Here is a 50,566-nt window from a genome sequence, read left to right on the forward strand (position 1 = left end):
ACTGCGCCGGCCTGTCCGGCCAGGAATGCCAGCTCATCCGCGAGGCGGAGCGCGACCTGGGCCGGATCCAGACGCTCTGCGGCGGCGCGCTCGTCGCGCTGGGCGCCGCCCTCTTCGCCCTCACCCGCCCGCGTCCCCCCGGGGACGCGCCTCCCCGCCCGCCGGACGGCCCGCATGGTGACGCCCGATGACTCCAGCGTTTGAGAGGCCAAGGATTTCCGCCGCGCCGCGCAAGGGGCCGGGTGCTCTTCCCCGTAGGCCATTTTCGCGCGAGGGGTAGGACTCCTAATTACCACTGGCCCGGCCATTAGGTTTGGGGGTAGGAGACGGCCATGCAGCTCGAATCGTTGAAGATGTTCTGTGACGTGGTCGAGACGGGCTCCTTCTCGCGCGCGGCGCAGCTCAATCACGTGACCCAGTCGGCGGTGAGCCAGCAGATTCGCGCCCTGGAGAACCGCTACGAGCAGAAGCTGCTCTCGCGCAGCGCGCGGCAGGTGACGCCCACGCCGGCGGGCGAGCGCCTGTTCCGGGGCTGCAAGGAGATCCTCGCGCGCTTCGCGGAGGTGGAGCAGGAGATCCGCGAGCAGGCCACGGAGGTCCAGGGCGCGACCACGGTGTCCACCATCTACTCGGTGGGCCTGCACGAGCTGAACGTGGTGCAGAAGCAGCTGCTCAAGACGCACCCCAAGGTCAACATGCGCCTGAACTACCGGCGCAATGATCAGGTCTACGACGACGTGATCCTGGGCGCGGCGGAGATCGGCATCGTGGCCTATCCGCAGCCGCGCGCGGGCGTGGACATCCTGCCGTTCCGCGACGACAAGCTGGCGGTGGTCTGCTCGCCCCAGCACGCGTTCGCCACCAAGGCGAAGGTGAGCCTCACCGCGCTGTCGGGCGTGCCCTTCATCGCCTTCGACCGCGAGGCCCCCACGCGCAAGGCGCTGGACCGCCTGTTCCGCGAGAAGAACATCGACATCAACCCGGTGATGGAGATGGACAACGTGGAGACCATCAAGCGCGCGGTGGAGATGGGCCTGGGCGTGGCCATCCTCCCGGTCGCCACGGCCCACGCGGAGATCAAGGGCGGCTCGCTGGTGTCCAAGCCCTTCGCCGAGGGGCCGGTGTCGCGCCCCATCGGCCTGCTCATCCGCAAGGGCAAGTACCTGGACCGCGCGTCCGCCGCGGTGCTGGAGGCCTTCAAGCAGGCCGCCCTGCTCCCGCAGGAGGACTGAGGCCCTCAGTAGAGCTTGCGCAGCCGGGCCGCGAAGAACCCGTCGAAGCCCTCCGGCCCGGGCAGCGTGCGCAGCCAGGCCTGCGCGAGCGGCAGCTTGAGGCCGGGCAGCACGGGCGGCTCGGCCGTCCACTCCGGGTGGCTGCGCAGGAACATGTCCACCTGGTCCTGCCCCTCCTGCGGCTCCGGCGTGCACACCGCGTACACGAGCAGGCCCCCCGGCGGCACCGCCTCCTGGCAGTTCTCCAGGATGCGCCGCTGGAGCGCGGCCAGCCGGCCCACGTCCTCCTCCTTGCGGCGGTATCTCAGCTCCGGGTGCCGGCGCAGCGTGCCCAGGCCCGAGCACGGCGCGTCCACCACCACGGCGTGGAACCCGCCCCAGGCCTCGGGGAACGGCTCGGACGCGTCGTGCGCGAACGCCTTCAGGCGGCCGGACAGCCCCAGCCGCTGGGCCTCCGCCTCGATCTTCCGCAGCTTGTTGGCGTGCAGGTCCACCGCGACGACCTCGTGCGTCTCCGCCTGGTGGCAGGCCTTGCCGCCCGGCGCCGCGCACGCGTCCAGCACGCGCGCCGTCTCCGGGATGGCGCCATAGACGCCCACCAGCTGCGCGGCCTCGTCCTGCACCTGCCACAGCCCCTCCGAGTAGCCGTACACGTCCTCCACGCGGCCCACCGACGGCAGGGCGATGCCCACGGGCGAGGCCTCCGTGGCGCGCGCGTCCACGCCCACGTCCTTCAGCTGCGCGAGCAGCGCGTCGCGCGTCACCCTGGCGCTGTTGGCGCGGATGACGACGGGGGGCGGCTGGTTGTTGGCGACGAGCATCGCCTCCGCGCGCTCGGGGCCGAACTGGCGGATCCACCGCTCCACCAGCCAGCGCGGGTGGCTCTCGCGCACGGACAGGTACTCCCCCCGGTTCGTCTGCGCGGGCAGCGGCGGCGCGGGCAGCTCGGACAGCTTGCGCAGGATGGCGTTGACGAAGCCGGCCGCGCGCGCCAGACCCACGTCCTTGAGGGCCTGGACCGTCTCCGCCACGGCGGCGCGCGCGGGCACGCGGGTGTGGAAGAGCTGATAGGCCCCGATGCGCAGGGCCGCCAGCACCTTGTCCTCCAGCGCGTCCAGCTTGCGGTCCGCGAAGCGGGTGATGGCGTAGTCCAGCGCGAGCTGCCGACGGGTGGCGCCGTAGGTCAGCTCGGTGACGAGCCCCGCGTCGCGAGGGTCCTTCGGCGGCGTCTCCGACAGGACCGTGTCCAGCACCACGTTGAGGTACGCATCCGTGGCGCGCACGCGCGCGAGGATGTTGATGGCGAGGATACGGGCGTTCATCCTTCTTCCAGCCGGGTCATCAGGTCCACCAGTTGCTCGTCCGTCATCCGCGTCGCGGGCAGATGGGACAGGGTGAGGCTCTGGAGGCTGTCCTCCAGCAGCTCGCGGTGGCCGCTCTCCGCCGGCTCACCACGCTGGACCTGCTGATACTTCGCGCGGGCCCAGCTGGCCAGCTCCGCCTCACTGAGCCGCCCGGCCAGCCGGTCCGCGATCTTCTGGCGCACGAGCGCCCGCGTGAGCAGGTCCGACGCGGGCGTGGCCCCGCCCTTCCCCCCGCGGCCCAGCGTCTTGCCCGCCCGCCCCTCCACCTTCACCACCGTGGGCGTGGACTTGCGGCCCAGCGTCTTCAGCGGCCCCCCGGCCTCCGCCGTGCGCCGGAGCGAGCGCGCGGGCGCGGGCAGCGGCGTGGGCGCCGGCAGGTCGACCTTCTTAAGCGGGTGCACGCGGCCCACCAGCTTGGGCTTCGGGCGCGAGTCCTCGTCCTCGTCCGCCGCGGCGCCCTTCTTGCGGCGCCCCAGCGACTTCACCGGCCCGGGGATGGCGGGGTGGAAGATGCCGCTCGCGAACGTCTCCAGGGCCTGGATGTACGGGTCGAAGCCGTGCAGTCCCAGCACCTGCATGGCGCACGCCTCCGCCACCACGGACTCGCGGGCGGGCGGCTTGAGCAGCACCTCGATGGCGGGCAGCCCCACGGCCTCCAGCGCCTCCTTCAGCGCATAGGACGTGAAGTAGCCCGCCGGGTTGATGAGGATGCCCTCCACGTTGTGGCGCTCGGCGTGGAGCGTGTCGATGAGGACGCCCTCGTGGTTGGACTGGACGATGGTCAGCTCCAGCCCCAGCGCCTTCGCCTTCGCGCGCAGGGCCGCGTCCAGGTCCGTGAGGCGGCCTCCCGCGACGTCCTCGCGCTCGCCCAGGAGGTTGAGGTTCGGCCCGTGCAACACCAGCAGCTTCATGCCCATCCGTGAGACTCCATCACGCGAGGATTCCACATGGCGCCCGGAAGCGCGCTCACGACGTGAACGGCTGACTGCCCGGCTGCAATCTGTTTCCGGCCAGGAAGTCCGCCGCGCGCATCACCCGCTTGCCCTCCGGCTGGACGTCCAGGAGGACGACCGAGCCCTCGCCGCAGGCGACCTCGATGCCCTCCGGGCCCGCGGACAGCACCGTGCCGGGCGCGCCCTTCCCCTCCGCGGCCCGCATCCGGTGCACCTTGAAGACCTTGCCACCCAGCAGCGTGTACGCACCGGGCCACGGCGTGAAGGCGCGCAGGCGGCGGTCCAGCTCCACCGCCGGCCTGGCGAAGTCCAGCTTGCCGTCCTCCTTGTCGATGATGGGCGCCAGCACCATGCCCTCGGACGGCTGGGGCTGGGGCGTCAGCTCGCCGCGGAGGTAGCGCGGCAGGGACTCGCGCAGGAGGTCGCCGCCCAGCGCGGACAGCTTCGCGTGCAGCGTGGCGCTCGTCTCGTCCGGGGCGATGGGCAGCCGCTTCATCGCGAGCACGGGGCCCGTGTCCAGGCCCTCGTCCATCACCATCAGCGACACGCCCGTCTCGCGGTCGCCGTGCGCGATGGCCCACTGGATGGGCGCGGCGCCCCGGAAGCGCGGCAGCAGCGACGCGTGCACGTTCACGCAGCCCTTCGCGGGCAGGGACAGCAGGTCCTTGGGGAGGATCTTCCCGTAGGCCGTCACCACGCAGACGTCGGGGGCGTACTGGCGCAGCTCCTCCGAGAACGGCGGCGTGCGCAGCTTCTGCGGCTGGAGCACGGGGATGCCCTTCTCCAGCGCGCGCGCCTTCACGGGCGGCGCGGTGACGGCGTTGCCCCGGCCCCTGGGCTTGTCCGGCTGGGTGACGACGGCCACGACGTCGCCCACGTCGAAGCAGGCCTCCAGCGAGGCCACGGCGAACTCGGGCGTGCCCATGAAGACGATGCGGGGTCGGCTGCTCATGTGAGGGAGGTCTCGCGTGTGAAAGGGGAGGGGCTCAGGCCACGGACTTGAAGGCGGCGGGCGGCGCGGAGGTGTCCACGGCCTGGCGCTTGCGCGCGCGCAGCGCCTCCAGCGTGGACAGGGCCTCGCGCGCCTCCGGGGTGGTGGCCAGGTCCTTGAGCGCGTCCAGCACCTTCTCCAGCGCCAGCGCCTCGTCCGCCTCGCGCTGGCGGATGCGGTCCACCGCCTCGCTGAAGCGCGCGAAGAAGGCGCGCAGCTCGTCCTTGCGCCGCAAGGGGCGCAGGCGCGGATAGCGGCCCGCCGCGAGCGCCGCGACGTAGAGGCTCATCACGTGGACGGGCCCCGCCACACGGTGCGTGAAGAGCAGCCCGAACAGCCCGAGCGCGACGCCCAGCCCCACGGTGGCGACGCCGGTGAGCCACCAGAGCGTCTCCTCGCCGGACAGGCCCCCTTCGGCGGACATGCGGTGCACCTGCTGGGCGAGCACGCCGAACAGCAACATGCTCCCAGCGCCCATGCCGGTGAGCAGCAGGATGTATTTGAGCTGGAATTCTCGGTCGAGCAGGTACGTCCGACGCACGAGGGTCGGACGCGACGCGTTACGACTGTCATCGGCAAGGGCCATGTCGTTGACCAGCGTACCCCAGGAGGTGGGGGAGGTTTGCGTCCTTCGTGTGGACAGGTCTACACCCGACGAAAGCCCAGACGTTCGGACGCAAAGGAGCCCCATGTCCCGCTCACTCGTCGCCCTGTCCCTGGTGGTGTCCTGTCTCGCCCTGGGGGGTTGCAAGAAGGAGGACCCCACGACACCGGAGTACTGGCAGTCCAGCCTGGAGGCGGCGCGGCGGCCCGACGACAAGGTGCGAGTGATTGAGTCCCTGCGCACGTCGGGCAACGTCAATGACCAGTTCCTGCCCTTCCTGCACGCGCGGCTGGCCTCGGAGCGCCGGCCGGAGGTGAAGGCGGCGGTGGCCCGGGTGTTGGGAGACCTGCACCACCCCACGTCGCTGGAGCCGCTGACGGCGGCGCTGGACCCGGGGGCGGCGGACGTGCCCGCGCAGCAGGTGAACAAGGCGGTGGTGGGCGCGCTGGGGCGGATCGGGGATGAGCGCGCGGTGCCGTCGCTGGTGCCGCTGCTGCGCAGCAAGGACAACTACACGCTCATCGAGGCCATCCAGGTGCTGGGCGCGCTGAAGGCGAAGCCGGCGGTGGAGCCGCTCATCCAGCTGGCGACGGACGAGGCCGCGGAGCCGTTCCTCAACAAGAAGGCCATCGAGGCGCTGGGGCAGATTGGGGATCCGCGCGCGGTGCCGGCGCTGATGCGCACGCTGACGAAGGAGCGCCGGGGCGTGTCCTTCTACGTGGAGAGCAGCTTCGCGCTGTTCCAACTGGGCGCGCCCGCGGCGGACGCGCTCTTGCCGGTGCTGGAGGGCAAGGACGCGGAGCTGCTCACGTGGGCGAAGGCGCAGGGGGTGAACCCGGCCAGCTATCCGATGAAGGCCGCGCAGGTCCTGGGCGACCTGCGGGAGAAGCGCGCGGTGCCGTCGCTGTTGAAGCAGCTGGCGTTCACGCACTCGGATCCGCAGATCCAGGCGCTGGTGCGGATGCAGGCGGCGGACGCGCTCGGGAGGATGCGCGCGCAGGAGGCGGTGAAGCCGCTGGCGGGGCTCGTGGGCGAGCCGGATCCGACGGTGCGGGACGCGTACGTCCGGGCGCTGACGCTGCTGGGCAGCCGGGACGCGCTGCCCGCGCTGGAGAAGGCCGCGGGCACCGGAGACTGGTACGCGCGGGAGATCGCCGTGAAGGGCATCGCGCTGCTGGGGGACGCGCGGGAGCAGCCGCTGCTGGCGAAGCTGGTGGCGGCGGAGCCGGCGCGCACGGCGGCGGACTGCAAGGAGACGGGCGAGGAGGGCTGCGAGGACGCGGCGGCGCTGGGCAAGAAGCGCGCGGAGCAGCTCCAGGGATATGGGGCGGTGCTGGAGGCGGCGCAGGCGTGCAGCGGTGACGCGGGCTGCTGGTCGCAGCGGCTGCCCGGGGCGAACGCGGCGCTGTTGCAGCGCGCGGCGCTGGAGCTGGGGCGCTCCGGCGCGGCGGACCAGGGCCCGGCGCTGGCGACCCGGCTCACCGAGCGCGACACCGAGGCGCGCGCCACGGTCATCCAGGCGGTGGACTGGCTGGCGGACGCGCCCGGCGCGGCGAAGAAGCTGCGCGAGGCGTCCCTGCCCGCGCTCAAGAAGCAGCTGGAGGACGAGAAGGGCAACTCCAACTTCGTGCGCGTGAACGAGGACCTGCGCCGGCTGCTGGTCAAGCTGGAGCGGGCGTAGCGCGAAGCTCCGACGCATGCGGCGCGGGCCGTCGCATGCGTCGTGTCACGCAGCGCCGGCCTCCGAGGCACGCGGCGCGGGCCACGCCGCACGCGCCGTGCCAGGCGGAAACGGGCGCGGCGCCGGCCTCTGGGCCCGCGGCGCGCGAGGCACGCGTCATGTCACGCGGGAGCGGGCGCGGCGCCGTCCTCGGAGGCGCGCAGCGCGGGAGGCATGCGCTCCACCGCGTGCTGGAGCACGCCCAGCTGGCGCACCAGCCGCGCCACCTGCGTGCGCGCCAGCGCGTCGGCGCCTCCGAAGTCCGGCGCCACGCGCTTGAGCGCGGACGGCGCACGGCGCGCCACCAGCGCCGCGCTCAGCTCCTCCAGCGCGTCCGTCACGTAGCGCACCACCGGCCCCAGGTCCGACTCCGGATGCCAGGCCCGGCTCGCCGCCAGCGCCGTCACCGCCGCCGTGAAGCGCCGCGCGTAGGTGATCAACGCCATCCCCGGCTCCAGCTCCTTCGACGGCCCCTTCCACTCGCTGAGCAGCCGCTGGAACGACGCCTCCGCGGACAGCAGCGCCACGCCCACCTTGCGCCGGGCCTCGCGCAGCGCCACCTCCGTGACCGCCGGCGTCCGCGCCACCTCGCGCAGGTATTCCTGGTCCGCCTTCAGCACGCAGGCCACCTCCTCGCCGAAGCGCACGTGCTCGGGGCTCGGCCACAGCAGCCGCATGCCCACGAGCGCCAGCCCGCCGCCCAGGAGCGTGTTCAGGATGCGCACGCCCGCGAGCCGCCAGTCCCCCGTCTGGAGCTCCGCGAGCAGCACCAGCGCCGGCGCCAGCAGCACCTGGAACACCGTGAAGCTCAGCGGCCGCATGCTCACCGACACGCAGACCAGCAACGCGATGGCCGCGAGCAGCATCCACCGCTCGGGCAGCACGTGCACCAGCCCCATGGCCACCACGCTGCCCAGGAACGTCCCCGCCACGCGCTGCAGCCCCTTCTCCGTCGTGAGCCCCGCGTACGGCTGCAACACGACAATCACGGTGATGGTCACCCAGTACCAGTGGTTGAGCCCCAGCCCCTCCGCCAGCGCCGTCGCCGCCGTCGCGGTGAGCCCCAGCCGCAGCGCGTGCCGGAAGACCACCGACTCCGGCGTCAGGTGATCGCGCAGCACCTTCCACCAGGCGCGCTCCCGCTCCCGCTCCAGGCCCAGCGCGCTCATGTCCCGCTCCGGCAGCGGCCTGCCGCTCTCCAGCCGGGACGCCACGTCCAGCGCCACCGAGCTGTACTCCCGCAGCCGCCCCAGCAGCCCCGCCACATGCGAGTACTGCGAGCGAGCCGGCTCCGGGATGCCGCCGTCCGCATGGAGCACCCGCGTCACCCGCTCCGAGTCCCACGACGTCGGCACCGGCACCGAGCCCCGCGCCAGCGCGCCCACCACGCCCCGCAGGTCCACCGCCAGCGCGCCCAGCGCGTGCTGCGCCTCGATGCGCGCCCTGCGGCACGCCCCCTGGCGCGGCGCCTCGTCCAGCGCCTCCGACATCGCCGTGAGCAGCAGCGACAGCGCGTCCGCGTCCTCCAGCAGCACCAGCAGGTACTCGCCCCGGCCGCTCTCCTCCTGCCGCCCCTGGCGCGTGGCGCCCAGCGTCGCGCGCGCCATCTCCAGCGACCGCCGGATGCGCGCGGCCCGCTGCACCGCCTCCCACGTCCCCACCCGAGAGGGCCCCTCCATGGGCCAGCCCGCGACGTCGTCCGCGATCGCGGCCAGCTCCTCATAGCAGGCCGCGATGGCGAGCCGCGACGGGCGGTACGGCCGCAGCGGCCACAGCACCAGCGCCAGGAACATGGACCACAGGCCGCCCGCGATGAACCAGGCCGCCTGGAGCGCCGCCCCCTCCACCCCACGCTGGGGCAGGGCCAGCGACACCACGAACAGGTTCGCCAGCAGCATGCCGACGATGCCCGGCGTGTCCCCGAAGCTGCGCGCGAAGCCGCACGCCGTCACCCAGAAGAGCGTCAGCGCCACGTCCACCCAGAAGGGGCTGGGCAGCGCGACGATGAGCCCCACCCCCGCGCCCAGCACCGTCATGGCCCCCATGGCCCGCGCGCGCGTGCGGTACGGCCCGCCCTTGTCCACCAGCGCGACGAAGAGGCCCGCCATGCCCGCCCACGACGCCGCCGGGTTGCCCAGCAGCGCGGAGATCAGCAGCGGCACGCCCAGCGCCAGCCCCGTGCGCAGCCCCGCGGCGATGGCGGGCCGGCCCGGCTGGAAGCGGAAGAGGCCCGCGACGTGGCGGGGCAGGTGTCCCCGCGCCGCCCGCCCCCGCGGGGCCACCCACCCTTGCGCCGCCGTGTCGCCTCCGTCCCCGCGCATCCCTGCTCCTTCCTCTCGTGAACCTCCCCCGAGGAAGAAGATGGGGTGCGCGAGCGCCGGATTCCGCCCCTGCCCGCCCGCATGCAGGGCAGGCGGGCGGCGCGGGGACGGCGGTCAGCTGCGCTGCGCGTAGTACTCGACGATGAACGGCTCGTTCACGTCCACGGGGATCTCCTCGCGCTCGGGCAGCCGCACGTAGCGCATGCCCTCCCCTTCGCCCAGGACCTGCACGTACGCCGGCACCTGCCGGGACTTCATCCGGCCGAAGGCCTCCTGCACCACCGCGAGCTTCAGGTGCGCGGGGAAGAAGCGCACCTCGTGGCCCGGCTTGAGCCGGATGCTCGGGATGTCCGCGCGCTTGCCGTTCACCTGGAAGTAGCCGTGGCGCACGAACTGCCGCGCCTGCCGGATGCTCGTGGCCAGCCCCGCGCGCAGCACCAGCGCGTCCAGCCGGCTCTCCAGGAGCTGCAGCAGCACCTTGCCCGTGTTGCCCGGGGCCTTGCGCGCCTCCAGGAAGGCGCTGCGGCACTGCTTCTCCAGCAGGCCGTAGTACAGCTTCAGCTTCTGCTTCTCCCGCAGCCGCTGCGCGAAGTCGCTCACCGACACGCGCGCCGTCGCCCCATGCTGGCCCGGCGGATACGGCCGGCGCAGCACCGGGTCCTTGTCAGGGTCCTTCGCGCTGATGCGCGACAGCGGGATGCCCAACCGCCGACACATCTTCCCTCGCGGTCCCAGTTCACGCGCCACGGTGTGTTCCTCCGACCTTCCTGTTGGCTCGAGCCAAGTTGAAGTTGATAATCACTATCAATTTCATTACCCGCAAAGGGAGTATGCGGTCAAGCTTCCAGACACGGGGTGTGAGTGGACGAGCGTGCGCAGGCGGAGTGAAAATGAACGGAAATACAACCCGGCGCACCTGCCGACCTACCGGTCGGAATGTGTTTCCGGGGCGCATGTAGGACGAACACTTCACCTTTGAATTCATGAGGTTGGACCCACTCATGACCGTGTAAGCAAGCACGCACACGCAACAACGGACTGGCTGACACGAGAATCAATTTGTCCGCTTCACCTGCCCCGGAAAGCACTCCCCCCATGGCCCTGCGCACCGACCTTTCGAAGCCCGTTGTCGCCCCCCAGACCCGCACCGACACGAAGCCGGTGAACACCGTGAAGCCCCAGGGCCCGGTGGGCATGAGCTCGCAGTCCAGCTTCAGCGCGGGCGCGCCCTCCAAGGCGAAGGCCACGGTGGCGCTGAACGGCGTGGGCCAGAAGCTGACGCCGGGGCCGGTGGACCTCTCCAGCCCCCAGGCGCAGCAGGCCGTGCAGCAGACGGTGGCGTACGTGAACCAGAAGAACCCGCAGCTGACCGGCATCACGGGCGGCACGTCGTTCTCGCCGCGCACGGTGGAGCGCGACCAGCTGGGCATGACGCACGTGCGCATGGACCGCATGCACGAGGGCGTGAAGGTCGCCGGTGAGCAGATCATCGGCCACCTGGACGCGAAGGGGCAGTTCGACAGCCTGACGGGCAACGTGTCCAACATCCCGGCGGGCCTGGGCAAGGCGCCCACGAAGCTGACGGCGAAGGACGCGCTGGCCATCGCGCAGAAGGACTTCAACGGCGAGACGTCCAAGGCCCCCACCTCGGAGAAGGTCATCGTGAAGGGCCAGGACGGCCAGTACCACGCCGCCTTCCACGTGACGCTCACCGACACGTCTCTGTCCAACGGGAAGGACCCGCGCTCGATGAACTACTTCATCGACGCGAACACCGGCGAGTCCGTCAAGCAGTACAACACCATCCGCGCGTGCTGCACCGGCGGCGCCGCGCACGCCGCCCACACGGGCGGGGCCGCCGCGGCCCAGACGCCCTCCAAGCCCGCCACGCCGGGCGCGGGCACGGACACGGGCCGCGTGGCGGACGACCAGACGATGTACAGCGGCAAGGTCGACATCCAGACCACGAAGAACAAGGACGGCACGTACTCGCTGGAGGACAAGACCCGCGGCAAGGGCATCGTGACGTACGACGCGAAGAACCGCGAGCAGGCGTCCGGCACCACGGCCATCACCGACAACAACGACGTCTGGGGTGAGAAGACCGACCCGTCGCGCGCCGCCGCGGCGGTGGACGCGCACTACGGCGCGGAGATGACCTACGACTTCTACAAGGACATCCTCGGCCGCGACTCCATCGACGGCAAGGGCGAGAAGCTCATCTCCTACGTGCACACCGACGTGAACCTGGTGAACGCGTTCTGGGACGGCGAGAAGATGCAGTACGGCGACGGCGACGGCCGCGACTCCGGCCCGCTCACCACGCTGGACATCGCGGGCCACGAGATCAGCCACGGCCTCACGGAGCGCACCGCGGGCCTGGAGTACGAGGGCGAGTCCGGCGGCCTCAACGAGTCCTTCAGCGACATCATGGGCACGGGCGTCGAGTGGTACGTGAGCCAGAAGAACCAGGGCGTGAAGTTCGACTGGTCGGTGGGCGAGGACGCGTGGACGCCGACGAACGGCGACAACACGGACGCCCTCCGCTACATGAACGACCCGACGTCGGACGGCTACTCCATCGACAACTACAAGAACTACCCGAAGATGACGGAGGTCCACGGGTCCAGCGGCATCGCGAACAACGCCTTCTACCTGCTCACCGAGGGCGGCAAGAACCGCACCTCCGGCATCGAGGTGAAGGACGGCATCGGCATGGAGAAGAGCCTGAAGATCTTCGGCCGCGCGCTCACCACGTACATGACGCCGCAGACGAACTTCTCCGAGGCCCGCGCCGCCACCATCAAGGCCGCCACGGACCTGTACGGCAAGGACTCCACCGAGGCGAAGAAGGTCGCCGAGGCCTGGACCGCCGTCGGCGTGACCAAGTAATCCCCTGAGGTTCCAGGCCCGGATGGGAGCCCCCGCTCCCGTCCGGGCCTTTTGTTTTTCACGGCTCCGCCAGGGTGGCCCGCGTCACGCCCCGCTCACGTCACGGGGAACGGGTTGCGCTCGGCGAACTGCCGCTGGTGGAAGTACGGGTACGGCCAGGGCACGGTGCTGGCGGCGTCCAGCGTGGCCACCTGCGCGGGCGTGAGGTTCCACCCGATGGCGCCCAGGTTCTGGCGCAGCTGCTCCTCCGTCCGCGCGCCGATGATGACGTTGGACACGCTGGGCCGCTGGAGCACCCAGTTGAGCGCCACCTGCGGCACCGTCTTCCCGGTCTCCTCCGCCACGGCGTCGAGCGCGTCCACGACCCGGAAGAGGTGATCCTCCGGCACCTGCGGGCCGCCGGCGGCGGTGGCGGGGTTGTTGAGGCGGCTCAGCTCCGGCTTCGGCGCGCCCCGGCGCAGCTTGCCGGTGAGGCGGCCCCAGCCCAGCGGGCTCCACACCACCGCGCCCACCTTCTGGTCCAGCGCGAGCGGCATCAGCTCCCACTCGTAGTCGCGGCCCACGAGCGAGTAGTACGCTTGGTGGGCCACGTAGCGCGCCAGGTTGTAGCGCTCCGACACGGCCAGCGACTTCATCAGGTGCCAGCCGGAGAAGTTGGAGCAGCCGATGTAGCGGACCTTCCCCGCGCGCACGAAGCCGTCCAGCGTGTTGAGGACCTCCTCCACGGGCGTCATCGCGTCGAAGCCGTGGAGCTGGAAGAGGTCGATGTAGTCCGTCTTCAGCCGGCGCAGCGCCGCGTCCACGGCGCGCGTGAGGTGGAAGCGCGAGGAGCCCACGTCGTTGGGCCCCTGGCCCGCGCGGAAGGTGGCCTTGGTGGAGAGGATGGCCTTGTCGCGCCGCCCCTCCAGCGCCCTGCCCAGGATCTCCTCCGCGAGCCCGCCGGAGTAGCCGTCCGCGGAGTCGAACATGTTCACGCCCGCGTCCAGCGCGATGTCCACGAGCCGCGTGGCCTCCTTCACGTCGCTGGAGCCGAAGCCCTTGAAGAACTCACCCGAGCCACCGAACGTGCCCGTGCCCAGGCTGAGGACGGGGACCTTGAAACCAGAACCACCCAGCTGCCGGTACTCCATGACGCGCACCTCGTGACGAAGCGGGAGGAAAGGCGGCCGACGTAACGGACCGTGGCGCGGCGCGCAACCGCCGTCTCGCACCGCGCGTCGCGCTTGAAGCGGCGCGGGGGGGCGCCCATCATGCGTGCGCCTTCCCGGGCGGGGAGGCGGAGATCCAGGTCCTACGTGAGCATGTCCGAGCCCCCCGCAGCTGGCCGCCCGCCCATCCTCCGGGCCCTGGGCTATCTGCGCCGCTATCGCCTGGAGACGCTGGGGGCGCTGCTGTCGCTGCTGCTCGTGTCCGTGGCGAACCTGGGCGCGCCGCAGATGATCCGCATCGCCATCGACCAGGGGCTCGCGCGCGGGGAGCAGCGCTCCGTGTGGCTGGCGGTGGGGGGCCTGATCGCCATCGCGCTGGGGCGCGGCCTGTTCAACTTCCTGCAGGGCTACCTGGCGGAGCGCGCGTCGCAGGGCGTGGCGTTCGACCTGCGCGACGCGCTCTTCGCGCGCATCCAGCGGCTGTCCTTCAGCTACTACGACCAGGCGCAGACGGGGCAGCTGCTCACGCGGCTGACGAGCGACGTGGAGGCGGTGCGCACCTTCGTGGGCAGCGGCGTCGTGCAGTTCGCCGCGGCGGCGGCGATGCTGGTGGGCTGCGCGGGGCTGCTGGTCTACATGGATCCGGTGCTGGCGCTGGCGGAGCTGAGCTCCGTGCCGCCCATCCTGTGGGTGCTGCGCCGGTTCATGCGTCGGATGCGGCCGCTGTTCGGCCAGCTGCAGGCGCTGCTGGGCACGCTCAACACCACGCTCCAGGAGGACCTGCGCGGGCTGCGCGTGGTGCGCGCCTTCTCCGGCGAGGCGCGGGAGCTCGCGCGCTATGGGAAGACCAACGCGGAGCTGAAGGAGAAGAACCTGCGGGTGGTGGACGCGCTGGCCGGCAACTTCCCCTTCGTCACCTTCTTCGCCAACCTGGGCATGCTGCTGGTGGTGGGCGTGGGCGGCTGGCGCATCTTCCACCAGCGGCTGACGATCGGAGAGCTGGTGGCCTTCAACAGCTACCTGGCCATCCTGCTGATGCCCCTGATGACGCTGGGCTTCTTCGCGGCCAGCATGTCGCGGGCGAGCGCGTCCGCGCAGCGCCTCTTCGAGCTGCTCGACACGGCGGTGGAGGTGGCGGACCGCCCGGGCGCGGTGCCGCTGCCCCCGCTGCAGGGCCGCATCGAGCTGCGCGACGTGCGCTTCCGCTACGCGGGCAGCGAGCGCGAGATCCTGCGCGGCGTGAGCGTGACGCTGGAGCCCGGGCAGCTGGTGGCGGTGCTGGGCACCACCGGCTCCGGCAAGAGCACGCTCATCAACCTGCTGCCCCGCTTCTACGACGTCACGGGGGGCGCGGTGCTGCTGGACGGACACGACGTGCGGGACGTGACGCTCGCGAGCCTGCGCTCGCAGCTGGGCGTGGTGCTGCAGGACGCGCTGCTGTTCTCCGGAACGGTGCGGGAGAACATCGCCTACGGGCGTCCGGAGGCGACCCAGGCCCAGGTGGAGGCCGCGGCGGAGGCGGCCCAGGCGGCGGAGTTCATCCGCGAGCTGCCCCAGGGCTACGACACGGTGGTGGGCGAGCGCGGCGTGGGGCTGTCCGGCGGACAGCGGCAGCGGCTGGCCATCGCGCGGGCGCTGCTCACGGATCCGCGCCTGCTCATCCTGGACGACAGCACGTCCGCGGTGGACGCGCGCACGGAGACGGCCATCCAGGGCGCGCTGGACGCGCTGATGCGGGACAAGCGCCGGACGGCCATCGTCATCGCCCAGCGCATCAGCACCGTGCGGGACGCGGACGTCATCCTGGTGCTGGACGAGGGGCGCATCGCCGCGAAGGGGCGCCACGAGGAGCTGAAGGCCACCAGCGAGCTCTACAACGACATCCTCGGCTCGCAGCTGCTGCCGCCGCGCCAGGAGGAGGTGGCATGAGGCGGCCGGGCAGCATCGAGGCGCTGGCGGAGCTGGAGGGAGGCCGCGCGCGGCAGCAGGGCAAGGTGCTGCGCAGGCTGCTGGGCGAGCTGCGTCCGCACGCGCGCGCGCTCACCGCGGCGTGGGGCTTCATCCTGGTGGGCGCCGCGTGCCAGGCGCTGGGGCCGTACCTGATAGGCCGGGCCATCGACCGGGACATCGGCGCGGGGGATGGCTGGGGGCTCGTGCGGACGCTGGCGGTGCTGTTCGCCGTCTACGCCGTGGGCACGCTGTCGCAGTGGGCGCACACCTGGCGGGTGGGCCACACGGGCCAGCACGTCCTGTCGGACCTGCGCCAGCGGCTCTTCGAGCGGCTCCAGCAGCTGCCGCTGTCGTGGTTCGACCGCCGGCCGCTGGGCGACCTGATGAGCCGCCTGCTCAGCGACGTGGACACGCTCAACCAGCTCTTCGCGCAGGGGCTGACGCAGCTGCTGGGGTCCGTGCTGGGGCTGGTGGGCGTGCTCGTCGCGATGTTCGCGCTCAACATGCGCCTGGCGCTGGCGTGCTTCTCCCTCATCCCGGCCATCCTGCTCACCACGTCGTTCTTCGCGTCGCGGGCGCGCAATGCCTACCGCAAGACGCGGCAGACGGTGGGCGACGTGACGGCGAACCTCCAGGAGGAGCTTGGAGGCGTGCGGCAGGCGCAGGCGTTCAACCGCACGGAGAAGAACATCGAGCGCTTCCGCGACCGCAACGCGGCCAACCGCGACGCGAACGTGGCGGCGGTGGGCATCACGTCCGCGTTCTCGCCGGCCATCGACCTGCTCTCCACGCTGTCCACCGCGCTGGTGATCGGCTACGGCGGCGCGCTGGCGCTGAGCGGGCAGCTCACGGTGGGCGGCGTGGCGGCGTTCCTCATCTACGTGCAGCAGTTCTTCCGGCCGGTGCAGCTGGCCGCGTCGGTGGCCGCGCTGATGCAGTCCGCGCTGGCGGGGGCGGAGCGCATCTTCGCCATCCTCGACGAGGCGCCGGAGCCGCCGGACGCGCCCGGCGCGGTGGAGCTGGGGCCGCTCGCGGGCCAGGTGGTGTTCGACCGGGTGTCCTTCGGCTACGACGCCGCGCGGCCGGTGCTGCGCGACGTGTCCTTCCGCCTGGAGCCCGGCCAGACGCTGGCGCTGGTGGGGCGCACGGGCGCGGGCAAGACGACGGTGGCCAGCCTGGTGCCGCGCTTCTACGACGTCACGGGGGGCGCGGTGCGCGTGGACGGCGAGGACGTGCGCCAGGTGACGCGCGCGAGCCTGCGCCGGCAGCTGGCCATGGTGTTGCAGGAGCCGTTCCTCTTCAGCGGGAAGGTGGCGGACAACATCGGCTACGGGAAGCCGGACGCCACCCGCGAGGAGGTGGAGGCGGCGGCGAAGGCGGTGCACGCGCACGACTTCATCACCCGGCTGCCGCAGGGCTACGACACCGTGCTGGGCGAGGGTGGCGCGACGCTCAGCCAGGGGCAGCGGCAGCTGCTCGCGTTCGCTCGCGCGGTCATCGCCAACCCGCGGGTGCTCATCCTGGACGAGGCGACGGCGAACATCGACACGCGCACGGAGGCGCTCATCCAGCTGGCGCTGGGGCAGCTGCTGTCGGGCCGCACGAGCATCGTCATCGCGCACCGGCTCAACACCATCCGCCACGCGGACCTCATCTTGGTGCTGGAGCACGGCAGCGTGGTCGAGCGGGGCAACCACGAGGAGCTGCTCGCGAAGGGCGGCCTCTACGCGGAGCTGTACCACCAGCAGTTCCGCGACACGCCGGAGCTGGCGGTCAAGGCGTCGGGCTGAGCGCGAGGACGGCCTCGGTCCCGGGCCTTTGACTCCCGGGGCGCGCCGTCTTGCTTGCACGGCTGGCCGCCCCTCGTTACCCAGCGGCCGAGGGTGCGGTCCCGGCGACCTGCGCTTCGCGGCGGCAGTCGCCATCTCCAGCATTCAGTGCATGGGTGTCGGGCGCGCCCTCTTCACCTCTCCAGGAGCAGGCATGGCAGGCAGCCGAGGGACAGCGTTGGTGACGGGCACGTCCGCGGGAATTGGCGAGGTGTACGCGCGACGCCTGGCGGCGCTCGGGTATGACCTCGTCCTGGTCGCGCGGCGCGAGGAGCGGCTGAAGGCGCTGGCGGCGGAGCTGACGGCGGCGCATGGCAGCCGCGCGGAGGTGCTGCGGGCGGACCTCACGGTGCCCGTGGACCTCCAGCGGGTGGCCGGGCGCGCGGCGGGCGATGACCTCACCCTGCTCATCAACAACGCGGGCGTGGGCGGCTATGGCCCCTTCGCGGAGGTGGAGCCCGCGGCGCTGGAGGGGCTGGCGAACCTGCACATGATGGCGCCGATGCTGGCCACGCGCGCGGCGCTGCCCGGCATGCTGGCGCGAGGGAGGGGCGCGGTCATCAACGTCGCCTCCCTGCTCGCGTTCTCCGGCGCGATGCCGCCGGGTCCCCTGCCCTACCGGGCCACCTACGCGGGCGCGAAGGCGTTCCTCGTCCACTTCACGCGCACGCTCGCGGGCGAGTTGCGCGGCTCGCCGGTGGTGGCGCAGGTCGTCTGCCCGGGCATGACCTTCACCGAGTTCAACGGCGGCTATCCCGGCACCATGTCGCCCGAGGACGTCGTCACCGCGTCGCTCGTCGCGCTGGAGCGCGGGGAGACGGTCTGCGTCCCGGGGCTGGAGGCCGCGGAGGCGCTCGTGGCCCTGGAGCAGGCCGAAGCGGGGCTGCTGCGTGGGGCCACCCACAGCCTGGCCAGGCGGTACCGGGCGACCTGAGCCGCGGGAAACGCATTTCCCGCACATGCATCCAGTTGGGCATTCATCTGCACGGAGGAAGCACTCATGAGCGGAACCTCGACGCGACCCGCGGAGAAGAGCGGCACCTTCAAGCTGGGCGGGGACCTGCCCGTCCACCGGTTGGGCTACGGCGCGATGCAGCTCACCGGCCCGGGCATCTGGGGTCCGCCCAAGGACCGGGCGGAGGCGGTGCGCGTGCTGCGCCGTGCGCTGGAGCTGGGCGTGGACTTCATCGACACGGCGGACTCCTACGGCCCCTACTACAGCGAGGAGCTCATCGCGGAGGCCCTGCACCCCTACGCGAAGGGGGTGGTGGTGGCGACGAAGGCGGGCCTGGTGCGCACGGGGCCCAACGAGTGGCACCCGGTGGGCGCGCCCAAGTACCTGCGCCAGGAGCTGGAGATGTCGCTGCGCCGGCTGAAGCTGGAGCGCATCGACCTGTACCAGCTGCACCGCATCGACCCGAAGGTGCCGGTGGAGGAGTCGCTGGGTGAGCTGAAGGCGCTGCAGCAGGAGGGGAAGATCCGCCACATCGGCCTGTCGGAGGTGTCGGTGGCGGAGATCGAGCGGGCGCGCAAGGTGGTGGACATCGTGTCGGTGCAGAACCGCTACAACCTGACCGACCGCGTGCACGAGAAGGTGCTGGACTACTGCGAGAAGGAGAGCCTGGGCTTCATCCCATGGTTCCCGCTGGCGACGGGCGGTCTGGCGAGGCCGGGGAGCACGCTCGACTCCGTGGCGAAGAAGCACCACGCGACGCCCGCGCAGATTGCCCTCGCCTGGCTGCTGGCGCGCTCGCCGGTGATGCTGCCCATCCCGGGCACGTCCTCCGTGAAGCACCTGGAGGAGAACGTCGCGGGCGCGGAGGTGAAGCTCACCCAGGACGAGCTGGCCGCCGTGGACGCGCAGGCGTCCGGGCGCTGAACCATCACCTGGCTTCTCGCTTGAAGCACCCCATCGGCTCGTGGACGGATGGGGTGCTCGTGGAACTTCAGGTGGCGAGCGTCCGCCGGACGCGAATCTTCGTGAACGCGTACTCGCTCAGGTAGGCATAACTCTGAGGCGCGCGCAGCTCTGGAGAAATGTCCCCCAGCGGGAAGGGCCTCGCGAAGACGTGGACCTTTCCCACCTGGATCGCGACGCCGCCCTCGCATCGCGAGAAGTACCGGTCGTAGTCCTCCTTCAGGATGGCTCCCACTCGCGAGTAGCGGCGCCAGAGTTGCTCGGGAGGAGCCTCGTCGATTCCAGCGATGTCGAAGAAGCCGACGACCTGCTTCACCGGGCTGGAGGAGTAGACGACGACGTGTGAGACCTCCCGGCGGAAGGCGCGCTTGCGGAACTCAACGCGCTTGCTTCCCTCCAGGATGGGCGTTGCGTACCGGGGTTGGATGGGCAGCAGGACTACAGCCCGAGCCGCTGGCGAAGCCATTCGCGCCCTCCCTGCTGCACCGTGGTGATGGACTGCGGAGGGCCGTTGAGCACTCCATGGCGACCGAGATCACCCAGAGGAATGGGCTCCTTCAGGATGGCCGCTTGTCGGAAGAGGATGGCGAGCACTTCGCCATTCGAGCACAGTGCCTGAATGTCGCGAAGGGAGAAGACCGTCCGTTTCCCCACCGTGGCGGCGATCTCATCAACATCGCTGGACACCAGCGTCTGCTCCGCGACGCCCGCGACCGTCACAGCCTTCCGGGAATGGCTCAGATAGAAGAGCAAGGCCGCACCGGGCTCTATCTGCCGGATCAATGCCCGGCACAGGTACGCCTTGCGCAAGCCGTTCCCAAAGGGATGGATACCGGGCTCCAGTGACAACTGTGAATCAGCGTCCGGGAAGAGCAGGTGATGGAACCGGGGCTCGATGGGGATGATGAAGGACGGTACGTCGAACCTCATCGCGGGAGGTCCATGGCGCACGTGGAAGTCGAGTGGCGCCAGGGCTTCGGACGTGCCCTCTACTCTCATCCGCTTGACGAGGACGAGTTCACCTGACTCGGTCCGCCCTTCTACCTGGAAACCGAAGTCCTCGAACACGGCAATCAGCGCGCCCTGCCGCTCATAGGCCGTCACGTAGACGAACACGTGCCCGTTCTTCGAGACGTGCTCGAAGACGCTCTTGAGCAGAAGCTCGCCCAAGCGTCGTCCCTGATGCTCGGGTGCAACTTTGAACGTACAGAGCTTCAGGGTACGTCCCTTGAAGTCCAGGACGCCATCCTCCTCCTTGATGAGGCACAGCGCGGCCAGATGCCGCCCCTGCCCCCGCACCACCCAGCATCGCCGGTGTTCCATCTGGCATCTGCGGAACCATGTGTCGAATGGGGGGTAGTCTCCTCGGAGGCTGTCGAAGAAAGGATCGTCCGCGTCGACGTCATGCGCGAACGTGAACTCCACTGCGGGGGGAGGCCGGGTGAACTGTTCCCGCAAGCTCTGCAACATCGCGAGGGCTTCGCCGACTGTGACAACGCGTTCCTTCAGCCCGATGCGCTTCGCCTTCCGGTGGATGCGGAGGTCTTCAGTCACCAGGACACCTGCGGCGTTGGAGCGCACGGCCGCGAGCAACTGGTGGTCCACCCAGTCGTTCGAGTGGAGTTCAGGACTCCCCAGGATTTCGTTCCAGTTGGCGGGAACGGGGGGCGGCGCGGGAAGTGGGAGGTATTTTCCGAGCAACAACTCACGAAGCTGGCGTCGCCCTTCATCGCGGTCGCGCTCGACATCTACCTTCATGGCTGGATGGATGAAGAGTTGATAACCTGCCTCTTCAATGGCTCGCACCAGTCGGGTTGCGGGTTCCGTCAACGCCTCGACCTGCTCGGGCGACGTGGGCTCCAGCGGAATCAAGACATTCGTGTCGATCAAGAGCTTCGTGACATCCCCCTCACTGCTGTCATGAGGCGTGAAGACTACTCACGCGTCTGACACTCGTCACCTCCGCTTCACGTAGCGCAGGAGGAGCGTTACCAGCTCCTCCTGGAGCAGCCCCTGGGACAGGGACTCGGGGCGCTCCACCACCGCGCGGTGGATGACCGCGTGGGACACGGTGTCGATGAGCCACAGTGCCAGCTCCGGGTCCGGCACGTCCGTGCGAAACTGGCGCAGGGCCTCCAGCATGGGCGCGTCCTCCGAGTCCCACTTCCTCGCCGGACGCGCGGGCAGCTCCTCCGTCAATGCGTGGTGCAGCTTCGGATTCACCGCGTGCGCCGCGAAGCCCAGCGCCACCAATGTCCGGATGAGCTCCTCCAACGTGTCGAACTTCCGCGTCGCCAGCACCTCTCGCGCGGCGGCGCGCTGCTCCTTCACGTGCCGGCGCGACACCTCCGCCAACAGCGCCTCCTTGTTGGGGAAGAACTGGTACAGCGATGCCACGTTGACGCCTGCCCGCTCCGCGATGCGGTTCGTCGTCAGCTTCGCGGAGCCGTCCCGCACCAGAATGTCAGCAGTCGCCTGGACCAACGCGTCCACCGTGGCTCGCGAGCGCTCCTGCGTGGGCAACTTCCGAGGGGAAAGCTTCGCGCGCGGCATGCCGGGCTCCTGGGACGGGAACACAAGCTGACAACATAAGCACTCCCTTACATTCTTGTCTCCGTCGCTCCCGGGCCACCAGCGCCCCCGCGACAGGAGACCCTCCATGTTCCATGCCTTCCTGCCGGTGCTCGTCATCGGCGCCGGCCCCACCGGCCTGACGCTCGCTTGCGACCTCGCCCGTCGGGGCATCCGCGTTCGCATCGTGGACGCGGCTCCACGCCCCTTCCCCGGCTCTCGTGGCAAGGGGCTCTCGCCTCGCACGCTGGAGGTGCTGGACGACCTGGGCGTGCTGGAGGCCGTGCTCGCCGCGGGCAGTGCCTATCCCCGCCTCCGCCTCCACTGGCGACGCTTCGTCGTGGGGCGCTGGACCATGATGCCCCCTCGCGCCTCGACCCCGGACGTGCCCCACGCCAATCCCTGGCTCGTGCCCCAGGCCCGCACCGAGGGCATCCTGCGCGAACGGCTGGCGTCGCTGGGCGTCACGGTGGAGTTCGGCACCACCCTCACCGGCTTCACCCAGGACGACACCTGCGTCACCGCCACCCTCACCCGTGACGGCGTGGAGGAGGCGGTCCGTGCGGAGTACCTCGTCGGCGCGGATGGCGGGCACAGCCGCGTGCGCAAGGAGCTGGGCCTGACCTTCCACGGCGTCACCCTCGAAGAGGAGCGCATGGTCGTAGGTGACGTGCGCGTGGACGGCCTGGAGCGCACGCACTGGCACGTGTGGCCCTTCGCGAAGGGCGGCATGGTGGCGCTGTGCCCGCTGCCCGGCACGGACCGCTTCCAGCTCGCCCTCCAGGTGAAGCCCGGCGACCCCCTCCCGGAGCTCACCGAGGCCGCGCTCCACCAGCGCCTCCAGGAAGGCGCCCGCCCTGGCGCGAGGCTGCGCCTGCACGACGCAAGCTGGCTGTCCGTGTACCGCCCCAACGTGCGCATGGCGAATCGCTACCGCGTGGGCCGCGTCTTCATCGCCGGCGACGCCGCGCACGTGCACCCGCCCACCGGAGGCCAGGGGCTCAACACCGGCGTGCAGGACGCCTACAACCTGGGCTGGAAGCTGGGCCACGTGCTCCAGGGCGCGGCCCCCGCCCTGCTCGACACCTACGAGGCGGAGCGGTTGCCCATCGCGGCGTGGGTGCTGGGGCTGTCCTCGAAGCTGTTCGACGGCATGCGACAGGGGCGCATGAAGGCCATGCGCCGCGGCGACGAGCTGCTACAGCTGGGCTTGAGCTATCGCGGCGACCCGCTCGCGCCGGAGGTCCCCGGCGATACGGCCCGCGTGCAGGCGGGAGACCGCGCCCCGGACGCGCCCTGCGTGGATGCTCACGGCAAACCTGTCCGACTGTCGGACAGGTTTCGCGGCCCCCACTGGACGCTGCTCGCCTTTGGACCCGTGCACTCGGAGGTCGAGGCGTGGGCCCGCGACTCCGTGCGCGTCGTCCACGTCCTCGGCAAGGGCGCGGCCCCCCTCTCCGACGCCATGCTCGACATGGATGGCCACGCGCACCGCGCCTACGACGTGGCTCCGGGCAGAACCGCGCTCATCCTGGTGCGCCCGGACGGCTACGTGGGACACGCGTCCCGGCCCGGCAACCTCGCGGCGCTGACGGCGTTCCTCACGCCGCTCCTGCCTCGCGCCCACGCACGGCCCCCCTCCGCGCACGCGGAGGCCGCGCCAGACGTCACCGCCAGGCGCCCCACCGTGTAGAGGGCGGCACGCCGCAGGGCTTCGCATTTGCACGAAGCCCGGGGAGACTCCTCCCATGTCCATCCGCTCCTTCCGTGGTAGCGCCGCCTGCGCCGCGCTGGGCCTGTTCACCCTGTCCGCCTGCGGCTCCGGCGACGACACCGACCCGTCCTCCCGGCGCTTCCGCGTGCGCATCGAGAACGTGGCGCCCTTCCAGAACTTCAAGTCCGGCCGGTTCGACACGAAGGTGAGCGGCACCTCGCCGGGCCCGCTCGCTCCGGGCGACAGCTACGAGTTCAGCTTCACCGCGGGCCTCACCCACCGGCTCTCCTTCGCCACCATGTTCGCGGCGTCCAACGACTGGTTCTTCGGCACGGAGCCCCGAGGCCTCCCCCTCTACTCCGTCGACGGCCAGCCGCTGAGCGGCGACATCACCTCGCAGGTCATCCTCTGGGACGCGGGCACGGAGGTGGACGAAGAACCCGCGGTGGGCGCGCACACCGGCCCGAAGCAGGCGACCGCCACGGACGGCCCGGGCCCCAAGGACTTCACGCCCCAGGTGCGACGCGTGGGCGCGCGCCCCGTGCTCAGCAGCGGCCAGACGTTCAACCTGCCCCCGCTCGCGTCGATGATCCGCGTGCAGGTGGCCCACGACGCGGCCACGCACCGCTTCACGGTGCGCATCAGCAACGTCTCCGACGACCTCAGCACCCTCAGCACCTCCGAGGGCATCAAGCCCGTCCGCATCTCCCCGGGCGTCTGGGTGGTGGGCGCGGGCAACGAGCCCCTCTTCACCGAGGGCCAGGAGGACCGGGGCCAGGGCCTGGAGGCGCTCGCGGAGACCGGAGACGCCACCGCGCTCCACGCGTGGCTCACGCCGCGCAATGGCGTGGCCACGCCGCTGTCCCCGGGCATCTTCGCCGTGCACAACGCCGCCGCGCCGATCTTCACGGAGGGCGCGGTGGACCGGGGTCAGGGGTTGGAGGCGCTCGCGGAGACGGGCGACACCGCCCGGCTGGCCAGCGCGCTCGCCTCGACGCCGCCCACCGGCGTGAGCGCGTCGGGCATCTTCACCACGCCCGTGGACGCGTCCACGCCCGGCCCCCTCCTGCCGGGCCACGCCTACGAGTTCACCGTGACCGCGCGCCCCGCGGACCGGCTGTCCTTCGCGACCATGTTCGGCCAGTCCAATGACTGGTTCTTCGGCACCGACGAGCAGGGCATCGCGCTGTTCGACAAGACCCACTCCCCGGTGACGGGCGACGTCACGTCCAAGGTGTACCTGTGGGACGTGGGCACGGAGCTGGACGAGGAGCCCGCCGTGGGCCCCCACCAGGGCGCCCCCGACTGGACCGTGGACACCGACAAGACCGTGCGTCGCGTGCCCCCCTCGCGCTACGGCACGCCCCTGTCCCAGCACCTCCGCGTCACCTTCTCGGTGGAGTAGGCCCCTCCGCTCGGTCCACCGTGAAGACGAGGTCCGTGAAGGACGGGCTGGAGGCCGAGGCGTCCCTGCACCCGGCGCCGCCCACGGGGTGCGCGCCCATGTCGAAGAGGGCCTGCACGCCGCGGGTCCCCGGGATGGGAATCACCGCCTCCAGCGCGGAGCCCGAAGGCGCGGTCAGGGCGCGCGCCTTCACCGGCGCGGCCCCCGCGACGGCGCTCCCTACCGCTTCAGCCCGCGCAGGCGTGTGCCCCTTTCGAGCAGGAGCCCGGGCGCATCCACTCGGCCCCCCGAGGGACACGCGCGGTGACGCTTGGGTGGGCTCCCCGAAGCGCGGGGTGGTTCAGACGGCCTCGCGCTCCAGCGTGTCCTCGTCGTCGGAGTCCACCGCGGGCCCGTCCTGGAAGCTGCTGGGCAGCAGGCTGAAGGGCAGCACCTTCGCCAGCGCCGCCAGCAGCAGGATGCCGCCCGGCGCGGCGAAGATGGCCAGCGCGGGGATGGCCTTCGCCACGTCGATGAGCTGGGCGCGCATGCGCTGGCGCTCGTCGCCGGTGAGCTTCTGGCGCCGCGCCGCCTTGGTGAGCAGCACCGCCAGGTCGCCCGTCTCACGCGCCTCCTGCATGAGCCGGTGGAAGTTCTTCTCCAGCGTCTCCTGCATGCCGCCCATGAGCTCCTCGCCCATGGCGCCCGCCGCGTCCGACACGGTGAAGACATCCACCAGCGAGCGGTGCCGCGCGTAGAACTCCGCCATCTCCAACTCCAGACGGCGCAGCTCCGCGTGGGGCACGTGCAGCGCGCCCGCCAGCGTGTCGATGAAGGCCCGCTCCCGCCGCGTGCGCCGGCCGTCCACCAGCGCCGCCAGCAGCGCCTGCTCCAGCAGCAGGTGGCGCATGTCCACGCTGCGCACGCGGCGCACCACGTCCCGCACGTCTCGCTTGCGCTCGAAGGACTGGCGCACCGCGGCCTTCACCTCGGACTCCAGCGCGTGGGGCAGCTTCAGCCCCTCCACCTGCCGGAGGATGGCGCGGCGCGCGGGCGGGCTGGGCTCGCGGTCCACGCACGCGAGCGCGGTGAGCACGTCCACCAGCAGCGCCTTCTGTTTCGCCGCGAAGTCCCGCCGCCGCTCCGCCATCGCGCGCGACAGGCGCCCGGACGCGAACAGGTCTATGGCCTGCCGGAAGAAGAGCTGCGCGTCCGCGTACTGCGCGCCGTTGTGCAGCACCAGCCCGTACACGGGGTCTCCGGCCAGCGACGGCGCCCGCTTGTCGAGCGCGTCCTCCACCCGGCCCACCATCCGCCGGGGCACCGGCAACCCCGCCGCGAGCCGCGCGTCCAGCGCCATGGCCAGATCCAGCTCCCCCGCCAGCACCGCGAAGAGCACCAGCAGCTGCTCCACCCGAGGGCCCGCTGGCGCCTCCATCACCCGCGCCAGGTCCAGCGCCATGCGCGCCAGCGTGCGCACCACGGCGTGGAACAGCTCGTCCTCCACCGCCCGCGCCGGGACGTCCGCGGGCTCGCCGTCCACCGGCGGAGGCAGCGGCACGGGCGTGCCGTAGACGAGCCCCGAGGCCCGCAGCGTGCGACGCAGGAAGGCGCGGCCCCGGGCACGACCGGAAGCGGCGTCCGGGAGCGGCGTCGGGACGGGCGCGGGGGAGCGCGCGTGCGCGGCGACCACGTCCGCCAGGAGCGTGGCCAGCCAGGTCCCCCTTCCAAAAACCATCACCGACACCGGTACACCCCTCGAGCGCGCGCGGCCGGAGCTTCCCTCTCGGGCGCGCTGAGGCGGGGAATAACCCAGTCGCTTCCGGGATGCCACCCGGCCTCCGTCCCCCGGTGGCGGCAGGCAACCGCTGCTGATGGGTGGCGGAAAAAACAGCGCGCCCGTCCACCCAGGGCGGACGGGCGCGAGGCGGGCGAGCCGCGGGGAAGGCCTACAGCGGGGTGGCCTTGCCTGGCTCCAGGGCGAGCACCTTGGTGGTGGCCCGGGTCTTCTTCAGCTCGGTGGTGAGCGCGTCCGGGGTGCCGGCCAGGGCGGGGAAGGTGCCGTAGTGCATGGGCACCACGGTCTTCACCTTCAGCAGCTTCGCGGCGACAGCGGCCTGCGGCGGGTCCATGGTGAAGTGGCCGCCGATGGGCAGCATGGCCACGGTGGGCTTGAACTGCTCCGCGATGAGGCCCATGGACTGGAACGCCCCGGTGTCACCGGCGTGGTACAGCGTGGGGCCGTTGGCGATCTCAATGACGAAGCCCAGCGGCGCACCGGCGTACTGCGACGCGCTCTTCGGGTCCGCCTGGTAGCTGCTGGAGTGCACCGCCTCCACCAGGTGGATGGTGGCGTCCTTCACCGTGAACGTCCCGCCCGCGTTGGCGCCCACGCCCTGCGCCTCCGGCAGGCCCAGGAGGTTCACCAGCTCGAAGGAGCCGTACACCTTGGCGTTGGTCTTCTGGGCCAGGGCCTTCGTCTCGCCCACGTGGTCGAAGTGGCCGTGGGACACGAGGATGGCGTCCACCGCCTCCGGCCAGGTGGCGCCCTGCGGCGCCTTGGGGTTGGTGAGCCACGGGTCGATGGCGATGGTCGCGCCGCCCGGCGTCTTCACCACGAACGCGGCGTGGCCCCACCACGTCACCTCCGTCTTGCCCGCCGTGGCCACCGCCTTGCCCGCCGCCGCCTTCACGGCCGCCTTGGCATCGGCCTTGGGCGCCGCCGGCGTCGTCGGCGTGCCCTGCGCGAAGGCCGCGCCCGCGACACCCAGCACCGCGCCCACCACCACTGCCTTCAGCTTGTTGCCCATCGTTGTCCGCTCCAGGAGGAAGGAAAGAGACGACATGTCGCCGTGCCACCCCGAGGCGCCACACGGCCGGGGCGCCACATACCACCCCGCCAGGGAGGCGGAAGGGGGCTGGCGCGTCCGGCTGCCCGGGAGAGGACACAGAGGCCTTCATCCACCCACGGCGGGGGTTTGTGGCCCCGGGGAGGATGCAGCGCGCTACGCTCGACGGCCGCGTGGACCATCGATTCCAAGTCAGCCTCCGTGGGGTCATCGACCTCCTGTCCCACCACCTGTACAGCTCGCCCGGGGTCTACGTGCGGGAGCTGCTCCAGAACGCCACGGACGCCATCCGCGCCCGCCAGCTGCTGGAGCCCCAGGCCCGGGGCGCGGTGGGGCTGGAGCTGCGGGAGAAGCAGGACGGCGGGCCGCCCACCCTGCTCTTCACGGACGAGGGCGTGGGGCTGACGGAGGAGGAGATCCACCGCTTCCTGGCCACGATTGGCGAGTCCTCCAAGCGCGAGCAGTTGGAGGCGCGCCGCAACGACTTCATCGGGCAGTTCGGCATCGGCCTCCTGTCGTGCTTCATGGTGTGCGACGAGCTGCTGGTGGTGACGCGCTCCGCGAAGGGGGACGGGCGGACGCTGGAGTGGCGCGGCCGGCACGACGGTACCTATGGGGTGCGCGTCTCCGAGCACCCGCTGGACGCCCCCGGCACGCACGTCTACCTGGTCGCTCGCCCGGACATGGCGGAGTGGTTCGCGCCGGAGCGGGTGCGCCAGCTGGCGAAGCACTACGGCGGCCTGCTGCCCTTTCCCGTGCGGCTCACGGTGGAGGGGCAGACGGAGACGCTCAACCCGGACGGCCCGCCCTGGCGCCGCTTCTACGAGACGGCCAGCGACAAGCGGCAGGCGCTGCTTACGTACGGGCGCGAGGTGTTCGGCACGGACTTCCTGGATGTGATCCCGCTGCGCTCGGAGGCGGGGGACGTGGACGGCGTGGCGTATGTGTTGCCGGCGTCGCCGCACTTCAATGCCAGACAGAAGCACCGCGTGTACCTGAAGCAGATGCTGCTGTCGGAGAGCGCTGAGAACCTGTTGCCGGAGTGGGCGTTCTTCGTGAAGTGCGTGGTGAACGCGAACGGGCTGAGGCCCACCGCGAGCCGCGAGTCCTTCTACGAGGACACGGTGCTCTCGAAGGCACGCGAGGCCCTCGGGCAGTCCCTGCGCGGGTACCTGATGGACCTGGCGCACGAAGACCCTCGGGCGCTCCAGCGGTTGATCTCGCTGCACGGGCTGTCGGTGAAGGGCCTCGCGCTGGACGACGATGACTTCTACCGGCTGGTCATCCACTGGCTGCCGTTCGAGACGTCGCTCGGGGTGATGACGCTGGCGGACTACCGGCGGTCGTGGCCGGTGGTGCGCTACACACCGACGCTGGATGGGTTCCGGCAGGTGGCGCGGGTGGCGGGGGCGCAGGGGCTGTGCGTGCTGAACGCGGCGTACACGCACGACACGGCGTTGCTGGAGAAGCTGCCGCACGTGGTGCCGGAGACGCAGGTGGCGCCGTTCTCGTCGGCGGACCTGCCGCAGAGCTTCGAGGAGCTGACGCTCGACGAGCGCGAGGCCGTCTATCCCCTGCTGCGCCTCGCGGAGCGCGTGCTGGCGCCGTTCCGCTGCGGGGTGGAGGTGAAGAAGTTCTTCCCGGCGGAGGTGCCCACGCTCTACAGCTCGGACGCGGAAGGGGCGTTCCGGCGGGACGCGGAGCGGGCACGGGAGGAGTCGGACGACCTGTACGCGGGCGTGCTGGACGGGGTGCTGGCGGGTGCGGGTGGCCAGGACCGGGCGCTGCTCTGCCTCAACCTGCACAACCCGGTGGTGCGCCGGCTGGCGGAGGTGGAGGGGCGGGAGTTGCTGAAGCTGTCGGTCGAGATGCTCTACGTGCAGGCGCTGCTGCTGGGGCAGCACCCGCTGAACGCGCAGGAGATGGCGTTGCTCAACCATGGACTGCTGGGGCTCATCTCCGCGCGGCTGGATGAAGGTGGCGGGTCGTCCGGTCCGGGCTCGCGGGGGGGAATGCACTGATGGCGGACTGGCAGCAGCAGGTGGAGGCGTTGCGCGCGCAGGCGGACGCGCTGCCGGAAGGTGACGCGAAGGTGCGCGCGCTGGAGGAGGCGGTGCGGCTGGTGGACGTGCACGGCGACGTGGCGCTGGGGTACGAGTTGCGGGACGCGCTCATCGACGCGGCGACGTTCGGGGGGTATCCGGACAAGGCGCTGGTGGCGTTCGCGTGGTGCCGGGGGCAGCAGAAGAAGGACCCGCAGCGGTTCGACCCGGAGGACATGCTGTGGAAGCAGAAGTGGGTGGTGGGCCGGCTGGACGAGTTCCCGCACATCAGCCGCAAGCAGATCGCCGACGCGCTGGATGACGTGGAGCAGAGCTTCGCGAAGCTGGACGCGGGCAAGCGCGCCGCGCTGAAGCTGCGCTACCAGATGGCCCGGGACATGGGGGACACGGCGGAGGCGGAGCGCCTGTGGGAGGCGTGGCTCGTCACACCCAGGGACCACCTGACGGACTGCCGCGTCTGCGAATTGGATGACGAGCTGGACCACCACGTGGACAAGGGCGAGTGGGAGCAGGCCATCCGGAAGGCGAAGCCCATCCTGGACGGGAGGCAGTCCTGCGCGGAGATCCCGCACCTGACGCTGGGCACGCTGCTGTATCCGTTCTTCAAGCTGGAGCGGATGAAGGAAGCCAGGGACTGCCACCTGCGCGGCTACGCGATGGTCGCGAAGAACCGCGAGTTCCTCTCCACGGTGGGAGAGCACCTGGAGTTCCTGGCGCTGACGGGCAACCTGTCGAGGGGGCTGACGCTGCTGGAGAAGCACCTGGGGTGGGCGCTGGAGCACTCCAGCTACCGGGACCGGTTCACCTTCTACACGGCGGCGGCGTTCCTGCTGGGACAGGTGGCGGCGGACGGCCGGGATGAGGTGAGTCTGCGATTGCCGCGCGCGTTCCCGCTGCACGCGGTGGACGGGGGGTACGGGACGCGGGCGCTGAAGGACTGGCTGGAGTCCCAGGCGCGCGACATCGCGGCGCGGTTCGACGCGAGGAATGGGACGAAGCGGTTCTCGGACCTGCTGGCGCGCAATGAGGTGCTGGCGAAGGAAGCGCGGTTGTTTCCGTTGGATTGAGCAGAACGTATCGAGAGAAGGGACCGCATGAAGGGCTGGAACCGGCTGCTGTTCACCACCGCGTGGTGCGTGCTCCTCTCGGCTTCCAGCCAGGCCGAAGAACCCTTGCCTCCGCCAGGCGATTGCACAAGGACGTCTACCGGGCGCTGAACCAAGCAGCGGGTGTGGCATGCAAGACCGAGGGGATGCGCTGCAATGAGGCCATGTCCTGTCCCGAGCTGACCATCCGATGGAACAGGTTCCAGAACCGCATCCAGGCGCGCAGGACGTTGATGGAGCGCTGTTTCCGGGGCGGCGACGTGGCGCACAAGGGCGTTCTCGCCACCTATGAGAAGGGGCAAGCCCGCTGCACGGAGTTCAGCCGCATCCGCTGCAGTCCCAATGAGAAGTGCCAATGAGTCGCAGCACCATGAGCCCACGCGACGAACCCCTCAGGCACCAAATCGAGGCCGCATTCGCGGATGTCCCTCGTCCCGAAGCTGAGCGCATTGCCTATGCGCCCGATGCTTGGGAAGCGCATGAACTCACCGCGCACTTGGGCGGGCGACGTTGGAAAAACGTTCCCCTGAAACAGCTCCGTCACCACGCGGCGCATCTCTCGCTGTTCAGCCGCAGGCCCTGCTACCCGTCAGCACTGGTCACGAGCGTTGGAGACATATTGGGCGAATGGGGATTACAGCGGCTTCCTATAGGAGAGTGAGAACCCCATGGTCCTCTCACTGGCGCATGGAGTTGCAAGGGGACAGGTCTTGAAAGTGGGCCATATGCGTCAGCGCTTCAACTTCGAGAACGGATTGTTGAACGGCTCCGGCTTCTTCTGCGGCGGAGCCTGGTTCACCGGCTTCTGCGCCGGACGCTGCGCCGCCGGCGAACTGGCAGGCTTCGCCTGTACAGGCCGTCCCGACGGCTGCGGCGCCCCACCCTCCAGCACCGCGCGCACGGACAACGCCAGACGCTTGCGCGCCAGGTCCACGGACAGGACCTTCACCGTCAGCCGGTCGCCCACCTTGGCCACCTCCGACGGATCCTTGATGAAGCGCGCCGCAAGCTGCGACACGTGCACCAGGCCGTCCTGATGCACGCCCACGTCCACGAACGCGCCGAACGCCGTCACGTTCGTCACCACGCCCTGCAACACCATCCCCTCCTTCACGTCCTCCAGCGTGCGCAAATCGTCGCGCGTCGCATGCGCCGTGAAGTCACCGCGCGGGTCCCGGCTCGGCTTCTCCAGCTCCGCCAGGATGTCCTTCAGCGTCAGCTCGCCCAGCTCCGGCCCCAGGTAGCGCTTCGCCTCAATCTGGCGCACCAGCGCCGCGTTCCCCACCAGCGACGCCACGTCCACGCCCAGGTCCTTCGCCATCCGCTCCACCACGGCGTAGCGCTCCGGGTGCACCGCGCTCGAATCCAGCGGCTCCGGCCCGCGCACCCGCAGGAAGCCCGCCGCCTGCTCGAACGTCTTCGGCCCCAGGCCGCTCACCTTGAGCAGCTCCCGGCGCGTCGTGAAGCGCCCCCTCGCCGCCCGGTGCGCCACCAGCTTCTTCGCCAGCGACGGCCCCACGCCCGACACGTGCTCCAACAGCTGCGGTGACGCCGTGTTCACGTCCACGCCCACCGCGTTCACGCACGAGTCCACCACCTCGCCCAGCTTCTTCTTCAGGAGCCCCTGGTCCACGTCGTGCTGGTACTGCCCCACCCCGATGCTCTTCGGGTCGATCTTCACCAGCTCCGCCAACGGGTCCTGCAAGCGCCGCCCAATCGACACCGCCCCGCGCAGCGACACGTCCAGCTCCGGGAACTCCTCCCGCGCCACCTCCGACGCGGAATAGATGGACGCGCCCTGCTCGCTCACCGACACCACCGGGAGCTGCACGCCCATCGCCTTCAGCGTGTCCCGCGTGAAGACCTCCGCCTCGCGGCTGCCCGTGCCGTTGCCCACCGCGATGAGCTCCGGCTTGTGCTTGCGCACCACCGCCTCCAGCAGCTTCGCCGCGCGCGCCCGCTCGTCCGCGCTCCGCTCCGAATAGAGCGTCGCCGTCTCCACCACCGTCCCCGTCGCGTCCAGCATCACCAGCTTGATGCCCGTGCGCAGCCCCGGATCCAACGCCAGCACCGCCCGAGCCCCCGCCGGCGCCGCCAACAGCAGGTGCCGCAGGTTCTCTCCAAACACCCCGATGGCGCCCTTGTCCGCGCGCTCCTTCAGCTCCGCGCGCAGCTCCGACTCCAGCGACGGCCCCATCAGCCGGTCCCACCCGTCCTCCACCGCCGCGCGCAGCTCGCCCGCGAACAGCGACTGCGGCCGCGTCACCACGCGCGCGGTGAAGAGCCCCTTCACCTCGTCGTCCGGCAGCCCCAGCTTCACCTTCAGCACCCCCTCCTCCTCCCCGCGCAAGAGCGCCAGCACGCGGTGGGACGGGGCCTGGGACAGCGGCTCCTCGTGGCCGTAGTAGTTCTCGAACTTGGTCGGCTCGCCCTTCTTCGCCGGCACCACGTCCGAGCGCAGCGAGCCCCGCCGCGTGCACAGCTCGCGGGCCTCGCGGCGCAGCTTCGCGTCCTCGGCCACGCGCTCCGCGCAGATGTCCCGCGCGCCCGCCAGCGCCTGCGCCACGTCCGCCACGCCCTTGTCCGCGTTCACGTAGGGCTTCACGCGCGCGTCCAGGCGCTCCCCGCGCTGGCCCTCCTGCCTCCACACCAGGTCCGCCAGCGGCTCCAGCCCCTTCTCCCGGGCGATGGCCGCGCGCGTGCGGCGCTTGGGCTTGTACGGCAGGTACAGGTCCTCCAGCTCCGCGCGCGTGCGCGCCGCCTGGAGCGCCTTCGTCAGCTCCGGCGTCAGCTTCCCCTGCTCCTCGATGCTGCGCAGGATGGTGTCGCGCCGCCCGTCCAGCTCCGCGCGCTCCGAGGCCTTGTCCAGGATGGCTTGAATCTGGACCTCGTCCAGCCCCCCCGTGGCCTCCTTGCGATAGCGCGCGATGAAGGGGACCGTGCCTCCCTCCTCGTGAAGCGCGAGGGTCCGGTCCACCTGCTCCGGCTTGATGCCCAGCTCCTGAGCCAACGCGACGGCGTAGACGTGCATGGCGCCCGTCTATACCCCGGTCCCCCCGCGCCTCCCAGAGACGCGCCGCCCGCCTGTCTCCCCATGGAAAACGGCCGCGCGGGGAGCGCCACCCCGCGGCCCGCTCACCGCCGTCGCGAGCCTCCGCGCTAGAGCAACGGCAGCGCCATCATGAGCTCCTGCCGCGCGGGTTGCTGCGCCACCTGGACGGAGCGGCAGTCCGGGTGCGGCGCCGCCGTCCCCCCGTCCCCGGGGGCGGCCGGGTTGCCCGTCGTGGTGACGCAGAGCTGGTAGGTCCCCGGCGCCACGTTGTCGAACTGCGCGGACTGCGTCAGCGACAGCAACTGCGCCTGCGCCGGGCGGCTCGCCGCCTGCTGGTTGTCCACCAGCAGGACCCGCGCCTCCGGGGCCCGCGCGCCCTCCGCGGCCTGGGCGTGCACCAGCACCGTCACGCCGCTCTCGGGGATCACCAGCTCCGTGCGGGCGGTCTCGCGCGCCCGGATGGACACCGTCGTGCGCTGCATCTGCTGGCCCGGCCCCGACTCCGACATGGCCAGCACCGAGTAGGTCGCCGGCGCCAGGTTGTCGAAGTGGAACGCGCCGTCCGTGCCCGTGGTGCCGCTGACGCCGCCCGCGGGCGCTCCCGGGTTGGAGACGATGACCAGCGCCCCGCTCACCGGCTGGTCGCCCTTGCGCACCACGCCGTCCAGTTGCCCCGTGGCCGACAGCCGCAGGTTCATCCGCGTGTCCTCCACGCCGGGCAAGAGCTGCGCGAACTCCGAGCGTCCCTCCTGGACGTGCTCCGCCGAGAGCTGGAGCGCGGAGATGGGGAGCCCCTCGAACACGAAGGCGCCGTCCGGCCCCGTCACCGCCTGCTGGAGCCCGTAGTCCAGCTCCGCCGCGGCCCCCGCCACCACGCCCACCCCCTTCATCGGCTGGGACACCCGCACCAGCGCGTCCGGCACCGGCGCGCCCGTCGCGTTCGTGACCACGCCCTCCAGCCGCCGCCCGCGCTGCACCACCACGTCGCCCAGCACCGTCTCCCGGCCCTCCTGGATGCGCACCCCCGGCACCGACTTGTTCACGAAGCCCTTGCCGGTGATGTAGAGCGTGTGGTCGCCCGCGGGGACGCCCTGCATGTGGAAGCTGCCGTCGCCGCCCCCGTGCGGCACCGCGCCCGCGCCCCGCAGCACCAGGGAGAACTCCGCGGGCGGCGCCCCGTCCTCGCGCACCACCCGGCCCCGGAGCGTCCCGCCCAGGCTCAGGCGCAGCACGGACTCCATGCCCCCCGTCTCCGCCTGGACCGGCGACGTCAGCCACGCCAGCCGCTGCTGGGGCGTGGTGCCCGGCGGCGCGGCGCGCAGCAGGTACGTGCCCGGCAACAGGCCCCGCACCTCGAAGCGCCCCCCCGCGTCCGCCGTGGCGAGGAACGGCCCGCGCAACGTCTGCTCCGCGCGGCCCCGCATCCGGCCTCCCGTCAGCTCCGCCATCACCACCGCCTCGCCCACCGGCTGCCCCTCCGAGGACTCCACCCGCCCGCGCAGCACCTCCGCCGCGGACAGCACCAGCACGACGGGCTCCTGCCGCGACGCCTCCTGGGACAGGTCCACGAACCGCGTGGGCGACGCCGCGCGCTCATGCCGCGCCACCACCGCCACCCGACGCGGGGGCAGGCCCTCCATCTCGAAGACACCCTTCGCGTCCGCCGTGGTCTGCCGCGCCAGCGTCCGCCGCGCGCCCTCGTCCAGCGCCACCCGCACCACCGCGTAGGCCACCGGCTGCCCGCGCGCGTCCTCCACCCGGCCGCCGAAGCGCGCCGAGTCCGGCAGCGTGAGGGTGATGCCCGTCTGCTCGCTCACGCCGTCCAGCCGGACCGTCGTGGACGTGCCCGGCGCGACCTTCGGTCCGGAGGCGACGAACTGATAGGGGCCCGCCCCCAGGTGCTCGAAGCGCCAGGCGCCCTTCGCGTCCGTCTCCACGCCATCCGCGCGCGCCGTGGTCAGCGCCCCGGATGAGAAGGAGGCCTCCGGCACCGGCGTGACGACGACGCCCGCCACCGGCTGCCCGCGCGCGTCCACCACCGAGCCCGACACCGCCGCGCCGCCCCGCAGCGCCACCGACACCTTCTGCGCCACGTCCGCCGCCTCCGCGACCTGCGTCACCTGCCACGCGGGCGCGAAGCCCCTCGCGGAGACCTTGAGGACATGGCGCCCCGCCGGCACGCCCTCCAGCAACGCGCGCCCCTCCGCGTCGGTGGTGCCCACGACGGCTTGCGGAGCGCGCAGCTCCACCGCCGCGCCCGGCACGCCCCGCCGCTCCGGCCCCTCCACCACCGTCACCTCCAGCACCCCGGCCGGCTTCAGGTGCATCACCAGCGGCCCGGTCCCCTCCCCCAGCCACAGGCCCACCGGCCCCGCCAGCAGCGAGCCCTGCCGGGCGGCGACCTGGTACTCGCGCGGGGGCAGGCCCTCGAACTCGAAGGTGCCGCCCTTCTGCGTGCGCACGCTGCGCGGAGGGCTCGTGTCCAGCACCACCGTGGCGCCCTCCACCGGCAGCTCCCGGGGGTCCAGCACCAGGCCCTCCAGCCGCAGGGGCCCCGGCCGGTCCGCGTCCAGCTCCAGGGGCAGCGGCGACGCCTCGGCGGGCGCCAGGCCCCGGGACGCGAGGTTCTTGGAGCGCACCGCGATGGGCGTGGACGGCGCGGGGTCCTCCGGCGCCCGGGTGATGACCGGCCCCGCCTCCGGGCCTGCGCGCAGCGCGAAGAACCAGAGGAGGAAGCCCGACGCCAGCGCTCCCAGCAGCCACCACACCCGATGCTTCATTGGCGATGCCCTCGTGAGAAAGGGGCCGCGGACGGACGGCTCCGCGGCCCCCGTGTCACACCGCGATGCTTCAGACGACGGTCACCGCGCTCAGCGGTCGAACGCGGCGTCGTTCAGCGCGGGGGCGGCGTTGGAGGTGTTCGCGGTCGCGTTGCTGTAGTACTCCACCCAGTAGTACTCGTTCTCATCGATGATGATGATGATGACGTCGCTGGCCAGCTGGCTCGTGGGGCCGGTGTACGTCGAGCCGCGATCCGCCGCCGCGATGGCCGGCACGGAGTAGGAGGTGGCGGCCAGACCCGCGACGAGACCGAACAGCGCAATCAGCTTCTTCATGGGGAGACTCCTGACGTTGGGGGTTGGGGTGCAGCACTGCCCTGACGCTCGGCTCCCGAGGCTGCGAAGCTTCCGCGTCAGCATCCACCCTCATGCGGCGGGAGGGTGAGATCCTGGAGGGGGCTCCGCCAGCGCGGCGGAGTCGGACTGCCGGGAGAAGAAGCGCTGTCGCTGTCGCGCCAGGAACCCGCCGATGGCGCGGTACTCCTCATCCCCCATCAGCGCCAGGTCCACGGACGTCATGAACAGCGAGAAGGTGATGAGCCCGAGCACCAGCGCGATGCCCAGGTGGAACGTGAACCCCATCACCACCGCGAGCCGCCGCGTGTGGGGATTGAGGAAGAGCAGGAAGGGGAACGCCACCTGGAAGGCGACGGTGACGTAGGAGAGCGCCGTCACCACGAACGCGCTGCGGTAGAGCCACTCCGTCACGCCCGGAATCACGAACTGCCCGCCGCGGAACGCGTAGTAGAGGGCCGTGCCGTCCTGCCACACCTGCCCCTGCACCTTGTAGAGCCCCGCCAGCCCGTACACGAGGCTGATCTGCACCGCGAACGCCAGCATCGCGGTGTTGTGGAACAGCGCCCCCACCGGCCCCAGGGCCGCTTCCGCCGAGCCACCCGCCCCGCGCCGCTCCGCGTCCAGGGAGAAGTACGCGCTCACGTCCGCGAAGCACGCGTACACCAGCACCAGCTGGATGATGTTGTCCCCGCCATCCCAGATGCCGGGGAAGCGCTGGTGGAGCGACCACACGAAGGCCCACTGCAAGGGCGTCAGCCAGCGGGTGCGCCACCCCAGGAACCAGAGCACCGCCACCGCGATGCCCAGGTGGTAGCAGACCTCGAAGTAGAGCGGCGACGCGCTCCAGGCATACACGGAGAAGTCGCGCGGCGAGCCCGCCACGTCCGCCACGAAGACGTCGTAGGGGTAGAGCCCGGCGGGGCCGAACAGGTAGCCGCGCTGCGAGTAATTGATGAGGTACTCGATGAGCACCGCCAGGCCCGCGCACAGGCGGAACAGGCTGGCGCCCACCAGGTAGCGCGGCTGGGACTGCCACGCGGTGAAGCGCCCCCAGGCCCCCAGGAGGGAGGAGGACGCAGCCACGGAAGGGTCGGTGCTCATGGAGCCGCCACCTCCTCCACCGGCTGCCAGGGCAGCTCCATCCACGTCGTGTCCCCGGGCGCGTCCGCGGTCATGCGCTGGGAGAAGGGCGGCGCCACGATGGTCGCCATCCGCGCGCGCACCTCGCGCACCTGGAGCCCCGGGTACAGCGACCGGCACGCGGACGACGCCACCCGCGTCAACAGCCGCGCCCCCAGCCGCTTGCGCGCCGTGCGGCTCCGCTCCGCCTCCGCCACCGCCCGGCGGTAGACCTCCGTGTCCTCCGGCTTCGACAACAGCCGCGCCGTGTACTCGTCGTCCGCCGCCGTCAGCTGCCCCAGCCCCACCAGCTGCGCCCGCTCCAGCCGGTCCGCCGGCGTCAGGCGATACTTCTGCTTCAGCTCCAGCAGCGGCACGGTGATGTTCACCCAGGGCTCCTCCTTCGGCGCCCCCGAGTCCTCCGCGCCCCGGCAGGACACGTAGACGTGCCGCGTGCGCGCCTCCACGTCAGGGGCGAACAGCGTCCAGCGCTGGGAGAAGAACGGACGCATGTAGCCGTCCACCCATCCAAGGACAGACAACTTCACCGGATTGAGAGGGGTCAAGAACGCCAGCGTGATGGCGAAGTGGATTCCCAACCCTGTCAGCAAGACAGCGGACAAGGCCTGACGGAAGCCAGGACCCGATAACTTGGTTTTCATGACTGCTCGTAGACCGCGGGGAGGTCCGGCAGAGCGAAACAAGCGGGAGTTTCGTCAACACAAGTAACACGTACCAAAACTTTGCGTCAACACGGCCACCCGATTTCAGTGAGATGAAACGGATTGGGTCATTCCTGCCAATGCGTCTGGTTTGACCCGGGCAGCCGCGACAGCATGAAACAGCCCCGCGCCCCCCAGGCACGCAACGCCAGGGCGTCTTGAGTCAAAGGTCCAAAAGCAGCGGGGCCGCGTGGGAGTGCTCCCACGCGGCCCCGGAGGCCCTTCAGGCTTCAGACGACCTTCAGGCCGGCTGGATGTCGTTGTTCTTCACGCGGAAGGTGTGCGTGGTGAACTTCGCCTCCAGCTCGCTGTCCGCGCGCTTGGAGTAGTCCTTCGCCACCTCCGCGGCGGGGATGAGGTGGAAGGTGGCGAGCGTCTCGTCCGCCTTCACCTCCACCACCACGAAGCCGTGCGAGTCCGCGTCCGCGAAGCGCAGGCCCGGGTTGGACGCCATGAGCGTCTTCTCCATCTCCGTGACGGCGTGCTGGTACACCGGCGCCCCCGTGGCGTAGCCCGCGCCGATCAGCGCAAGGCTGGCCAGGCTCTTGATGGAGCCGGAGGTGATGCCCGGCGCCGTCAGCGCGGGCACGCCCTCCTCCACCGACGCGAACGACGCGTGGATGTCCCCGGAGATGAACAGCGCGTTCTGCACGCCCTGCGCCTTCAGCGTGTTGAGCAGCACCTTCTTCTTCGTGGGGAAGCCGTCCCACTGGTCCGCGCTGAAGTAGAAGCGCTGGCGCAGCGTCGGGTCGGTGATGTCCGCCTGCTGCCGGAAGTCCCAGATGAGCGCCGACAGCGACGTGGAGCTCACCACCAGCTTCCAGGTGTTCGTCGCCGCGGTGACCGTCTGCTGGAACCACGCCTCCTGGTCCGGGCCGAACACGTCCTCGCTCTTGCCCGCGGACAGCTGGTAGTTCACCGCCGCGAACAGGTCGAAGGTGTCCTTCACCACCACGTAGCGCGAGCCCTGGATGTTGAAGAGCGCCCCCTTGCCCATGTGCGCGTACGCCAAGCCCCTGGGCTTGTCCGCCGGCGGAATCACCAACTGCGCGTTCACCGCCCTCAGCACCTGGTTCGCGTAGTAGAGCGCCACCGGCCCCTTCACCCACTGCGCGGCCTTCTGCGCGGCCTCCGCGTCCGACAGGCCCGCGGCCTTCGCCTGGCTCAGGTACACGCCCTGGAGCACCTGCTTCTGGGCCGCGTACGCCGCGTCGTCGATGTTCACGTACGCGAACGTGTCCGCCTGGAACGTCTGCTTCACCTCCTCCGGCTGCCCCTGGAGCGCCGCGCCCAGGAGCGTCTGGTCCAGCACCACGCCGCCCGGGTAGGCGTCCTCCGGGATGAGGTGGTCCGGCCGGTAGCTGCGGTAGTCCGTCACCAGCAGCTTCAGGTGCTTGCCGTAGTCGAAGTCACGGTAGATGCGCGAGTGGGGGAAGCGCGGCTCGCTGCCCACGTCGATGGCGCCCGCGGGGGACTGCACCGTGTCCAGCGGGATGTGCTCCAGGAAGGCCTGCTCCGCGTTGAGCTTGCGGTCCAGCTGCGTCTCGTCCCGCTTGCCATCCTCGTAGGTGGCCACGTCCTGCCAGCAGTCGTCGGAGAACTCGTGGTCGTCCCAGGTGACGATGAACGGGTAGCGCTCATGCACCGCCTGGAGCTGCCGGTCGGAGCGGACGGTCTTGTAGAGGTCGCGGTAGTTGGACAGCGAGTTCGCCGCGAGGAACGCGGTGAGCCCCGTGCCCTGCGGCAGCGCCTCCTCCGGCGCGCTGAAGCGCACCGAGCGGCCACCGCCGTCGGACTGGAAGGACGTGTCGCCCGTCGTCTCGTAGACGTAGTCGCCCAGGAACACGATGAAGTCCAGGTCCGCGTCCAGCTGCAACAGCCGCTGCCAGGCGTTGTAGTAGCGGCCAATGAAGTCCTGGCAGCTGGCGAAGACGAACTTCACCGGCACGTCGTCCCCCGCCGCGGGCGCGGTGCGCGTGCGAGCAACGCGCGTGGTGTGCCGCTGGCCGTCCTTCTCGTAGGAGAAGCGGTAGTAGTACGTCGTGCGCGCGGACAGGCCCGTGACCTTCACCTTCACCGCGTGGTCATGCTCCGCCCGCGCCGTCAGGTCCGACTTGTCCAGCACCAGCGACTTGAAGTCCTCCGTGGGGGAGACCTCCAGCCGCAGGGGCAGGTCCTCCCCGGCGCGGTCCGCGTCCTCCACGCGCACCCACAACACCACGCTGTCCGGACGCGGGTCACCCGACGCCAGCGACTGCGGGAAATAGGGCGAGCCATCCGAAGTCTCCGTCGAGTCGTCGTCGGAGCATCCAAAGGTCGTCGTCGCCGCGACAGCAACCACGGCTTGCAGGAACGTGCGGCGTTTGAAGGAGTTGAACAAGGCGGTGGACTCCAGCGGGGAGCAGGGGTGAAGGGGCTCCCGGACCGCGAAGTCTAGAGGCGCTCTGTCCTCCACACGAAACATCCCGGCGACAGCCCGGTGATGACCGCGCGCGTCACGCGCGCCAATCCCTCTCATGGTGAAGAAGAAAGGGCCGGCCCCAGCACCTGGGACCGGCCCCTGCTCCGCATCACCCACCGCGCCGCTCCCCCCGGAGGTGCGCGGCGGTGCATGTCCGCGGGCTACTTCACGGCCTTCACGCGCGGGCGCTTCTCGCCTTCCGCCGGCTCGGCTGCCTCCGCCCCGGGTGCGGGCGCCGCGCCCGCCGTCTTGCCGATGCCGTACTTCTCCAGCACCAGCGCCTCGACCTCCTTGTAGGTCTCCGGGTGCTCGCGCAGGTACTCCTTGGCGTTCTCCCGGCCCTGGCCGATGCGCTCTCCCTTGAAGGAGAACCAGCTGCCGCTCTTCTCGATGATGTTCTCGTTGGAGGCCAGGTCGATGAGGTCGCCCTCACGCGAGATGCCCGCGCCGTACATGATGTCGAACTCCACTTCCTTGAAGGGCGGCGCCACCTTGTTCTTCACGACCTTCACGCGGGTGCGGCTGCCCACCACGTTCTCGCCGTTCTTGATGGCGCCCACGCGGCGGATGTCCATGCGCTGCGACGCGTAGAACTTCAGCGCGTTGCCGCCCGTGGTGGTCTCCGGGTTGCCGAACATCACGCCGATCTTCATGCGGATCTGGTTGATGAAGATGACGCACGTCTGGCTCTTGGAGATGGTGCCCGTGAGCTTGCGCAGCGCCTGGCTCATGAGGCGCGCCTGCACGCCCATGTGCGCGTCGCCCATCTCGCCTTCCAGCTCCGCCTTCGGCACCAGCGCGGCCACCGAGTCCACCACCAGCACGTCGATGGCGCCGGAGCGCACCAGCATCTCCGCGATCTCGAGGCCCTGCTCGCCCGTGTCCGGCTGGGACAGGAGCAGGTCGTCGGTGCGCACGCCCAGCTTGCGCGCGTAGCCCACGTCCATCGCGTGCTCCGCGTCGATGTAGCCGCACACGCCGCCGCGCTTCTGCGCCTCCGCGACGATGTGGAGGCACAGCGTCGTCTTGCCGGAGGACTCCGGCCCGAAGATTTCGATGATGCGGCCGCGCGGCACGCCGCCCACGCCCAACGCGATGTCGAGTGAAATCGAACCCGTCGAAATGGCCTGGACGTCCTTCATCATGGGCTCGTCGTTGCCGAGCCGCATGATGGACCCCTTGCCGAACTGACGCTCCACCGCCGCCAGCGCCAGCTCGATCGCCTTTTCCTTCTCCTGATTCACGGCCATTTCCCGTCGCTCCTTGGAAGAGTGGACCACCCCGGTCCACCTGAACGCGCTTTTAGTACGCGATGGGTAGACCCTAGTCCACCCCCCTGACATCCGTTTCGGGTCCTGGCGGTCAGCTCTTGCGCAGGGCAGCCAGGAAGGCGGCCACCAGGCCCCCCAATCCGGCCGCCCAACCCGCCGGAACGTCCGGCACCAGCACCATCCCCAACCCGAGCCCGGACACCACCGTCAGCAGCGCCAGGGCTCCGCGATACAGGGGAGAGCCCACGGAGGCAACCGTCAGCACGGCCAGGGACAGCAGCGTCAGGAGCCCCTGCAGGATGAGCAGCCCGCCAGGCATGACGACGCCGGTGAGCCCCAGGACCACCTGGAGCGCCAGCGCGCCCAGCCCCACCGCCAGGGCCGGGAACGGGCCCCCCCGGGGCGGCGTCAGCCGCGCGCCCGGGACGGGGGCCTCCTTCAGGTGCTCCAGGTCCTCCGGGCGCACCTCCAGGGCATAGGGGAAGCCCAGCGCCAGGAGCGACTCCACCGCCGTGGCGCGGCAGGAGCGCCCGTCGGAGTCCACCAGCCCGTCCAGGTTGCCCCCCTCCAGGAGCCGGTGGAAGGCGTCCGCCTCCGTCCGGCCCCCGCCCTGCGCCCCCAGCTCCTCCAGGAGCTGGTTGAGGTTCCAGGCCAGGCGCTTGCGCTCGTCCCCCTCCGCTCGCCGCGCCTGCTGCGCCAGCAGGAACATGGGCAGCGGCGAGTCCGTGGGCGGGGTGGGGGTGCCGCCCTGCGCCGGCGCCTCCCAGGGCGCCAGGTCCGACGGGGGCTCCACCTCTCCCCCCAGGTGGGGAGCCGGTGTGCGCGAACGTGGGCGAAAAGCATCGGACACGGTGGAGAAACTGTAACCGGGGCGTGGCGTGGGGTTCAAAGTGAGCTTGCCCGCAACTTCCAGCGGGCAACGGGGTTTGGGGCCTCACGGATGGACTGGGACCCGGACACGCAGGCGATGCTGAAGGTGGCGGCGGGCGACAAGCAGGCCTTCGCCTGGCTCTTCGACCGGCACCACGCGAGCGTGGCGCGCTTCGCGTTCCGCTTCGTGGGGGACGCGGCGCGGGCGGAGGAGCTCACGCAGGACATCTTCGTGAAGCTCTACCGCCACGCGCGGTCCTACAAGCCCACGGCGCGGTTCAAGACGTTCCTCTTCCGGGTGGCGACGAACCACTGCCTCAACGAGCTGCGGCGCGGCGAGTACCGCGTCGCGCGCCTCACGACGGACGCCCCGGCGGAGGAAGACGCGGGGGCGATGCGGATGCCAGGGCCCGACGCAGAGAGGCCGGACCAGGCGCTGAGCGGCCGCGAGTTGGAGGCGGCGGTGGGCCTGGCCTTGAAGGACCTGAGCGACCGCGAGCGGGCCGCGTTCACCATGTGCCGCTTCGAGGGCATGGCGTACCGGGACATCGCCGAGGCGCTGGAGGCGAGCGAGGCCGCCGTGAAGAGCCTCATCCACCGGGCCACGCTGGCGGTGGCGCGCAGGGTTGAAGCGTTGCAGGCGGGCGCCGTGCCCGCGAGGAGTCGGGCATGAGCTGTGCGTTCGAAGAAGACCTGACGGCCTACGTGGACGGGGAGCTCCCGCCCCCGCACCGCGCGCGCGTGGAGGCCCACCTGGGCACCTGCGCGGAGTGCCAGGGGACGGAGCGGCTCCTGCGCCTCACGGTGGCGCGGATGGCGGAGCTGCCCGCCTTCACGCCGTCTCCGTCCGCCCGGCGCGCGCTGCTGGCGCGGGTGGACGCGCTGCCGCCCACCTGGCGCGAGCGGCTGGCCCACCTCATGAGGCCCGGCGTGCTGGTGCCCTCCGCGGGCCTGGCCGCCGCGGCGGTGCTGACGCTGCTCGTGGCGGGGCGCATGCGCGGCGAGGCCCCCGCGCTGGAGGAGTGGGATCCAGGCGCGCTGGAGGTGGCGGCGAACCTGGAGCTGGTCGAGGACTACGAAGTGCTGGGGCTCGACAGCTCCGAAGACCTGGAGGTCGTCGAGAACCTCCACGAGCTGGGGGTGCCGTGATGCTGGGAAGAATGACCGCGGGCGTGCTGGCGGTGGCGCTGTTCCTGGGCGTGCCCGCCCGCGCGGCCAACGCCCCCGCGCCCACCGCGGCGGAGCGCTTCGAGCGGCTCTCGCCGGAGCAGAAGGAGGCCCTGCGCGCGAAGCTGCGCGAGTTCAAGGCCCTGTCCCCCGAGGAGCAGGCCCGCGTGCGCGCGAACCTCCAGCGCTGGCGGCAGCTGCCCCCGGAGGAGCGCGAGCGGCTGAGGAACAACCTGCGCGACTTCCAGAAGCTGTCGCCCCAGGAGCGGCAGGCGGTGCGCGAGCAGGTGCGCGAGCTGCGCGGCCTCACCCCGGAGCGCCGCGCGGAGCTGCGCGCGCGGATGCGCGCCTACCTCAAGGAACACCCGGAGCGCCGCGAGCAGCTGCTGGAGAACATGCGCCGCTGGCGGCAGATGTCCCGGGAGCAGCGGCAGGAGGCCCGCGAGCGGCTGCGCGAGAGGCGGCGCACCCCGTGAGGCCCGCGCCCTGCTGGCTGCTGCTGCTCGCGCTCGCGGCGGGCGTGCCCGCGTCCGCGCAGCAGCCCCCGACGCCCAAGGAGGACTCCGCGCCCGCGCCCCCGAAGGCCGTGCACCCGGAGGCCCCGCCCGCGCCCGCCGAAAACCGCCGGCCGGAGCCCCCGCTCACCGACGAGGACCGCGAGGTGGTGGAGAACCTGGAGCTGCTGGAGTCGCTGGACGCCGCCGCGGACCTGGAGGTGCTCCTGGAGCTGGCGGACGAGAAGTAGCGCCCACGCAGCCGCGGAAACGAAGGAGCCCGGGCCCCCTGTGAAGGGAGTCCGGGCTCGCTCGCGCTCAGGCGTGGACGCCCTGGCGCGCTACTCGACGGTCACGCTCTTGGCCAGGTTGCGCGGCTGGTCCACGTCGTTCCCGCGCATCTCCGCCACGTGGTACGCGAGCAGTTGCAGCGGGATGGTGGCCACCACCGGCGCGAGCAGCGCGCAGGCGGCGGGGATGCGGATGACGTGGTCGGCCAGGCTGTCCGCCTGCGAGTCGTCCTCGTCGAGGATGGCGATGACCTTGCCGCCGCGCGCGCGGACCTCCTCGATGTTGCCGATGATCTTCTCGTAGGCGATGTGCGGCTGCTTCGGCGCGATGACCACCACGGGCATCTTCTCGTCGATGAGCGCGATGGGGCCGTGCTTCATCTCACCGCCCGCGTAGCCCTCCGCGTGGATGTAGGAGATCTCCTTCAGCTTGAGCGCGCCCTCCAGCGCCACCGGGTGCATGGGGCCGCGGCCGAGGAAGAGGAAGTCCTGCGCGTTCATGAACTCGCGCGCCACGCGCTTCACCTGCGGCTCGCACTTGAGGACCTCCTCAATCATCTTCGGCACCTGCGTCAGGTGCGTCAGGTGCTCCTGCGCGCCCGCCACCGACAGCGTGCCGCGCATGCGGCCCAGCTTCACCGCCAGCAGGTACAGCGTCACCAGCTGCGTGGTGAACGCCTTGGTGGACGCGACGCCGATCTCCGGGCCCGCGTTGGTGAGGACGTGCAGGTTCGCCTCGCGCGTCATCGCGCTGCCGATGACGTTGCAGATGGCCATGGTGTGCGCGCCCAGCCGCTTCGCCTCCTTGAAGGCCGCGAGCGTGTCCGCCGTCTCACCGGACTGGCTGATGGCGATGACCAGGTGGCTCTTCTCCACGATGGGGTCGCGGTAGCGGAACTCGCTGGCCAGCTCCACCTCCACCGGCAGCCGCGCCAGCGACTCGATCATGTGCTTGCCGGCCACGCCCGAGTGCCACGACGTGCCGCAGGCCAGGATGGTGACCTTGGTGAAGGACTGGACCTGCTCCGGGGTGAGGTTCCAGGTCTCGAAGTGGACGTCGCCCTCGGTGAGGAGCATCCGGCCGCGCAGCGTGTCCGCGATGGCGCGGGGCTGCTCCCAGATCTCCTTGTGCATGAAGTGCTTGTAGCCGCCCTTCTCCGCCATCATCGGCGTCCAGTCGATGCGGCGCGTGGGGCGGTTCACCCGCTTCCCGTCGCGGTTGAAGATGTCGATCTTCGCCGCGGTGACGACCGCCAGGTCGCCCTCCTCCATGTAGACGAAGTCGCGCGTGTGCTCGAGCAGGGCGGGCACGTCGCTGGCCACGAAGTTCTGGCCCTGGCCCAGCCCCAGCACCATGGGCGACGCGTCCTTCGTGCACACGATGCGGCCCGGATCATCGGCGCACACCACCACCAGGCCGTAGGTGCCCTTCACCTGGCGGATGGCCGCGCGCACCGCGTCCGGCAGGTCCACGCCGCGCTCCACCTCCTCGGAGATGAGGTGCGCGAAGACCTCCGAGTCCGTCTCCGAGGAGAAGGCGTGGCCGCGCGAGCGCAGCTCCGCCTTCAGCGCCAGGTGGTTCTCGATGATGCCGTTGTGCACCACGGCCACGCTCTTGTACGTGTGCGGGTGCGCGTTCTCGTCGGAGGGACGGCCGTGCGTGGCCCAGCGCGTGTGGCCGATGCCGGTGGTGCCCTTGGGCAGGTCCTGCACCACGCGGTTCTCCAGGTTGCGCAGCTTGCCCGTGGCGCGCACCACGTTGAGCTGGTTGCCGCCCACCACCGCGACGCCCGCCGAGTCGTAGCCCCGGTACTCGAGCTTCTTCAGCCCCGACACCAGGATGGGGGCCGATTCCTTGTCACCGACGTAGCCAACAATCCCGCACATGTTCTTCCTGCCTCTTTCTCGTCCCGCGGCCGCCGGAGCAAACCACGGGAAATCCGTTCACGCCCAACCCCGCCCCGCCGACCGAACGGCAGGCGAGCACCCGACCTACCCCGCCTTCACCTTCGTCTGTCGTGCCTTCTTGGCCGCCACCCACCCCTCCTTCACCACCTGCGGCGCGCGGGACACAGCGAGGCTCCCAGGAGGCACATTTTTCGTCACCGTGGTGCCCGCGCCGACATAGCCGCCGTCCCCCACCTTCACCGGCGCCACCAGCTGACTGTCCGAGCCGATGAAGACGCCATCGCCCAGCTCGGTCAGGTGCTTGTTCACCCCGTCATAGTTACAGGTGATGGTGCCCGCGCCGATGTTGCAGCCGGCACCGATGACGGCGTCGCCCAGGTAAGTCAGGTGGTTGGCCTTGCTGCCCTTGCCGATGCGGGCCTTCTTCGTCTCCACGAAGTTCCCCAGATGCACGTCCTCTGCCAACTCCGTGGCGGGGCGCAGCCGGGAGAACGGGCCGATGACGCAACGCTCGCCCACACGCGCCTCCTCCAGCACGGAGTAGGGCTTGATGTGGGTGCCATCCGCCACGACAGACGCCGTGAGCACGCTGCCCTGGCCAATGGTGACGCCCTTCCCGATGACGGTGCCGGCCATGAGCGACACGCTCGGGCCGATCTCCGTATCGGTCCCGATGGTGATGCCCTCTTCGATGTACGCGGTGGCCGGGTCCTGGATGGACACGCCCGCGCGCATGTGGGCCTCGTTGATGCGCTGCTGGAGGACGCGGGCGCGCGCCGCCAGCTCCACCTTGTCGTTCACGCCCGCGGTCTCCGTGGCGTCCGCGTCCACCGCGCCCACGGGGCCCACCTCCGCGGCCATCTCCACCAGGTCCGTGAGGTAGTACTCGCCCTGCGCGTTGACGGGTTTGATCTCCGCCAGCGCCCGCCAGAGGAAGGCCGCGTCCACGGAGTAGATGCCCGCGTTGCACTCCTTCACCGCGCGCTGCTCCGGGGTGCAGTCCTTGTGCTCCACGATGCGCGCCACCTTGCCGCCCTCGCGGATGACGCGGCCGTAGCCGGTGGGGTCCGGGAGCGTGGTGGACACCAGCGCCAGCGCCCCGCCCGCGGCGTCGTGCGCGGCGAGCAGCGCCTGGAGCGTCTCCTTGCGCAGCAGCGGCACGTCTCCATAGAGGATGAGGACGCGGCCCTCGTGGCCCCTCAGCGCGTCCTCGGCCGCCTTCACCGCGTCCGCGGTGCCCCGCTGCTCCTTCTGGAGCGCGAAGCGCAGGGGCGCGTCCGGGAAGTGGGCGCGGATGGACTTCTCCACCTCCGGAGCCTGGTGGCCCACCACCGGCACCACGTGCGTGGCGCCCAGCTCCAGGGCCCGCATCAAGGGATAGGCACAGAGGGGACGGCCGAGGATGGGGTGAAGGACCTTGGCCTTCTCCGACTTCATCCGCGTGCCCTTGCCCGCGCACAGCACAACCGCCGCCAGAGCTGTCATATGCGGCGGAGAATTAGGGACCGCCGATCAACTCGTCAACCGCGCCCGGGCACCAACGCGGACCGCGGGGCCTCCGGGGAGGGGCGTGCGCTGACTGCTACACACAACGTGTTGCATTGGACCGTGATGCCGAAGCGCGGCTTCAGGAACGTCGTCAGCCGCACCGGGGGGGACGCCGCGGTCGGAACCGACGTCGGGCTTTCCACGGGGTTCGGAGGACTCATGAGCACCGCCCGTTGCTGCACATGAAGGAAGAGTGCTCCTCTTGTGCTCACAATCCAAGGAAAAAAATGTTGTCCCGTTGAAACCCTGGTCCGGGCGCGGCGCATGGTGCATTAGGGAACGGCCGGAAATCACAAGGAAAGGCGTCCACAGGTGGGGAAAACACACATGGGAGCCGCGGGACGGAGCCTGTTCCGCGCGCTGGGACTCGCGGTGTTCCTGGTGGCGACCCAGGCGGGTGCGGCACGGCCCTACCGGGGAGGTGCGGTGGCCACGGCGTATCCGCCCGCGAGCGAGGCCGCGCTCCAGATGCTGGAGAAGGGCGGCAACGCGGTGGACGCGGCGGTGGCGGCGGCGTTCGTGGCGGCGGTGGTGGGCCCCTACCACTCCGGCGTGGGCGGCGGCGGGTTCGCGCTGGTGCACGACGCGAAGTCCGGCGACACGCGGGTGCTGGACTTCCGCGAGGTGGCGCCCAAGGGCGCCTCGCGCGACATGTACCTGAAGGACGGCGCGCTGGTGCCGGGGCTGTCCACGGACGGCGCGCTGAGCGTGGCGGTGCCGGGCGCGGTGGCGGGCTACCTGGAGCTGCTGTCCAGGCACGGCAAGCTCAAGCCCGCGGTGGTGCTGGCCCCGGCCATCCGGCTGGCGAAGCAGGGCTTCTGGGTGACGCCGAAGTACCAGCAGATGGCCAGGGGCCGGACGAAGTGCCTGAGCCAGGACGCGGAGGCCGCGCGCATCTTCCTCACGCCCGACGCGCAGGGCACGCCGGACGTGCCGCCCCTGGGTCACCTCATCAAGCAGCCGGACCTGGCGCGCACGCTGGAGCGCATCGCGAAGGGCGGCGCGAAGGCCTTCTACGCGGGCCCGGTGGCGCAGGCGCTGGTGAAGACGGTGCGGGACGCGGGCGGGCTGCTCACGCAGGAGGACCTGACGAACTACCGGACGCGCAGCCCCGCGCCGCTGGAGACCACCTACCGGGGGCACCGCGTCCTCACCATGCCGCCGCCCAGCGCGGGCGGGCTCGCCGTGGTGCAGGTGCTGGGCATGCTCCAGCAGCTGCGGCCGCAGGGCCTGCCCTTCCGCGACCCGGAGTCGCTGCACCTCTACGTGGAGGCCGTGCGGCGCGCGTACGTGGACCGCGCGAAGTACCTGGGCGACCCGGCCTTCGTGGAGGTGCCGCTGGAGCGGCTGACGTCGCCCGGCCACATCGCGGACCTGGCGGGGAGCATCGACCCGAAGAAGGCCACGCCCAGCGCGTCGCTGCTGGCGCCGCTGAAGGGCGGCCCGGCCTCCACGCTGAGCCAGGACGAGCAGCCCCTCACCCCGGAGCCCGAGCGCAAGAACACCACGCACATCTCCGTCATCGACAAGGACGGCAACGCGGTGGCGATGACGACCACGGTCAACTACAGCTTCGGCTCGTGCCTGGTGGCCCGGGGCACCGGCGTGCTCCTCAATGATCAGATGGACGACTTCGCCGCGCAGCCGGGCGTGCCCAACGCGTACGGGCTCGTCACCGGGGAGCCCAACGCCATCCAGCCCGGCAAGGTGCCCCTGTCCTCCATGTCGCCCACGCTGGTGTTCGCGAAGGAGGACCCGAAGCAGGTGATGCTGGCGGTGGGCAGCCCCGGCGGCTCCACCATCCCCACCACCGTCATCCAGGCCATCAGCAACGTGGTGGACCAGGGCATGGACGTGGCCCGCGCGGGGTGCGCGGGCCCGCTGCACCCCCAGTACCAACCGGACGAGCGGTGGGGGG

41 protein-coding genes (1 of these 41 only partly in view) are annotated in these 50,566 nt (G+C 71.1%); 18 read left to right on the forward strand and 23 right to left on the reverse strand.

Translation table 11 applies throughout. The annotated features are described in order from the left end of the window. On the forward strand, positions 1-191 hold the 3' portion of the coding sequence (locus U8525_RS21010; RefSeq protein WP_374268063.1) for a hypothetical protein. It extends 130 nt beyond the left edge of the window; 191 of the gene's 321 nt are visible here — the last part of the coding sequence; its start codon lies beyond the left edge, outside the window; the stop codon is at positions 189-191. Positions 192-332: 141 nt separating this feature from the next. Continuing rightward, positions 333-1,232 (forward strand): LysR family transcriptional regulator, encoded by a 900-nt coding sequence (locus U8525_RS21015; RefSeq protein WP_374268064.1) that lies wholly within the window; start codon positions 333-335, stop codon positions 1,230-1,232. Between the two features lie 5 nt (positions 1,233-1,237). Here U8525_RS21015 and rsmB read toward each other — a convergent pair whose 3' ends face one another. Genes rsmB through U8525_RS21035 form a run of 4 tightly spaced genes read right to left on the reverse strand, consistent with a single transcriptional unit; the run spans position 1,238 to position 5,126 of the window. Further along, the gene (gene rsmB / locus U8525_RS21020) at positions 1,238-2,554 is read right to left on the reverse strand and encodes a 16S rRNA (cytosine(967)-C(5))-methyltransferase RsmB (RefSeq protein WP_374268065.1); all 1,317 of its coding nucleotides are present in this window, start codon (positions 2,552-2,554) and stop codon (positions 1,238-1,240) included. Beyond that, on the reverse strand, positions 2,551-3,513 hold the full coding sequence (locus U8525_RS21025) for a type II 3-dehydroquinate dehydratase (protein WP_374268066.1): 963 nt from the start codon (positions 3,511-3,513) through the stop codon (positions 2,551-2,553). Before U8525_RS21025 ends, rsmB begins: the two co-directional genes overlap by 4 nt. A 49-nt stretch (positions 3,514-3,562) precedes the next feature. Continuing rightward, positions 3,563-4,501: a methionyl-tRNA formyltransferase gene (fmt, locus tag U8525_RS21030; protein WP_374268067.1), complete on the reverse strand. Its 939-nt coding sequence runs from the start codon at positions 4,499-4,501 to the stop codon at positions 3,563-3,565. A gap of 34 nt (positions 4,502-4,535) precedes the next feature. Beyond that, positions 4,536-5,126, reverse strand: a complete 591-nt coding sequence (locus U8525_RS21035) for a signal protein (RefSeq protein WP_374268068.1) — start codon at positions 5,124-5,126, stop codon at positions 4,536-4,538. Between the two features lie 103 nt (positions 5,127-5,229). Here U8525_RS21035 and U8525_RS21040 point away from each other — a divergent pair, with 103 nt between their 5' ends. Next, entirely contained in the window at positions 5,230-6,825 is a 1,596-nt protein-coding gene (locus U8525_RS21040) for a HEAT repeat domain-containing protein (protein WP_374268069.1), read from the forward strand. A 161-nt stretch (positions 6,826-6,986) separates the two neighbouring features. On the opposite strand, the gene U8525_RS21045 is transcribed toward U8525_RS21040, so the two are convergent. Then, entirely contained in the window at positions 6,987-9,185 is a 2,199-nt protein-coding gene (locus U8525_RS21045) for an FUSC family protein (RefSeq protein ID WP_374268070.1), read from the reverse strand. A 114-nt stretch (positions 9,186-9,299) separates the two neighbouring features. Continuing rightward, the gene (gene rpsD / locus U8525_RS21050) at positions 9,300-9,932 is read right to left on the reverse strand and encodes a 30S ribosomal protein S4 (RefSeq protein ID WP_374268071.1); all 633 of its coding nucleotides are present in this window, start codon (positions 9,930-9,932) and stop codon (positions 9,300-9,302) included. 348 nt (positions 9,933-10,280) lie between these two features. Here rpsD and U8525_RS21055 point away from each other — a divergent pair, with 348 nt between their 5' ends. Continuing rightward, positions 10,281-12,077 carry a M4 family metallopeptidase gene (locus U8525_RS21055; RefSeq protein ID WP_374268072.1) on the forward strand — a complete coding sequence of 599 codons (1,797 nt, stop codon included), beginning with the start codon at positions 10,281-10,283 and terminating at the stop codon, positions 12,075-12,077. A 95-nt stretch (positions 12,078-12,172) separates the two neighbouring features. Here the strand turns inward: U8525_RS21055 and U8525_RS21060 are convergent, their stop codons facing one another. Then, the gene (locus U8525_RS21060; protein ID WP_374268073.1) at positions 12,173-13,207 is read right to left on the reverse strand and encodes an aldo/keto reductase; all 1,035 of its coding nucleotides are present in this window, start codon (positions 13,205-13,207) and stop codon (positions 12,173-12,175) included. Between the two features lie 171 nt (positions 13,208-13,378). Here U8525_RS21060 and U8525_RS21065 point away from each other — a divergent pair, with 171 nt between their 5' ends. The 4 genes from U8525_RS21065 (at position 13,379) to U8525_RS21080 (ending at position 18,883) form a co-directional block, all read left to right on the forward strand. Next, positions 13,379-15,154 (forward strand): ABC transporter ATP-binding protein, encoded by a 1,776-nt coding sequence (locus tag U8525_RS21065; RefSeq protein ID WP_374268074.1) that lies wholly within the window; start codon positions 13,379-13,381, stop codon positions 15,152-15,154. Then, positions 15,151-16,965, forward strand: a complete 1,815-nt coding sequence (locus U8525_RS21070; RefSeq protein ID WP_374268075.1) for an ABC transporter ATP-binding protein — start codon at positions 15,151-15,153, stop codon at positions 16,963-16,965. Before U8525_RS21065 ends, U8525_RS21070 begins: the two co-directional genes overlap by 4 nt. Positions 16,966-17,158: 193 nt before the next feature. After that, a complete protein-coding gene (locus tag U8525_RS21075) occupies positions 17,159-17,938 on the forward strand; it encodes an SDR family NAD(P)-dependent oxidoreductase (RefSeq protein ID WP_374268076.1) in 780 nt (259 codons plus the stop codon). Between the two features lie 66 nt (positions 17,939-18,004). Next, positions 18,005-18,883 carry an aldo/keto reductase gene (locus U8525_RS21080; RefSeq protein ID WP_374268077.1) on the forward strand — a complete coding sequence of 293 codons (879 nt, stop codon included), beginning with the start codon at positions 18,005-18,007 and terminating at the stop codon, positions 18,881-18,883. Between the two features lie 67 nt (positions 18,884-18,950). On the opposite strand, the gene U8525_RS21085 is transcribed toward U8525_RS21080, so the two are convergent. The 3 genes from U8525_RS21085 to U8525_RS21095 all read right to left on the reverse strand — a co-directional run bounded on the left by U8525_RS21085 (position 18,951) and on the right by U8525_RS21095 (position 21,475). Beyond that, positions 18,951-19,388 carry a hypothetical protein gene (locus U8525_RS21085; RefSeq protein WP_374268078.1) on the reverse strand — a complete coding sequence of 146 codons (438 nt, stop codon included), beginning with the start codon at positions 19,386-19,388 and terminating at the stop codon, positions 18,951-18,953. Further along, positions 19,361-20,812 carry a GNAT family N-acetyltransferase gene (locus U8525_RS21090; protein ID WP_374268079.1) on the reverse strand — a complete coding sequence of 484 codons (1,452 nt, stop codon included), beginning with the start codon at positions 20,810-20,812 and terminating at the stop codon, positions 19,361-19,363. Before U8525_RS21090 ends, U8525_RS21085 begins: the two co-directional genes overlap by 28 nt. Positions 20,813-20,878: 66 nt before the next feature. After that, complete coding sequence (locus tag U8525_RS21095) at positions 20,879-21,475, reverse strand: TetR/AcrR family transcriptional regulator (protein WP_374268080.1); 597 nt, start codon at positions 21,473-21,475, stop codon at positions 20,879-20,881. Between the two features lie 106 nt (positions 21,476-21,581). On the opposite strand from U8525_RS21095, the gene U8525_RS21100 reads away from it, so the two are divergent. After that, positions 21,582-23,186, forward strand: a complete 1,605-nt coding sequence (locus U8525_RS21100) for an FAD-dependent oxidoreductase (RefSeq protein ID WP_374268081.1) — start codon at positions 21,582-21,584, stop codon at positions 23,184-23,186. 55 nt (positions 23,187-23,241) lie between these two features. Further along, positions 23,242-24,612, forward strand: coding sequence for a spondin domain-containing protein (locus U8525_RS21105; protein WP_374268082.1), 1,371 nt, complete (start codon positions 23,242-23,244; stop codon positions 24,610-24,612). Here the strand turns inward: U8525_RS21105 and U8525_RS21110 are convergent. The 3 genes from U8525_RS21110 to U8525_RS21120 form a co-directional block, all read right to left on the reverse strand. Beyond that, a complete protein-coding gene (locus U8525_RS21110) occupies positions 24,593-24,805 on the reverse strand; it encodes a hypothetical protein (protein ID WP_374268083.1) in 213 nt (70 codons plus the stop codon). The two genes, U8525_RS21105 and U8525_RS21110, sit on opposite strands and share 20 nt — an antisense overlap. 147 nt (positions 24,806-24,952) lie before the next feature. After that, complete coding sequence (locus U8525_RS21115) at positions 24,953-26,329, reverse strand: TerB family tellurite resistance protein (RefSeq protein WP_374268103.1); 1,377 nt, start codon at positions 26,327-26,329, stop codon at positions 24,953-24,955. A gap of 211 nt (positions 26,330-26,540) precedes the next feature. Next, the gene (locus tag U8525_RS21120; RefSeq protein WP_374268104.1) at positions 26,541-27,401 is read right to left on the reverse strand and encodes a metal-dependent hydrolase; all 861 of its coding nucleotides are present in this window, start codon (positions 27,399-27,401) and stop codon (positions 26,541-26,543) included. Between the two features lie 212 nt (positions 27,402-27,613). On the opposite strand from U8525_RS21120, the gene U8525_RS21125 reads away from it, so the two are divergent. From U8525_RS21125 to U8525_RS21135, 3 genes are all read left to right on the forward strand, one after another. Next, positions 27,614-29,461 (forward strand): HSP90 family protein, encoded by a 1,848-nt coding sequence (locus U8525_RS21125; protein ID WP_374268105.1) that lies wholly within the window; start codon positions 27,614-27,616, stop codon positions 29,459-29,461. Next, the gene (locus U8525_RS21130; protein WP_374268084.1) at positions 29,461-30,570 is read left to right on the forward strand and encodes a hypothetical protein; all 1,110 of its coding nucleotides are present in this window, start codon (positions 29,461-29,463) and stop codon (positions 30,568-30,570) included. The genes U8525_RS21125 and U8525_RS21130 overlap by 1 nt, the downstream gene beginning before the upstream one ends. 65 nt (positions 30,571-30,635) lie before the next feature. Beyond that, positions 30,636-30,968 carry a hypothetical protein gene (locus tag U8525_RS21135; RefSeq protein ID WP_374268106.1) on the forward strand — a complete coding sequence of 111 codons (333 nt, stop codon included), beginning with the start codon at positions 30,636-30,638 and terminating at the stop codon, positions 30,966-30,968. 371 nt (positions 30,969-31,339) lie between these two features. Here U8525_RS21135 and U8525_RS21140 read toward each other — a convergent pair whose 3' ends face one another. From U8525_RS21140 to U8525_RS21175, 8 genes are all read right to left on the reverse strand, one after another. Further along, positions 31,340-33,640 carry a Tex family protein gene (locus tag U8525_RS21140; protein WP_374268085.1) on the reverse strand — a complete coding sequence of 767 codons (2,301 nt, stop codon included), beginning with the start codon at positions 33,638-33,640 and terminating at the stop codon, positions 31,340-31,342. Between the two features lie 128 nt (positions 33,641-33,768). Beyond that, positions 33,769-36,441, reverse strand: coding sequence for a carboxypeptidase regulatory-like domain-containing protein (locus U8525_RS21145; RefSeq protein ID WP_374268086.1), 2,673 nt, complete (start codon positions 36,439-36,441; stop codon positions 33,769-33,771). A gap of 90 nt (positions 36,442-36,531) precedes the next feature. Further along, complete coding sequence (locus U8525_RS21150; protein WP_374268087.1) at positions 36,532-36,777, reverse strand: hypothetical protein; 246 nt, start codon at positions 36,775-36,777, stop codon at positions 36,532-36,534. A gap of 90 nt (positions 36,778-36,867) precedes the next feature. Next, positions 36,868-37,899: a hypothetical protein gene (locus U8525_RS21155; RefSeq protein ID WP_374268088.1), complete on the reverse strand. Its 1,032-nt coding sequence runs from the start codon at positions 37,897-37,899 to the stop codon at positions 36,868-36,870. After that, positions 37,896-38,579, reverse strand: a complete 684-nt coding sequence (locus U8525_RS21160; RefSeq protein ID WP_374268089.1) for a DUF5819 family protein — start codon at positions 38,577-38,579, stop codon at positions 37,896-37,898. Before U8525_RS21160 ends, U8525_RS21155 begins: the two co-directional genes overlap by 4 nt. A 301-nt stretch (positions 38,580-38,880) precedes the next feature. Next, positions 38,881-41,103: an alkaline phosphatase gene (locus tag U8525_RS21165; RefSeq protein WP_374268090.1), complete on the reverse strand. Its 2,223-nt coding sequence runs from the start codon at positions 41,101-41,103 to the stop codon at positions 38,881-38,883. A 158-nt stretch (positions 41,104-41,261) separates the two neighbouring features. Next, on the reverse strand, positions 41,262-42,350 hold the full coding sequence (gene recA, locus U8525_RS21170) for a recombinase RecA (protein WP_374268091.1): 1,089 nt from the start codon (positions 42,348-42,350) through the stop codon (positions 41,262-41,264). A gap of 112 nt (positions 42,351-42,462) precedes the next feature. Next, positions 42,463-43,164, reverse strand: coding sequence for a hypothetical protein (locus U8525_RS21175; RefSeq protein WP_374268092.1), 702 nt, complete (start codon positions 43,162-43,164; stop codon positions 42,463-42,465). A gap of 147 nt (positions 43,165-43,311) precedes the next feature. On the opposite strand from U8525_RS21175, the gene U8525_RS21180 reads away from it, so the two are divergent. The 4 genes from U8525_RS21180 to U8525_RS21195 are packed head-to-tail and all read left to right on the forward strand — an operon-like array spanning position 43,312 to position 45,153. Beyond that, entirely contained in the window at positions 43,312-43,914 is a 603-nt protein-coding gene (locus tag U8525_RS21180; protein ID WP_374268093.1) for an RNA polymerase sigma factor, read from the forward strand. Then, the gene (locus U8525_RS21185; protein ID WP_374268094.1) at positions 43,911-44,390 is read left to right on the forward strand and encodes an anti-sigma factor; all 480 of its coding nucleotides are present in this window, start codon (positions 43,911-43,913) and stop codon (positions 44,388-44,390) included. Before U8525_RS21180 ends, U8525_RS21185 begins: the two co-directional genes overlap by 4 nt. After that, positions 44,390-44,884: a DUF3106 domain-containing protein gene (locus U8525_RS21190; protein ID WP_374268095.1), complete on the forward strand. Its 495-nt coding sequence runs from the start codon at positions 44,390-44,392 to the stop codon at positions 44,882-44,884. Before U8525_RS21185 ends, U8525_RS21190 begins: the two co-directional genes overlap by 1 nt. Continuing rightward, a complete protein-coding gene (locus tag U8525_RS21195) occupies positions 44,881-45,153 on the forward strand; it encodes a hypothetical protein (protein WP_374268096.1) in 273 nt (90 codons plus the stop codon). The genes U8525_RS21190 and U8525_RS21195 overlap by 4 nt, the downstream gene beginning before the upstream one ends. 90 nt (positions 45,154-45,243) lie before the next feature. Here the strand turns inward: U8525_RS21195 and glmS are convergent, their stop codons facing one another. Both glmS and glmU read right to left on the reverse strand, forming a co-directional pair. Further along, positions 45,244-47,079 carry a glutamine--fructose-6-phosphate transaminase (isomerizing) gene (gene glmS, locus U8525_RS21200; protein ID WP_374268097.1) on the reverse strand — a complete coding sequence of 612 codons (1,836 nt, stop codon included), beginning with the start codon at positions 47,077-47,079 and terminating at the stop codon, positions 45,244-45,246. A 105-nt stretch (positions 47,080-47,184) separates the two neighbouring features. After that, positions 47,185-48,585, reverse strand: a complete 1,401-nt coding sequence (gene glmU / locus U8525_RS21205) for a bifunctional UDP-N-acetylglucosamine diphosphorylase/glucosamine-1-phosphate N-acetyltransferase GlmU (RefSeq protein WP_374268098.1) — start codon at positions 48,583-48,585, stop codon at positions 47,185-47,187. Between the two features lie 390 nt (positions 48,586-48,975). Between glmU and ggt the strand changes: the two genes are divergently transcribed. Then, positions 48,976-50,566: gamma-glutamyltransferase (gene ggt, locus U8525_RS21210; protein WP_374268099.1), on the forward strand; the 1,591-nt coding region annotated here is incomplete at its 3' end.

This window comes from Corallococcus sp. RDP092CA (genome assembly GCF_041903675.1).
GTDB lineage: Bacteria > Myxococcota > Myxococcia > Myxococcales > Myxococcaceae > Corallococcus.

Bases quoted from the DNA above. Each gene is read 5' to 3' on its own strand.
- U8525_RS21015 (WP_374268064.1), top strand. From the start codon at position 333: ATGCAGCTCGAATCGTTGAAGATGTTCTGTGACGTGGTCGAGACGGGC.
- rsmB (WP_374268065.1), bottom strand. From the start codon at position 2,554: ATGAACGCCCGTATCCTCGCCATCAACATCCTCGCGCGCGTGCGCGCC.
- U8525_RS21025 (WP_374268066.1), bottom strand. From the start codon at position 3,513: ATGGGCATGAAGCTGCTGGTGTTGCACGGGCCGAACCTCAACCTCCTG.
- fmt (WP_374268067.1), bottom strand. From the start codon at position 4,501: ATGAGCAGCCGACCCCGCATCGTCTTCATGGGCACGCCCGAGTTCGCC.
- U8525_RS21035 (WP_374268068.1), bottom strand. From the start codon at position 5,126: ATGGCCCTTGCCGATGACAGTCGTAACGCGTCGCGTCCGACCCTCGTG.
- U8525_RS21040 (WP_374268069.1), top strand. From the start codon at position 5,230: ATGTCCCGCTCACTCGTCGCCCTGTCCCTGGTGGTGTCCTGTCTCGCC.
- U8525_RS21045 (WP_374268070.1), bottom strand. From the start codon at position 9,185: ATGCGCGGGGACGGAGGCGACACGGCGGCGCAAGGGTGGGTGGCCCCG.
- U8525_RS21055 (WP_374268072.1), top strand. From the start codon at position 10,281: ATGGCCCTGCGCACCGACCTTTCGAAGCCCGTTGTCGCCCCCCAGACC.
- U8525_RS21060 (WP_374268073.1), bottom strand. From the start codon at position 13,207: ATGGAGTACCGGCAGCTGGGTGGTTCTGGTTTCAAGGTCCCCGTCCTC.
- U8525_RS21065 (WP_374268074.1), top strand. From the start codon at position 13,379: ATGTCCGAGCCCCCCGCAGCTGGCCGCCCGCCCATCCTCCGGGCCCTG.
- U8525_RS21070 (WP_374268075.1), top strand. From the start codon at position 15,151: ATGAGGCGGCCGGGCAGCATCGAGGCGCTGGCGGAGCTGGAGGGAGGC.
- U8525_RS21075 (WP_374268076.1), top strand. From the start codon at position 17,159: ATGGCAGGCAGCCGAGGGACAGCGTTGGTGACGGGCACGTCCGCGGGA.
- U8525_RS21080 (WP_374268077.1), top strand. From the start codon at position 18,005: ATGAGCGGAACCTCGACGCGACCCGCGGAGAAGAGCGGCACCTTCAAG.
- U8525_RS21085 (WP_374268078.1), bottom strand. From the start codon at position 19,388: ATGGCTTCGCCAGCGGCTCGGGCTGTAGTCCTGCTGCCCATCCAACCC.
- U8525_RS21095 (WP_374268080.1), bottom strand. From the start codon at position 21,475: ATGCCGCGCGCGAAGCTTTCCCCTCGGAAGTTGCCCACGCAGGAGCGC.
- U8525_RS21100 (WP_374268081.1), top strand. From the start codon at position 21,582: ATGTTCCATGCCTTCCTGCCGGTGCTCGTCATCGGCGCCGGCCCCACC.
- U8525_RS21105 (WP_374268082.1), top strand. From the start codon at position 23,242: ATGTCCATCCGCTCCTTCCGTGGTAGCGCCGCCTGCGCCGCGCTGGGC.
- U8525_RS21115 (WP_374268103.1), bottom strand. From the start codon at position 26,329: ATGGTTTTTGGAAGGGGGACCTGGCTGGCCACGCTCCTGGCGGACGTG.
- U8525_RS21120 (WP_374268104.1), bottom strand. From the start codon at position 27,401: ATGGGCAACAAGCTGAAGGCAGTGGTGGTGGGCGCGGTGCTGGGTGTC.
- U8525_RS21130 (WP_374268084.1), top strand. From the start codon at position 29,461: ATGGCGGACTGGCAGCAGCAGGTGGAGGCGTTGCGCGCGCAGGCGGAC.
- U8525_RS21140 (WP_374268085.1), bottom strand. From the start codon at position 33,640: ATGCACGTCTACGCCGTCGCGTTGGCTCAGGAGCTGGGCATCAAGCCG.
- U8525_RS21145 (WP_374268086.1), bottom strand. From the start codon at position 36,441: ATGAAGCATCGGGTGTGGTGGCTGCTGGGAGCGCTGGCGTCGGGCTTC.
- U8525_RS21150 (WP_374268087.1), bottom strand. From the start codon at position 36,777: ATGAAGAAGCTGATTGCGCTGTTCGGTCTCGTCGCGGGTCTGGCCGCC.
- U8525_RS21155 (WP_374268088.1), bottom strand. From the start codon at position 37,899: ATGAGCACCGACCCTTCCGTGGCTGCGTCCTCCTCCCTCCTGGGGGCC.
- U8525_RS21160 (WP_374268089.1), bottom strand. From the start codon at position 38,579: ATGAAAACCAAGTTATCGGGTCCTGGCTTCCGTCAGGCCTTGTCCGCT.
- U8525_RS21165 (WP_374268090.1), bottom strand. From the start codon at position 41,103: ATGTTTCGTGTGGAGGACAGAGCGCCTCTAGACTTCGCGGTCCGGGAG.
- recA (WP_374268091.1), bottom strand. From the start codon at position 42,350: ATGGCCGTGAATCAGGAGAAGGAAAAGGCGATCGAGCTGGCGCTGGCG.
- U8525_RS21180 (WP_374268093.1), top strand. From the start codon at position 43,312: ATGGACTGGGACCCGGACACGCAGGCGATGCTGAAGGTGGCGGCGGGC.
- U8525_RS21185 (WP_374268094.1), top strand. From the start codon at position 43,911: ATGAGCTGTGCGTTCGAAGAAGACCTGACGGCCTACGTGGACGGGGAG.
- U8525_RS21190 (WP_374268095.1), top strand. From the start codon at position 44,390: ATGCTGGGAAGAATGACCGCGGGCGTGCTGGCGGTGGCGCTGTTCCTG.
- glmS (WP_374268097.1), bottom strand. From the start codon at position 47,079: ATGTGCGGGATTGTTGGCTACGTCGGTGACAAGGAATCGGCCCCCATC.
- glmU (WP_374268098.1), bottom strand. From the start codon at position 48,585: ATGACAGCTCTGGCGGCGGTTGTGCTGTGCGCGGGCAAGGGCACGCGG.